Annotated in this window: 46 protein-coding genes and 2 tRNA genes; 32 read left to right on the top strand and 16 right to left on the bottom strand. The window is 73.3% G+C overall.

The features are described from left to right. From ACTHLI_RS02525 to ACTHLI_RS02515, 3 genes are all read left to right on the top strand, one after another. The coding region (locus ACTHLI_RS02525) for an MFS transporter (RefSeq protein WP_440181255.1) at positions 1-1034 on the top strand (1034 nt) is incomplete at its 5' end. 2 nt (positions 1035-1036) lie between these two features. Next, a complete protein-coding gene (locus ACTHLI_RS02520; RefSeq protein ID WP_440181253.1) occupies positions 1037-2260 on the top strand; it encodes a sensor histidine kinase in 1224 nt (407 codons plus the stop codon). Beyond that, the gene (locus tag ACTHLI_RS02515) at positions 2257-2880 is read left to right on the top strand and encodes a response regulator (RefSeq protein WP_440181251.1); all 624 of its coding nucleotides are present in this window, start codon (positions 2257-2259) and stop codon (positions 2878-2880) included. The genes ACTHLI_RS02520 and ACTHLI_RS02515 overlap by 4 nt, the downstream gene beginning before the upstream one ends. Positions 2881-2919: 39 nt before the next feature. On the opposite strand, the gene ACTHLI_RS02510 is transcribed toward ACTHLI_RS02515, so the two are convergent. After that, positions 2920-4341 carry a glutamate decarboxylase gene (locus ACTHLI_RS02510; RefSeq protein ID WP_440181249.1) on the bottom strand — a complete coding sequence of 474 codons (1422 nt, stop codon included), beginning with the start codon at positions 4339-4341 and terminating at the stop codon, positions 2920-2922. A gap of 721 nt (positions 4342-5062) precedes the next feature. Next, positions 5063-5830 (bottom strand): SDR family NAD(P)-dependent oxidoreductase, encoded by a 768-nt coding sequence (locus ACTHLI_RS02505; protein WP_440181248.1) that lies wholly within the window; start codon positions 5828-5830, stop codon positions 5063-5065. Between the two features lie 44 nt (positions 5831-5874). Here ACTHLI_RS02505 and ACTHLI_RS02500 point away from each other — a divergent pair, with 44 nt between their 5' ends. Together ACTHLI_RS02500 and ACTHLI_RS02495 are read left to right on the top strand one after the other, a co-directional pair. Continuing rightward, the gene (locus ACTHLI_RS02500) at positions 5875-6600 is read left to right on the top strand and encodes an SDR family oxidoreductase (protein ID WP_440181246.1); all 726 of its coding nucleotides are present in this window, start codon (positions 5875-5877) and stop codon (positions 6598-6600) included. A 26-nt stretch (positions 6601-6626) separates the two neighbouring features. Continuing rightward, positions 6627-7271 carry a FadR/GntR family transcriptional regulator gene (locus ACTHLI_RS02495; protein WP_440181245.1) on the top strand — a complete coding sequence of 215 codons (645 nt, stop codon included), beginning with the start codon at positions 6627-6629 and terminating at the stop codon, positions 7269-7271. 40 nt (positions 7272-7311) lie between these two features. On the opposite strand, the gene ACTHLI_RS02490 is transcribed toward ACTHLI_RS02495, so the two are convergent. From ACTHLI_RS02490 to ACTHLI_RS02480, 3 genes are all read right to left on the bottom strand, one after another. Then, positions 7312-7479 carry a hypothetical protein gene (locus ACTHLI_RS02490; protein ID WP_440181244.1) on the bottom strand — a complete coding sequence of 56 codons (168 nt, stop codon included), beginning with the start codon at positions 7477-7479 and terminating at the stop codon, positions 7312-7314. A 52-nt stretch (positions 7480-7531) separates the two neighbouring features. Beyond that, positions 7532-9163, bottom strand: a complete 1632-nt coding sequence (locus tag ACTHLI_RS02485) for an APC family permease (protein ID WP_440181243.1) — start codon at positions 9161-9163, stop codon at positions 7532-7534. A 127-nt stretch (positions 9164-9290) separates the two neighbouring features. Further along, positions 9291-9455, bottom strand: a complete 165-nt coding sequence (locus tag ACTHLI_RS02480) for a hypothetical protein (RefSeq protein ID WP_440181242.1) — start codon at positions 9453-9455, stop codon at positions 9291-9293. A gap of 369 nt (positions 9456-9824) precedes the next feature. On the opposite strand from ACTHLI_RS02480, the gene ACTHLI_RS02475 reads away from it, so the two are divergent. Next, complete coding sequence (locus tag ACTHLI_RS02475) at positions 9825-9977, top strand: hypothetical protein (protein WP_440181241.1); 153 nt, start codon at positions 9825-9827, stop codon at positions 9975-9977. Positions 9978-10007: 30 nt separating this feature from the next. Here ACTHLI_RS02475 and ACTHLI_RS02470 read toward each other — a convergent pair whose 3' ends face one another. Then, positions 10008-10262, bottom strand: a complete 255-nt coding sequence (locus ACTHLI_RS02470; protein WP_440181240.1) for a DUF6458 family protein — start codon at positions 10260-10262, stop codon at positions 10008-10010. A gap of 212 nt (positions 10263-10474) precedes the next feature. Between ACTHLI_RS02470 and ACTHLI_RS02465 the strand changes: the two genes are divergently transcribed. Then, positions 10475-12037: a phospholipase D family protein gene (locus ACTHLI_RS02465; RefSeq protein WP_440181239.1), complete on the top strand. Its 1563-nt coding sequence runs from the start codon at positions 10475-10477 to the stop codon at positions 12035-12037. A 16-nt stretch (positions 12038-12053) separates the two neighbouring features. On the opposite strand, the gene ACTHLI_RS02460 is transcribed toward ACTHLI_RS02465, so the two are convergent. The 5 genes from ACTHLI_RS02460 to ACTHLI_RS02440 all read right to left on the bottom strand — a co-directional run bounded on the left by ACTHLI_RS02460 (position 12054) and on the right by ACTHLI_RS02440 (position 17111). Next, positions 12054-13028, bottom strand: coding sequence for a diacylglycerol/lipid kinase family protein (locus ACTHLI_RS02460; protein ID WP_440181238.1), 975 nt, complete (start codon positions 13026-13028; stop codon positions 12054-12056). A gap of 23 nt (positions 13029-13051) precedes the next feature. Next, positions 13052-13861, bottom strand: coding sequence for a DUF1206 domain-containing protein (locus tag ACTHLI_RS02455; protein ID WP_440181237.1), 810 nt, complete (start codon positions 13859-13861; stop codon positions 13052-13054). Positions 13862-13904: 43 nt separating this feature from the next. Then, positions 13905-14702, bottom strand: coding sequence for a phosphatase PAP2 family protein (locus ACTHLI_RS02450; RefSeq protein ID WP_440181236.1), 798 nt, complete (start codon positions 14700-14702; stop codon positions 13905-13907). Further along, positions 14699-16084, bottom strand: a complete 1386-nt coding sequence (locus tag ACTHLI_RS02445; RefSeq protein WP_440181235.1) for a serine/threonine-protein kinase — start codon at positions 16082-16084, stop codon at positions 14699-14701. Before ACTHLI_RS02445 ends, ACTHLI_RS02450 begins: the two co-directional genes overlap by 4 nt. A gap of 175 nt (positions 16085-16259) precedes the next feature. Next, a complete protein-coding gene (locus tag ACTHLI_RS02440; protein WP_440181234.1) occupies positions 16260-17111 on the bottom strand; it encodes a TIGR03620 family F420-dependent LLM class oxidoreductase in 852 nt (283 codons plus the stop codon). An 89-nt stretch (positions 17112-17200) separates the two neighbouring features. Between ACTHLI_RS02440 and ACTHLI_RS02435 the strand changes: the two genes are divergently transcribed. The 10 genes from ACTHLI_RS02435 to ACTHLI_RS02390 all read left to right on the top strand — a co-directional run bounded on the left by ACTHLI_RS02435 (position 17201) and on the right by ACTHLI_RS02390 (position 27911). Further along, the gene (locus ACTHLI_RS02435) at positions 17201-17569 is read left to right on the top strand and encodes a VOC family protein (protein WP_440181233.1); all 369 of its coding nucleotides are present in this window, start codon (positions 17201-17203) and stop codon (positions 17567-17569) included. 108 nt (positions 17570-17677) lie between these two features. Next, positions 17678-19687 carry a DNA polymerase III subunit gamma and tau gene (locus ACTHLI_RS02430; RefSeq protein ID WP_440181232.1) on the top strand — a complete coding sequence of 670 codons (2010 nt, stop codon included), beginning with the start codon at positions 17678-17680 and terminating at the stop codon, positions 19685-19687. 2 nt (positions 19688-19689) lie between these two features. Beyond that, positions 19690-20289 carry a recombination mediator RecR gene (gene recR, locus ACTHLI_RS02425; protein WP_440181231.1) on the top strand — a complete coding sequence of 200 codons (600 nt, stop codon included), beginning with the start codon at positions 19690-19692 and terminating at the stop codon, positions 20287-20289. A 106-nt stretch (positions 20290-20395) separates the two neighbouring features. Then, positions 20396-21226, top strand: coding sequence for an alpha/beta fold hydrolase (locus ACTHLI_RS02420; RefSeq protein ID WP_440181230.1), 831 nt, complete (start codon positions 20396-20398; stop codon positions 21224-21226). Between the two features lie 88 nt (positions 21227-21314). Further along, on the top strand, positions 21315-22598 hold the full coding sequence (locus ACTHLI_RS02415) for an aspartate kinase (protein ID WP_440181229.1): 1284 nt from the start codon (positions 21315-21317) through the stop codon (positions 22596-22598). Next, entirely contained in the window at positions 22595-23656 is a 1062-nt protein-coding gene (locus tag ACTHLI_RS02410; protein ID WP_440181228.1) for an aspartate-semialdehyde dehydrogenase, read from the top strand. The genes ACTHLI_RS02415 and ACTHLI_RS02410 overlap by 4 nt, the downstream gene beginning before the upstream one ends. A gap of 159 nt (positions 23657-23815) precedes the next feature. Next, complete coding sequence (locus ACTHLI_RS02405; protein WP_440181227.1) at positions 23816-25294, top strand: malate:quinone oxidoreductase; 1479 nt, start codon at positions 23816-23818, stop codon at positions 25292-25294. Positions 25295-25378: 84 nt separating this feature from the next. Further along, positions 25379-26425: an Rv2578c family radical SAM protein gene (locus tag ACTHLI_RS02400; RefSeq protein WP_440181226.1), complete on the top strand. Its 1047-nt coding sequence runs from the start codon at positions 25379-25381 to the stop codon at positions 26423-26425. A gap of 105 nt (positions 26426-26530) precedes the next feature. Then, positions 26531-27247 carry a DNA-binding response regulator gene (locus tag ACTHLI_RS02395; RefSeq protein ID WP_440181225.1) on the top strand — a complete coding sequence of 239 codons (717 nt, stop codon included), beginning with the start codon at positions 26531-26533 and terminating at the stop codon, positions 27245-27247. Positions 27248-27251: 4 nt separating this feature from the next. After that, positions 27252-27911 (top strand): thymidine kinase, encoded by a 660-nt coding sequence (locus ACTHLI_RS02390; RefSeq protein ID WP_440181224.1) that lies wholly within the window; start codon positions 27252-27254, stop codon positions 27909-27911. Positions 27912-27973: 62 nt separating this feature from the next. Here ACTHLI_RS02390 and ACTHLI_RS02385 read toward each other — a convergent pair whose 3' ends face one another. The 4 genes from ACTHLI_RS02385 to ACTHLI_RS02370 all read right to left on the bottom strand — a co-directional run bounded on the left by ACTHLI_RS02385 (position 27974) and on the right by ACTHLI_RS02370 (position 32218). Further along, positions 27974-28552: a YdeI/OmpD-associated family protein gene (locus tag ACTHLI_RS02385; protein WP_440181256.1), complete on the bottom strand. Its 579-nt coding sequence runs from the start codon at positions 28550-28552 to the stop codon at positions 27974-27976. Positions 28553-28593: 41 nt separating this feature from the next. Further along, positions 28594-28670, bottom strand: a tRNA-Pro gene (locus tag ACTHLI_RS02380). 69 nt (positions 28671-28739) lie between these two features. Then, on the bottom strand, positions 28740-29675 hold the full coding sequence (locus ACTHLI_RS02375) for a metallophosphoesterase (protein ID WP_440181223.1): 936 nt from the start codon (positions 29673-29675) through the stop codon (positions 28740-28742). Continuing rightward, positions 29645-32218, bottom strand: a complete 2574-nt coding sequence (locus tag ACTHLI_RS02370) for a transglycosylase domain-containing protein (protein ID WP_440181222.1) — start codon at positions 32216-32218, stop codon at positions 29645-29647. The genes ACTHLI_RS02375 and ACTHLI_RS02370 overlap by 31 nt, the downstream gene beginning before the upstream one ends. A gap of 69 nt (positions 32219-32287) precedes the next feature. Here ACTHLI_RS02370 and ACTHLI_RS02365 point away from each other — a divergent pair, with 69 nt between their 5' ends. The 12 genes from ACTHLI_RS02365 (at position 32288) to ACTHLI_RS02310 (ending at position 42873) form a co-directional block, all read left to right on the top strand. Next, entirely contained in the window at positions 32288-32446 is a 159-nt protein-coding gene (locus tag ACTHLI_RS02365) for a hypothetical protein (RefSeq protein WP_440181221.1), read from the top strand. Continuing rightward, a complete protein-coding gene (locus ACTHLI_RS02360; protein ID WP_440181220.1) occupies positions 32446-32904 on the top strand; it encodes a RidA family protein in 459 nt (152 codons plus the stop codon). The genes ACTHLI_RS02365 and ACTHLI_RS02360 overlap by 1 nt, the downstream gene beginning before the upstream one ends. A 337-nt stretch (positions 32905-33241) precedes the next feature. Continuing rightward, the gene (locus ACTHLI_RS02355; protein ID WP_440181219.1) at positions 33242-34252 is read left to right on the top strand and encodes a CpaF family protein; all 1011 of its coding nucleotides are present in this window, start codon (positions 33242-33244) and stop codon (positions 34250-34252) included. Then, a complete protein-coding gene (locus ACTHLI_RS02350; RefSeq protein ID WP_440181218.1) occupies positions 34249-35154 on the top strand; it encodes a type II secretion system F family protein in 906 nt (301 codons plus the stop codon). Before ACTHLI_RS02355 ends, ACTHLI_RS02350 begins: the two co-directional genes overlap by 4 nt. A gap of 83 nt (positions 35155-35237) precedes the next feature. Beyond that, entirely contained in the window at positions 35238-35420 is a 183-nt protein-coding gene (locus ACTHLI_RS02345) for a DUF4244 domain-containing protein (protein ID WP_440181217.1), read from the top strand. A 22-nt stretch (positions 35421-35442) separates the two neighbouring features. Then, positions 35443-35736 carry a TadE family type IV pilus minor pilin gene (locus ACTHLI_RS02340; protein WP_440181216.1) on the top strand — a complete coding sequence of 98 codons (294 nt, stop codon included), beginning with the start codon at positions 35443-35445 and terminating at the stop codon, positions 35734-35736. Beyond that, positions 35733-36071, top strand: coding sequence for a helicase (locus ACTHLI_RS02335; RefSeq protein WP_440181215.1), 339 nt, complete (start codon positions 35733-35735; stop codon positions 36069-36071). The genes ACTHLI_RS02340 and ACTHLI_RS02335 overlap by 4 nt, the downstream gene beginning before the upstream one ends. Positions 36072-36204: 133 nt before the next feature. Next, positions 36205-38895, top strand: a complete 2691-nt coding sequence (topA, locus tag ACTHLI_RS02330; RefSeq protein ID WP_440181214.1) for a type I DNA topoisomerase — start codon at positions 36205-36207, stop codon at positions 38893-38895. Positions 38896-38897: 2 nt separating this feature from the next. Next, positions 38898-39506 carry a dTMP kinase gene (gene tmk, locus ACTHLI_RS02325; RefSeq protein ID WP_440181213.1) on the top strand — a complete coding sequence of 203 codons (609 nt, stop codon included), beginning with the start codon at positions 38898-38900 and terminating at the stop codon, positions 39504-39506. Further along, a complete protein-coding gene (locus ACTHLI_RS02320) occupies positions 39503-40687 on the top strand; it encodes a DNA polymerase III subunit delta' (RefSeq protein WP_440181212.1) in 1185 nt (394 codons plus the stop codon). The genes tmk and ACTHLI_RS02320 overlap by 4 nt, the downstream gene beginning before the upstream one ends. Next, a complete protein-coding gene (locus ACTHLI_RS02315) occupies positions 40684-42201 on the top strand; it encodes an alpha/beta hydrolase (RefSeq protein WP_440181211.1) in 1518 nt (505 codons plus the stop codon). The genes ACTHLI_RS02320 and ACTHLI_RS02315 overlap by 4 nt, the downstream gene beginning before the upstream one ends. Positions 42202-42237: 36 nt before the next feature. Continuing rightward, entirely contained in the window at positions 42238-42873 is a 636-nt protein-coding gene (locus ACTHLI_RS02310) for a TetR/AcrR family transcriptional regulator (protein ID WP_440181210.1), read from the top strand. 56 nt (positions 42874-42929) lie between these two features. Here ACTHLI_RS02310 and ACTHLI_RS02305 read toward each other — a convergent pair. Continuing rightward, positions 42930-43005: transfer RNA gene (locus ACTHLI_RS02305), tRNA-Thr, on the bottom strand. Between the two features lie 99 nt (positions 43006-43104). Between ACTHLI_RS02305 and ACTHLI_RS02300 the strand changes: the two genes are divergently transcribed. The 3 genes from ACTHLI_RS02300 to ACTHLI_RS02290 form a co-directional block, all read left to right on the top strand. Then, positions 43105-44493, top strand: coding sequence for a D-alanyl-D-alanine carboxypeptidase/D-alanyl-D-alanine-endopeptidase (locus tag ACTHLI_RS02300; protein WP_440181209.1), 1389 nt, complete (start codon positions 43105-43107; stop codon positions 44491-44493). A 19-nt stretch (positions 44494-44512) separates the two neighbouring features. Then, the gene (locus ACTHLI_RS02295; RefSeq protein WP_440181208.1) at positions 44513-45085 is read left to right on the top strand and encodes an isochorismatase family protein; all 573 of its coding nucleotides are present in this window, start codon (positions 44513-44515) and stop codon (positions 45083-45085) included. A gap of 48 nt (positions 45086-45133) precedes the next feature. After that, positions 45134-46476, top strand: a 1343-nt coding sequence (locus tag ACTHLI_RS02290) for an NAD-dependent succinate-semialdehyde dehydrogenase (protein ID WP_440181207.1), incomplete at its 3' end; no start/stop codon positions are given.

The raw sequence follows: 46476 nt of genomic DNA, 5'->3' as shown, positions 1-46476 counted from the left end.
TCGCCGCGGTGATCATCGCGATCGCCGCTCCGGCCGCGAAGCCGGTGCGCGAGCGGATCGACTTCGCCGGCGCGCTCGTGATCGCCGCCGGGATCGCGCTGCTCGTCTTCGGGCTGCAGCAGGCCGGGACGTGGGGATGGGCCTCGCCCGCGGTCGTCGGCGCCGTGCTCGCCGGAGTCGCGCTCCTCGTCCTGTTCGTGCTGCTGGAGCGGAGGGTCGAGGTGCCGCTCGTGCGCCTCGCCGTCTTCCGGGAGCGCGGCTTCACGATCGCGACGATCGCCACGCTCGTCGCGTCGTTCGCGTTCCTCAGCAGCTTCTTCTTCCTGAGCGTCTACGGGCAGGTCGCCGAGCGGCTCACCGCGCAGTCGACCGGGCTGCTCTTCCTCGACTTCTTCGTCGGCTTCGTGATCGCGTCGCGCATCGGCGCCAGGCGGTTCGACCGGCTCGGCGCCCGCAGCGTGTTCGTCATCGCGGGGATCATCGGTGCGGCCGGGTTCGCGTGGCTCGCCGTCGCGGTGACCAGCATCCCGGCGCACCCGGGCGACGTGTTCACCCCGCTCACCCTGCCGATCCTCGTGGCCGGCGCGGGGATCGGCTTCATGCTGAGCGCGGCGAGCACCGACGCCGTCAACCGCGCGATCGGTGCCTCCTACGGCGAGGTGAGCGCGATCTCCCAGACCATGCGCAACCTCGGCGGCGCGCTCGGGCTCGCGGTGCTGACGACGCTCGTCACCGAGCGGCTGACGTCGGCCCTCACGTCGTCGTTCGCGGCCCTCGGCGCGCCGGCGTCCGCCGTCGCCGCCGCGGTCGGGCGGATCAGCGGCACGAGCGCGGCGTCCGGCTCGCTCGACCGGCTCCCGGCCGCGGTCCGCGAGCAGTTCGTCCACGCCGTCGCGCAGGGCTACGCGGATAGCGTGGCCTGGGCGTTCGCCGCGATGGCCGGCGCGATGCTCGTCATCACGGCGCTCGGCCTGCTCTACCCGCGCGGCGAGGTCTCCGCAGTGGCGGAGCCGGTCGCCGCCGCTACGGTGTGACCGTGACCGAGCAGGCCGGTGCCGTGCCGGCCTCCGGCGCGGGGAGCCCGTTCGGATCGTGGATCCGCTTCTCGGTCCTCTCCGCCGCCGGCACCGCCGTCGCCGTCGTCGTGGTCCCGGAGTTCGGGATCGCGGCGACGGCGATCGCCGCGATGTGCGCGCTCGCCGTCGGCGGGCTCGTGCTGGCGCTCCTGCGCCCCGACATCGAGGCGCAGCGCCGCGGGGCGTGGCGCTCCTGGACCTGGTCGGGCATCGCGCTCGTGCTGTTCACCGTCGCGGTCGTCGCGGACCAGTGGAGCACGCTGCTGCTGTTCTGCATCTCGCCCGCGGTCTTCCTGGCCTTCGCGCTGCGGACCGCGATCCCGATCATCGTCGTCTTCGACCTCGCGCCCTTCGCGGTCTCGTTGCTCAAGTACCCCTTGACGGTCCCCAACGTGGTGCAGGCGCTCGGGACGGCCGCGGTCACGATCGTCGTGTCGGTCTTCTTCGCCGGCCGGGTGCAGCACGTGGTGCGGGAGAGCGAGGAGCGGCGCAGGCTGATCGAGGAGCTGCGCGCCGGTCAGGCCGAGATCGCGGCGCTGTCGGCCGCGCAGGGCGCGTCGGCCGAACGTGCCCGAATCGCCCGCGAGATGCACGACACCCTCGCGCAGGGATTCGCCTCGATCGTCGCGCTCGGCAACGCGGCCAGGATCGAGCTCGCGACCGACCCCGCCGCGACGGCCCGGCATCTCGAGCTGATCACGGCGACGGCCGCGGAGAACCTCGCCGAGTCGCGCAGGATCATCGCCGCCCTCACGCCCGGCCCGCTCGTCGGGTCGAGCCTCACCGAGGCCGTGCGGCGCACCGTCGCCGCCTTCCGCAGCGAGTCCGGGGTCCAGGCCGATGCGGAGGTGTCGGGCGAGGTCCGCGCGCTCGGGCCCGCCGTCGACGTGGTGCTGCTCCGGGTGACCCAGGAGGCGCTGACCAACGTCCGGCGTCACGCTCACGCCACCCGCGCCGAGGTCCGCCTCGCTTTCGGCGCCGGAGATGTGACGCTCGAGATCACCGACGACGGAGCGGGCTTCGACGCGGCCGCGGTCGGGGACGGCACCACCTTCGGGCTCGCCGGCATGAGCGACCGCGTCGCCGAGATCGGCGGCGAGCTCGCCGTGCGCTCCGAACCGGGCCACGGCACGCGGCTCCGCGTGCGCATCCCGGCGGTAGCCAAGGGGGAGGCGCGGTCGTGATCCGCCTCGTGCTCGCCGACGACCACCCGCTCGTGCGGGAGGGCATCCGGGCGATGCTCGCGACGAACAGCGACATCGACGTGGTCGCCGTCGCGTCGAGCGGCCCCGAAGCCGTCGCGCTCGCCCGATCGGAACGGCCCGATCTCGTCCTCATGGATCTGCGCATGCCCGGGGGCGACGGGGTCGAGGCGACCCGTCGGATCGTCGCGGAGTCGCTCGCCCGCGTGGTGATCCTCACGACCTACGACACCGACGAGGACATCCTCCGCGCGATCGAGGCGGGTGCCTCCGGCTATCTCCTCAAGGACGTCGGTGCCGCCGAGCTCGCCCGCTCGGTCCGCGCCGCCGCCGAGGGGCAGACCGTGCTCGCCAGGCCCGCGGCGGACGCCCTGCTCGGCAGCCTCCGCGGCCCCGGGCCGGCCGCGGCCCCCGTGCTGTCCGTGCAGGAGGTCAACGTGCTGCGCCTCGCCTCCCGCGGCGCCACGAACGCCCGGATCGGTGCCGAGCTCCACATCAGCGAGACCACCGTGAAGACGTATCTGCGGCGCGCGTTCGAGAAGCTCGGGGCGGCGGATCGGACCGCGGCGGTGCGGCGGGCGATCGAGCTGGGCGTCATCTGAGGCCGTCGTGCCCTCGCCGGACCGCCCTGACCCCTCCGGTCAGCCGGCGGCCGGGGCCACCTGTGCGACCGCGGGCGTCGCGTCGTGGGCGAACCCGCCCGTCGAGGTCGGGGCGGGTGCGGACGGCGGCCGCTCGTCCAGGCGGTCCAGCGCGCGCCGCAGATCGTCGAGCAGCAGGTCGGCCATGTCGAGGCTGAACCCGTGGCGGACGACGATCCGCTGCACGGCGAGCTCCGACCGGTCCGGGGGGAGGGTGTACGCGGGCACCAGCCAGCCGCGGGTCCTGAGCGCCTCCGCGAGATCGAAGAGGTTGTGCGGCGCGGTGTCGTCGGCGGTCGTCCAGGTGACCGCGGGGATGCCCTTCACCGGGTCCCCGTCGAACACGACGGTGAACCGCCCCGTCGAGCCGATGCCGTCGGCGAGGTGCTGCGCGACCTCGTACGCGGCCGACTGCACCTTCCGGTACCCCTCCATCCCGAGCCGGAGGAACGTGTAGTACGAGGTGATGACCTGGCCGCCCGGCCGCGAGAAGTTGATGCCCACGGTCGGCATCTGGCCGCCGAGGTAGTTCACGTCGAAGATCAGCTCCTTCGGCAGGTCACCGGCCTCGCGCCAGAGGGCCCATCCCGCACCGATCGGCGCGAGTCCCGTCTTGTGCCCGGACACGTTCAGCGACTTGACCCGCGGAATGCGGAAGTCCCAGACGAGCTCGGGCGCGCAGAACGGGGCGACGAAGCCGCCGCTCGCGGCGTCGACGTGGATCGGGATGTCGAGGCCGGTGCGGGCCTGGAGGTCGTCGAGAGCGGCACTGATCGCCGCCACGTCCTCGAAGAGCCCCGTGAACGTCTGACCGAACGTCACCACGACCGCGATCGTGTTCTCGTCGCACCGGTCGAGGACCTGCTGCGGCGTGAGGACGAACCCGTCGGTCATGGGCGCCTGCCGCAGCTCGACGTCGAAGTAGCGCGCGAACTTCTCCCAGCACACCTGCACCGGCCCGGAGACGAGGTTCGGGTTCCCCGCGGCCAGCCCGGCGTCCCGCCGGCGCGCCCGCCAGCGCCACTTCGCCGCCAGGCCGCCGAGCATCGCCGCCTCGCTGGAGCCGACCGTCGAGGTCCCGGTCGCCGCCGCCGGGTCGGGGGCATGGAACAGGTGCGCGAGCATCGACACGCAACGCGACTCGAGCTCGGCCGTCTGCGGGTACTCGTCCTTGTCGACGATGTTCTTGCTGATCGACTCGGTCATGAGGCGCTCCGCTTCAGGGTCCAGCCATGTCGTGCAGAACGTCGCGAGATTCATCCGGGAGACGCCGTCGAGCAGCAGCTCGTCGTGGACGAGCTGGTACGCGTCGCGCGGGTCCCGCTCATCCGCCGGGAAGCGGTGCTTCGGGGGACGCGTGGTCATGGACCCCGATGCGAACACGTCGTCGAGGTGGTCGTCGGGCGCGGCGCTCGCAGTCACGGGCGTCAGCTTCCTCCCCGCCGCCGCGGCGAGGAAGAGGCGATGGGCGCCGCGCCCTCCAGCGCCCGCCCGCCGCCGCCCGCCCCTGCGCGGCCGGCATGCGGAGAAGGCCCAGTCGGGACCCGGCTGGGGCGCAGCCGGGAGGGAGAAGATGAGCCACCCATTCCGGCAGCTCTGCATGCGCGTCCCGCGCCGCGTCGAGCCGTTCGGGCCGCCCGAGCGAGAGAAGCCCCGGTGTCCTCCGTCTCCGACCGGCTCTGTCCGAGGGAGGGATGCGCGAGCACGGTGACGCTCGCGTCGGAGGCGGACCTCGTGTCCGGCGCGCCGCTGTGGCAGTGCGCGAGCGGGCATCGAGGGCCATCGAGCCTCGGATTCCGAGGCTACGCGGAGTAGCAGGCGGATCGGATGCGCGCAAGCGCCTTGCCGGTGTCGGACCCCTCACGTACTGTCGCCGCTGGTGCCGGGTCAGAGCGGTCCTGCGAAGACAACTCGCCCGTCGCGACGCGAGCAGGACCCGCCGGCACACCGATAGGGGCATCGAGCCTCAGTCAGCAGGTCATGATGACCGCCAGCCTCTTCACGGCCCAGTCGACTTCGTACAGCACACGCGCCTGCCGTTGCGGGCACGCGATGAACCTCGGCCGCTTCGCCGAGGACGACCGCGCCTGCTGGCAGTGCGCGTCCTGCGGACGGTCGAAGCGCCGCTGAGCCGGGAGCGGGTTCAGTCGCGCCCGGCCGCCTCGTAGGCCTTCGCCGGGATCTGGGTCGCGAGCTTCCCGCCGCTCACGTCGATGAGCGCTCCGGTGATGTATCCGGCGGCGTCGCTCGCGAGGAACGTGACCAGGTCGGCGACGTCGTCCGGGGTCTCCCAGCGGCGGAGCGACAGCGTGTCGAGCAGCCGGTCCTGGTCGGCCGCGGTCATCTCGGCGAACCCGTTCATCGCGGTCGGCACCATCCCCGGCGCGTAGGCGTTGACGGTGATGCCCCACGGGCCGAGTTCGCTCGCCAGCACCCGGGTGAACTGCACCACGGCCGCCTTCGATGCGGCGTACGCCGCGCTGCCGACGCTCGGCACGATGGCCGCGAACGATGCGGCGTTGATGATCCGACCCCGGCCGGCGGCGCGCATCACCGGGATGACCGCCTGCGACACGAGGAACACCCCGCCCACGTTGACGTCGAGGCAGGCCTTGAACCGAGCCGGATCGAGGTCCGCGACCTGCCCCTCGACGTTGATGCCCGCGTTGTTCACCAGCACGTCGACCGTGCCGAACCGGGAGACCACCTCGGTGATCGCAGCGTTCACGGAGGCGGCGTCACCGACGTCGCAGGTGATGCCCGCACGGTCCTCGGGCACGCCGTCCGGGAAGGCCAGATCGAGCACGGCGACCTTCGCGCCCTCGCCCACGAGCCGATCGGCGATGCCGCGGCCGATCCCGCGTCCGCCTCCGGTGATCACGACGACCCTGTCGCGCAGGTCGAGCTGCATGTCCGCCTCCTCGGTCCGGATCGAATAGTACTACTATTCGCGCCATGGAATCCGAGGATCGCGTGACGTGGGTCGTGGGCGCCGGCAGCGGGATGGGCCGTGCCGCGGCCGTCGCGGCCGCGACGAGCGGCAGGACCGTGGTCTTGAGCGGTCGCCGGGCCCCGCGGCTCGACGAGGTCGCCCGGACGATCGGCTCGAACGGGGGCCGTGCGCAGGTCGTCTGCGGCGACGCCACCGACCCCGCCTGGGCCCAGGAGGCGGTCGGCGCCGTCATGGGAACGGCCGGCCGGATCGACGAGCTCGTGCTCGCGGCGGGGCTCAACACCCCGCAGCGGCGCTGGAGCGACCAGACGATGCCGGGCTTCGGGGCGGTCGTCACCACGAACCTGCTCGCGACCGCGCAGATCGTCGACGCCGCGCTCCCGGCGCTCCGCGCCCGCGGCGGCACGGTGGTCGTCGTCTCCTCGTACGCGGCGTGGTCCTTCCAGCCCGGCGCCGGGGTCGCGTACAGCGCGAGCAAGGCGGCGCTCGGTGCGGTCTGCAGGACGCTGAACGCCGAGGAGGGCGGCCACGGCGTCCGCGCGACGCACCTCTGCCCCGGTGATGTCGACACGGACTTCCTCGATCAGCGCCCCGTCGTGCCCGATGCGGCGGCCAGGGCCGTGATGCTGCGCCCGGAGGACGTCGCCCGCAGCATCCTGCACGTCCTGGACGCACCGGCCCACGTCCGCATCGACGAGCTCGTGCTCTCGCCGCTGTCGCAGCGGTGACCCCGGGCGGCGCCGCGTACCGTCGCGTGCTCGACGAGGTCGGGGGCGCGATCGTGGGCGAGCGCTGGCCCGCCGGCCGGGTCACGACCATCGACCGCCTGGTCGCGACGACCGGCGTCTCGCGGACGATCGTCCGCGAGGTCACCCGCGAGCTCGCCGCCGCCGGCCTGCTCGCCGCGTCGCCGCGGACGGGCCTCACGGTGCTGCCGCGGAGCGAGTGGGATCTGCTCGATCTCCGGGTGGTGCAGTGGCGACTCGCCGTCGGCGATCGCCTCCGGCAGCTCGAGGAGCTCCGGGACCTCCGCGCCGCCATCGAGCCGGAGGCCGCGGCGCTGGCGGCGCTCCGGCGATCGGAGGAGTCCGTCGTGGTGCTGTCGGCGGCGGCCGGGGATCTGGAGCGCGCGCGGGGGTCGGTGGCGTTCCTCGAGGCGGACCGGCGTTTCCACCATGCGCTGATCGAAGCGGCCGGCAACGCCATGTTCGCCGCGCTGGACGGCCTCGTGGGCGTCGCACTCGAGGACCGGGCGCTCGTGCAGCTCGCGGGGCGGGCGCCGGAGAGCGTGGACGTGCGGCTCCACGTCGACGTCGCGGACGCGGTGCGGGCAGGGGACCCCGAGGTGGCGCGCGCCGCCATGGGGTCGATCGTCCGGCGCGCGACACCGGCCGGCTGAGAGCCGCGCTCCCAGGAGCGTCCATGGTCGGGTGGCGTGCTCAGCGGGGGTCCGGCTCCCGATCGTGATCGAACGGCCAGGTGCCGTCGGACCGGTATCGCTGGACGAGCTCGTCGAGCTCCCGGTGCCACCCGGCCGCCTCGACCTCCGAACGCAGGATCTCGAGGAGGAGACGCAGACGTCGCATCCCGTCGCTCTCCGGCGTCATCCGAGGAGTGTGCGTCGCACCCGGGGTGTGCGCACCTGCCGAACGTCCCGCGCTACCGCGACGGCTCGACCTGCTGCCCGCGCAGCTCGTCCACCAGCTCGGGGCGAGCGCGCATGTAGTGGACGCCGGACCGGACCCCCCAGACGTAGAGGGCCGCGGCGAGCGCGGCGACGACCACGGAGTCCCACGGCGACGGGATCAGGCCGAGGCCGCCGAAGCCGCCGATCGCCGACAGCGCATACATCACCACGAGGTAGGCGACGAGCCACACGCCACCGACGATGTCCTGGGCCGTGTGGCGCTGCAGCACCGCGGTGACGACGTACCAGACGAGGCCGACGGCGACGATCGGGATGGTGAGCACGAGCTCGTGCCACGGCACCCAGTAGATGACGAGCGCGCTCACGATGAACGCGAACGGCGCGATCACGGTCATGCCGGGCAGGCGAGCGCCGGCATCGCTGAGCCCGGACCGCCGGAACGCGACGACCGAGACGGACCCGATGGAGAAGGTGAAGGCGATCAGCGTGCCGGTCACCCCGATGATCGCGTGCCAGCTGGGCAGCGGGAGCAGGAACAGGATCCCCACGACGAAGTTGATCAGCAGCGCGCGTCGCGGCACGCCGGAGCCCCGGTCCACCCTGGCCAGCCACGCCGGGAAGAAGCGGTTCTTCGCGAGGCCGAACACGTTCCGCGCGTTCGACGCGGTGAACACGATGCCGGAGCCCGACGGCGACACCATCGAATCGGCGATGAGGATCCAGTAGAGCCAGGTCATGCCGAGGAGCAGCGCGAGCTGCGCGAACGGCGAGTCGAAGTGGACCCCGCTCCACCCCGAGCCGAGCAGGTGCTGGGGGACGCCCAGGATGAACGCGGTCTGCAGCAGGAGGTAGAGCACGATCGCCCCGAGGATCGTGGTGATCAGGGAGGCGGGGATGTTCCGGCGCGGGTTCGTCACCTCGCCGGACAGCTCGACGATGTTGCGGAACCCGGTGTAGGCGAACACCATCCCGGCGGTCGCGATCGTGCCGAGGGCGGCACCGATCCCGTACGGCGCGAACCCGCCGCCGGTGGCGAGGTTGTCCGTGCCGCCGGCTCCGCCGGTGTGGCTGAACCCGCTGATGAACAGCAGCACGATGGTGAGGGTCGGGATGCAGATCTTCACCGCTGTCACGATGTTGTTGCTGCGGGCGAAGAACTGGACGCCGAACCAGTTCACGACCACGAAGACGGCCATGAGGCCGATCGCGCAGAGGATGCCGGGGAACGTCAGCTGGCCGTCGGCGAAGAGGCCCGGGATGTACGAGCTCGCGTACTGCACGACGCCGGAGGCCTCGGTGGGCGGGTTCGCCACGTAGGTCACCCACATGCTCCAGCCGACGATGCTCGCGGCGAAGCGACCGTTCGAGTACAGGGGGTAGCGCACGAGGCCCCCCGACTCGGGATGCACCATGCCGAGCTCTGCGAAGACGAGTGCGACGGCGAGCATGACCGCGCCGCCGACCACCCAGGCGATCAGGGAGGCCGGACCGGCCGTCTGCGCCGCGTACATCGCCGAGAACAGCCAGCCGGAGCCGATGACGCTCCCGATGCCCGTGGCGACGAGCGACCAGTAGCCGAGCCGCTGCTTGAGGTGGTGGTCCTCGCCGATGGCGCTCGACTGCTCACGGACCGCACTGGTCATCGGTCGTCCCCGTCTCTCGATCGTCGACCGCCGTGTCGCGCCTGACCGGTGGGGTGCAGGCGGTGCGCGGGGCGATCGGCCTGTTCGGACTGCTCGCGCTGGGTGCTGCGGGTGGAGGGCTCCCGGGTCAGGGCGCTCGGCGGCCCGTGAGCAGCCGCACGAGGAAGATCACGATGGCGATGACCAGCAGGATGCCGCCGATCCAGAGCAGGAAGTGCAGCGACGAACCGACGCCGCCGGTGATGAGCAGGATGATGGCGATGAGGGCGATGATGCCGACGAGGAGATTCACGGGCAGAGCCCCTTCCGATCGAATGCTCGGCCCTCATGCTGCCAGCGGCCAACTGGCGTATTGCTGGCAATCAGCGGTTTCTCAGAGTGACGGAGAAGGGGCCGAGATTCGGCCCGGCGTCCCGCCGGGCCGGTGGGGGCCGGCTCCGGCAGGACGTCGTATCGGGTCCGTGTCGAGCTCGGGGTGACGGTCGACGCGGGGTCGTCGGTCGGGCCGACGGGTGGTGGTGCGGTTCGGTCGATCTGGGGAGCTCGACCTCACGCGGCTGGGTGACCGCGCGGTCCTGACGGTAGGACAGACCGATCGGTCTGTCCCATCCCCCACAACGAGGGGTTGGGGCGTGTCGCGCGCGCCGGTACGGTCCGTCTCGTGTCTGACCCGGACGCTTTCTCCACCCTGCCCATGGGGTCCGCCGAGCCTGCGGAGCCCAGCGACTTCCTCGACCGCGTGCGCACGCACGGGGCCGAGGCCGCCCGCACCCTCGCGGTGTTCCGGAGGGGCGAGCAGCAGGGGCGCGCCTGAGCGCGCTGTGAGGGCCGACGGCCCTCGCCGTCAGAACTCGGACGGGTCGGTGGTGCGCGTCGTGCTGCTGGTGGTCCCGACGGGCTGGCCGGGCGCTGCCGTGGTGGTCGTCACGGAGCGGCGTCCGCGCAGCATCAGCACGAGGCCGATGAGGAACACGACGACGCCCGCGACCATGAGGATGTAGCCGGCGGTGCTCAAGCTGATGAAGGCCGTCTGCACGTGCACGGCGAACGCGAGGATCGCGCCGATCACGAAGAGGACGACGCCCGTTCCCATGGTCATGGTGGGACTCCGATCTGTGGGTAGGGGGCCCTCGGCAAGCGGCAGGAGCCGCCCTGTCCGGCTCCCGGAGTGACGAACCTCCACTGTCCGGGAACAAGCCGAAGATGAGCCGAATACCGTCTGGGTGAATCCTGTCCAGTGCTGAGGGGCGCGTTCGGCGGGGGTGCCTCGGGTGGTCGGCGAGCGACGCCCGTCTCCACCAGGATTGCGGGGTGGTCGGAGCGTCGACGGACTGGTTCCTGGACGGGGCGGAGAGCCGCGTGCCGGGCGCCTCCGCCGCGGAGCACCGGGAGGGCCCGTGGTCGGAGGGCAACCTCGTGCGGCCGCTCGTGCACGGCGCCGTCTACTTCGCGCGGCTGCACGCCGAGCTCGACGCGCTCCGTCCCGGTGACCGCGTCTGGTTCACCGATTGGCGTGGGGACGCGGACGAGCGGCTGCTCCCGGACGGGCCGACGATCGGTGAGCTGCTCTGCGACCTCGCCGAGCGCGGTGTCGAGGTCAGGGGACTGGTCTGGCGATCCCACGGCGAACGCCTCGCCGCGCCGGTGAGCGGCAGGGCCAACTCGAAGCTCGGCCGACGCATCAACGACGCCGGTGGTGAGGTGCTCCTGGATCAGCGGGTGCGGCGCTTCGGCTCTCACCATCAGAAGCTCGTCGTGGTCCGCAGGCGCGGCGACCCCGAGCGGGACGTCGCCTTCGTCGGCGGCATCGATCTCTGCCACAGCCGACGCGACGACGAGCACCACGCGGGCGATCCGCAGGCGCTCGCGATGGATCCGCGGTACGGCCCGCGACCGCCCTGGCACGATGCGGCGCTCGAGCTGCGCGGCCCCGTGGTGGTCGACGTGCTGCGGCTCTTCGCCGAGCGGTGGGACGACCCGACGCCCCTGGACGCGAAGACGCCGTACCGGATGCTGCTGCAGCGGCTCGCCCGCATGCCTCGGCATCCCCGTCCGCTGCCCGAGACCGCGCCTCCGCCCGCCCCCGCAGGCCCGCACGCGGTGCAGCTGCTGCGCACCTACGGTCGCAAGCGGCCGCCGTTCCCGTTCGCTCCCGATGGCGAGCGCACCATCGCACGTGCGTACGAGAAGGCGTTCGCCCGGGCGACGCGCCTGATCTACATCGAGGACCAGTACCTCTGGTCGACGGAGGTGGTCCGCGGCATCGTGCGCTCCCTGGCCGCCCATCCGCGACTGCGGGTCGTCGTCGTGGTGCCGCGGCACCCCGATTCCTCCGGCGCTGTCGTGGGGCCCGCCCTCCGGTTGGGGCAGATCCGCGCGATCCGGGCCCTCCGGCGCGCCGCACCCGACCGGGTGGGCGTGTTCGACATCGAGAACGCCGCGGGGACGCCGGTGTACGTGCACGCGAAGATCTGCATCATCGACGACGTCTGGTTCACCTGCGGCTCGGACAACTTCAACCGCCGTTCCTGGACCACCGACAGCGAGCTCACGTGCGCCGTGGTCGGCGGCGACCGCGACGGCACGCTCGCGTCGTCACTGCGCCGTGGGCTGTGGAGCGAGCACCTCGGGCTGCCGGCGCACGACCCCCGGCTGGACGACCTGGACGGTGCGCTCGCGCTGTGGCGGACGCTCGCGCAGGAGGTGGAGCGCTGGGGCGGGCCCGCGGACGGACCCCACCCCGCTGCGCGCGTCCGGGCGCACCGGCCCGAACCCGTCACCCGGCTGCAGCGGCTCTGGGCCGAGCCGATCTACCGGACGATCGCCGACCCGGACGGGCGCCCGGCGCGGCTGCGCGGCACCGACCGCTTCTGAGCCGGGTGCGACAGGCTCACTCCGCGGGCACCCTGACCCGGAGCGCTCCGCGCTCCACCCGGGCGCGGAAGGCGGTGACGCGGCCCATCGGATCGCCGTCGAGCTCGATCTCCTCCGGCGCGCTCAGCTTCACGGTGAGGTGACCGCCGCGCAGGTAGTGGAGCGCGTCGATGTCGCCGGTGAGGAAGCGGTCGCCGCCGCGGATCCGACGCAGGACGCCGTTCTCCCAGAGCACCTTGCGGAACACCTGGAGCCAGCCGATCACGCTCGACGGCCGGAAGAAGACGATGTCGAACACGCCGTCGTCGATCACGGCGTCGGGCAGGAGCAGGATGTCGGCGGTCAGCGTGCCGCAGTTGCCGATGATGACGGTGTGGGCGTGCACCTGCCGGGTGCGGTGGCCGTCGACGCTGTACCGCATGGCGATGCGGTTGGAGTCCCTGAGCGCCCTCGCGAGGGCGCCGACGTAGGCGAGCCAGCCGACCTTGGCCTTCAGGCCCTCGTCCGTCCCGGCGAGCATCTTCGCGTCGAGGCCGATGCCTGCCATGACGAGGAACAGCTGGTTCGAGACCGAGCCGTCCTCGCGGCGCGCCTCGATCCACCCGGTGTCGATCGCCCGATCGCGCCCGCGGAAGGCGGTGCGGATGGCGTGCTCCATGTCGTCGAGCGTCAGATCGAGGTTCCGCGCGAGCAGGTTCCCGGTGCCGGCGGGCAGCAGGCCGAGCGAGGCGTCGGTACCGGCGACGACCTCCGCGACCGCGCGGACGGTGCCGTCGCCGCCCGCCGCGATCACGAGCCGCGCCCCCGCGTCGAGCGCCTCGCGGGCCGCGCCGCCGCCCGGGTCCTCCTCCGACGTCTCGATCCACCTCGTCTCCGCCCAGCCGGCGGCGGTCTCCTCGGCGGCGACGACGCGGCGGAGCGCCTCGAGGTCGACCTTCACGGGGTTGTAGACGACGGCGGCGAGCCGCGTGCGGGTGCTGGGATCGGGCACGGCGCCCTCTCGGATCGAGGTGGTCACAGGCGGGCGTAGCGGGCGCGCACGAACGTGTACAGGCCGAACGCGATCAGCCCGATGCCGACGCCGACCAGCAGCACGGCACCGAACGGGAGCGCGGCCAGCGCGCGCAGGGCGCCGTCGAGTCCGGAGGCCCGGTTGGGGTCCACCGTCACCGCGGCGACGAGGAAGAGGATGCCGACCACGCCGACGGCGATGCCCTTCGCGATGTACCCGACGGTCCCGAACGCCGTGACGACCCGACCCGCGGTGCCGCTCGGCATGGCGAGGTCCTTCTTGAACCCCTGCCGAGCGCCCTTCACCACCATGTAGACGCCCACACCGAGGGCGATCAGCCCGACCAGCCCGAGCAGCAGCTGCCCGCCGGGCAGGTGGAGGACCGTCGAGCTCGCGTGCTTCGTGGAGCTGGCGGAGTTCGACGAGCTGCCCTGGGCGAACGCGAGGGCGGTCAGGCCCAGCGCGAAGTACGCGAGCGCCTTCGCGATCGGCACGAGGGTGCGCAGCCATCGCTTCACGTCCCCCGACCCGACGCCGAGCACCGCGCTGACGACCAGCCAGAGCGCGAGGGCGAACAGGCCGACGGTCGTGATCCAGAGCAGGATGTCGCCGCCCGGCAGCTTGCCGATCGCGGCGAGCGCGCCCGACTGGTCGGAGCGCGCGCTGTGGTGCGCTGCGACCTGGATCGCGAGGTAGCCGAGCAGCAGGTGGATCAGCCCGCTCGCGACGAAGCCGACGCGCGCCAGCGTGCGCAGCGCTCGGTCCGCTCCGGTCTTGCGCAGGGTGCTGCGGGCGTGCGCGGTGGCGCTCATGGTCGACTCCGATCGGACAGCAGGGGCGGGGTGCCTGGGCGGGTCACGTGCCCTCCGTCTGCGGGACGGTGCCGCGGCGGAGGGGCTCGCTCCCCACGCGCACCGTGCGGTGGGTGTCGATGGCGATCACCATTCCGACGATGATGCAGGAGAGCGCGACGGAGGCGGTCACGTCGGTGAACCAGTGGTAGCCGAGGTACAGCCGGGCGGTCACCTGGGCGATCACCGCGAGCACGGCGACCACCACGGCGACGGCGGTGAACCAGGGCCGGCGGATCCGGCTCGCGAGCAGGAACGCGGTGAGCAGGAAGAAGTCGGCCATCCCGAGCACGTGCCCCGACGGGAACGAGAACGTGTGGTCGGGCGCGAGCAGCATCTGCGCGATCGGCGGTCGCGGGTGGCGGACGATCGGCGCGAGGACCTGGGCGAGGACCACGCCCGCGACCATGCCGCCGAGCAGGAGCAGCGGGCGCCAGAGGTGCCGGGCGAGCGCGATCCACACGATGAGGGTGACGGCGACCACGATGGGCATGCCCACGGGGCCGAACACCGTCGCGAGGACCGACATCACCGTGGTGGTGTCGGACGCGCGCCGGGCGTCGAACCACCGTTCGACCGGGACGTCGAGCCGCTGCGGACCGGTGTGCGTGAGGACGCCGATCAGGAGGACGGCGAACGCGATCGCCCCGACCGCGATGAGCGCGACGGCGAGCACGAGGAGCGCACGGCGACCCGCGGGGGTCGACTCGCGGACCTCGACGAGCAGGCGCTCCCGCCAGGGTCTTCGGCCGCGCTCCGCCAGATCGGCGGGATGCTGCGGGACGGGTCGCGAGGCGCTCATCGTCGTCCGCCCTTCCCGGGGTGGCCGTGCGCGGCGCCGTGGGCCGGTGCGGCGCGATGGGCCGGTGCCGCCCGATGGGCCGGTGCCGCCCGATGCGCGGGCGCTGCGGCGCGCGCCGCAGGGCGGCCGTGCGCCTTCGACGCGTGACCGCGCCCGGCGGCGGCGTGCCGCGGCGCCGACGGGCCGGAGGGTGCCGACGAGGCCTGCGCGCCCTGCCCGGTGCTGGGGCTCGGGGTCGTCGATGCGACGGGATCGATCCGCACCACGTCGACGGCGTGCAGCGCGTCCCTGCTGAGCGCGGTGGGGGAGGACGGCGATGCGGAGGACGCCGGGGCGACCGCCGACCGGTGGGGAGCCGGCGTCGACGGGCTGATCGCGGATTCCGCGGTGGGCGTCCCTGGCGACTCTGCCGCGGTCAGTGTGAGGGTGCCGATGCCCGCGGAGGACACGAGGGCGAGTCCCGCGGCGATCGCGAGCCGCCGCGGCCGGCGGCGGCGTCGGCTCGGGGCCGTGTGCGCCGCCACGAGCGTGATCGGCGCGGTGTCCACGTCGTCGTCCCAGGCGGGTTCCGCCGGGACGGCGCGCGCCCGCTCGACGACCTCCTGCGCGCTCGGGCGCCGCTCCGGGTCGCGGCTCACCATCGCGCTGAGCAGCGAACGCCACTCGTACCCGAGTGCCGTCGGCACCTCCGGGTCGCGCAGCAGGCGCCCGGCGAACGACGCGGCCGGGCTCCCCGGGAAGGCGGCCGAGCCCGTCGCCGCCTCGATGAGCGTCAGCCCGAGCGCGTACACGTCCGACGCGGGGCTCGCGGGTTCGCCGTCGAGCTGCTCGGGGCTCAGGTACTGCGCGGTGCCGATGAGCCCGGAGGTCGTGAGGGTCGACTCGACGAGGCGGGCGATGCCGAAGTCGGTCAGCCGGACCCCCTCCACCGTGCCGTCCTCCGGCAGCAGCAGGTTGGCGGGCTTCACATCGCGGTGCACCACGCCGTGCGCGTGGACATGGGCGAGGGCGTCGGCGGCGTCGATCGCGACGCTGCGCAGCTCCCGGCGGTCGAGCGGCCTCGCCTGGATGCGCTCCCGCAGGGAGCCGCCGCGCTGGAGGTCCATCACGAGATGGGTGGCGTCCTCCTCCACGACCGCGTCGAGCAGGGTGACGAGCCCGCGGTGGTCGAGGGCCGCGAGGATCGCGACCTCGGACCGCCGCCACGCGAGCTCGGAGCGGTCCGTGCGGACGGTCTTGACGGCCACCGGCCGATCGAGGCGCGTGTCCCAGGCCTCGTGCACGACGGCCGAGCCACCGTGGCCGATCCGGCGGCCGAGCGCGTAGCGGCCGCCGATCAACTCGCCTCGGGTGCTCGCGAGGGCGCCCTCATCCCCGCTCATCGCGGGACCCGTCGCCCGATGTGCGCTTCACCCGTCTCGGGCCGGTCGAGCCCGGGGGCCACACCCATCCACATGCTCCTTCTTCGAATGCCGTCTGCATGTGGTACTCGGGTTCGCTGAATGTGTGCTCGGGAGCTTCTTCGTGCATTCGAGTGCGAAGCGCCGCCCGGACGGCTCAACCCGTGCGGGACGGGAGCCCGAGCGCCGCGGCGATGCGGCCGAGCGCGGCGCTCGGGTCGGCCGTGGCGGGCAGCACCTGCAGGCAGACGTGGTCGGCGCCCGCGTCGAGATGCGCCTGCGCGGCGGCGGCCAGCGCTGCGGCGTCGCCGTGGCGCACGATCGTGTCCACGAGGTGGTCGCTGCCGCCGTCGGCGACGTCCTGCTCGGAGAAGCCGCCGCGACGCATCGTCGTCGTGTAGTTGACCATCCGGAGGTAGTTGGCGAGGAAGCCGCGAGCCGTCGCGCGGGCGGTCGTCGCGTCGGTGTCGAGGACCACGGTCTGCTCGGGCGCCACGAGCGCCTCCTGGCCCAGCGCCTCCCGCATCGCCGCCGTCTGCGCCGGGATCGTGAGGTACGGATGGGTGCCCGCGCTCCGGTCGAGGGCGATCCGCAGCATCTTCGGGCCGAGCGCCGACACCACGCGACGCTCCGTCGGGACGCCCGCCTCGTCGAGCACGTCCAGGTAGCGCTGCATCGCCTCGAGCGGACGGTTCCGCTCGGCGGTCGCCTCGCGATGCCCCGAGCCGATGCCGAGTAGGAGCCGCCCCGGGTGCCGGGCCTCGATCCGGTGGAAGGAGACGGCCAGCTCGGCCGGGTCGGCGTTCCAGATGTTGACGATGCCCGTGGCGACCGTGATCGTCCGGGTCGCGCCCAGCAGCGCCTCCGCGTGCTCGAGGTCGGCGGGAGGACTGCCGCCCAGCCACACCGCGCCGAAGCCCAGGCGTTCGAGCTCCCGCGCCAGGTCCGTGCTCACGGCGGCGTCCCGCCGCCACACGCCCACCGGTCCCAGTCGGTCGCGCCACCTCATGAGCCGGACCCTACGTCCGGCCGCCTGCGAGCGCGCGGCGCGCATCGGCGCCCCTGGTGCGGGCGGGGCGGCGGGTGTTCACTGCCGCCATGAGCAGCCCGGAGATCGCCGTCCTCAGCGTCGCCCAGCCGGTCGAGGACCAGGATCGCGCCCTCGCCTTCTACCGCGAGGTCCTCGGCTTCGAGGTGCGCCGCGACGTCCGGATGGGCACGACGCGATGGCTGGAGGTGGCACCTCCGGGATCGCCCGTGACCGTCGCGCTCGTGGCGAGGGGGTCGGGCGTGCCCGCGGGCATCCGTCTCGGGGTGCACCACATCAACCCGCTGCACGAGACGCTCCAGCGCGACGAGGTCGACGTCGACGACGCGGTGATCCGATCGGCCTCCGCCCCGGCCATGTTCGGGGTGCGCGACCCGGACGGCAACGACGTCGTGTTCGTCGAGCTGCCGGGGGATTGACCGCCGCGCCGTCCGGGGACGGCGGTCCTGCGAGCGGTGCGACCCGGAGGCGGATCGCCGGGGGAGAACACGCCCGGCGGTGTCCGAGGCCGCGGTTACCCTCGTGCCGTGGTCACCGCCCTCTACCGTCGCTACCGGCCGGAGACCTTCGCCGAGCTCATCGGGCAGGCGCACGTCACCGATCCGCTGCGCACCGCGCTGCGCACCGACCGGGTCAACCACGCCTACCTCTTCAGCGGCCCGCGCGGCTGCGGCAAGACCACCTCGGCCCGAATCCTCGCGCGGTGCCTGAACTGCGCGGAGGGGCCGACGGACACGCCGTGCGGCGTGTGCCCCAGCTGCGTCGAGCTCGGCCGGGGCGGCGGCGGGTCGTTGGACGTCGTGGAGATCGACGCCGCCAGCCACAACGGCGTCGACGACGCCCGCGACCTCCGCGAGCGCGCGGTGTTCGCGCCGGCCCGCGACCGGTACAAGATCTTCATCCTCGACGAGGCGCACATGGTGACGCCGCAGGGGTTCAACGCGCTGCTCAAGCTCGTCGAGGAGCCGCCGGAGCACGTGAAGTTCATCTTCGCGACGACGGAGCCCGAGAAGGTGATCGGCACCATCCGGTCGCGCACCCACCACTACCCGTTCCGGCTCGTGCCGCCCGCGCAGCTGCTCGAGTACGTCGGGCACCTGTGCGAGGAGGAGGGCGTGTCGGTCGAGGCGGGAGTGCTCCCGCTCGTGGTGAAGGCCGGCGGAGGATCGCCGCGGGACACGCTGTCCCTACTCGACCAGCTGATCGCCGGCTCGGAGGGCGACCGGGTCGGGTACGAGCGCGCCACGGCGCTGCTCGGCTACACGAGCGCGTCGCTCATCGACGACGTCGTCACCGCGGTCGCGGAGGGCGACGCGGCCGGGGCGTTCGCGAGCGTCGACCGGATCGTGCAGACGGGGCAGGACCCGCGCCGGTTCGTCGAGGACCTGCTCGAGCGGATGCGCGACCTGATCGTGGTCGCCGCGACGGGTGACGCCGCCGCGAGCGTCCTCCGCGGTGCGCCTGCGGACCAGATCGCCGCGCTCACCGTGCAGGCGCAGCGGTTCGGTGCCGCCGAGCTGTCCCGCATCGCGGACACGGTCAGCGATGCGCTCGACGAGATGGTCGGTGCGACCTCGCCCCGGCTGCACCTCGAGCTCATGGTGGCGCGCATGCTCGTCCCGGCATCCGACGCCGGCGCCGCGACCCGGATCGAGCGGCTCGAGCGCCGGGTCGGGGTGGAGTCCGCGAGGCCCGCGGCGGCGGCTCCGGCGGCGGCGCCCGTCGCTGCGGCGCCCGCGGCCACCCACGCGCCCGCGCCGGTCGCCGTGCCGCCCGCCGCCGCGGCCGTCGACGCGGTCCCGCCGCCCACGCCCGCGGTCCCCGCACCGGCCGCGGCCGCTGCGCCCCCCGAGCCCGAGGTTCCCTCCGCCCCGTCGCGCGTGCCCGGGGCGCAGCTGACGACCCAGCACGTCCGGGACGCCTGGCCGGAGATCCTCGAGACGGTGCAGCGCGCGAAGCGCAGCGCGTGGGCGGTCGTCTACACCTCCTACCCGCTCGCGCTGGAGGGGGACGTGCTGACCCTCGCGTTCGTCAGCCGCAGCGACGTGGAGGGGTTCAAGCGCCCGGCGCCCACCGGGGGCGGGGTGAGCGAGGTGCTCCGCTCCGCGATCCTCGACGTGCTCGGGGTCCGGGTGAAGTTCCTGCCGCGGGTGGACGGAGGCGCGGGTCGCGCCGAGCCGGTCGCGCCTGCCGCCCCTGTCGCGGACGTGCCGCCCGACGACCTCGACGACGCTCCGCCTCCGCCCGATCCGGAGGAGCGGGCCTCGCAGCCGCGGGCCTCGGTCGCGCCTGCGCCGGTGGTGCAGCCGGTCGTCTCCGAGCCCCTCCCGCCCGCGGGCTGGGGGAGCGTCCCGCCGCCGGCGGCCCCCGAGCCGGAACCCGAGCCCGATCCGGAGCCGGTCGTCCCCGCCGCGACGTCGCCGATGCCGCCCGTCCGGCCCGACGAGGCCCAGCGCTACGGCGAGGCCGTCGTGCGCGAGCTGCTCGGCGCCAGCTTCCTCGAGGAGACCGTCATCCAGCCGAGCGAGGTGCGGTAGCCGTGTACGAGGGCATCGTCCAGGAGCTGATCGACGAGCTCGGCCGCCTGCCGGGCATCGGCCCGAAGTCCGCCCAGCGCATCGCGTTCCACATCGTGCAGACCCGCGGATTCGATGTGACCCGGCTCGGCGAGGTGCTGCTCGAGGTCCGGGACAAGGTGCGGTTCTGCTCGCTGTGCGGCAACGTCGCCGACCAGGACCGCTGCGGCATCTGCCGCGACCCGCGCCGCAACCGCGCGACGATCTGCGTGGTCGAGGAGCCGAAGGACGTGGCCGCGATCGAGCGCACGCGCGAGTACCGCGGCCTCTACCACGTGCTCGGCGGCGCGCTCAGCCCGATCGACGGCATCGGACCCGACGCCCTCCGTATCCGCGCGCTCGTGCAGCGGCTCGCGGACGGCGAGGTGCAGGAGGTGATCATCGCGACCGACCCGAACATGACGGGCGAGGCGACGGCGACCTACCTCTCGCGCCTCCTGAAGACGATGGACGTGCCCGTCAGCCGCCTCGCGTCCGGCCTGCCCGTCGGCGGCGACCTCGAGTACGCCGACGAGGTGACCCTGGGGCGGGCGTTCGAAGGCCGCAGGCTCGTCGAGCACTGACCCGTGCATTTCGAAGGGGTTCCTGTCGGCCGAAGGCCACAGGAACCCCGTCGAAATGCACCGGTGGAATCCGCGGCCCCGGGCGCGGGCGGCGTTACGATCGCGCATGCTCGTCCCGATCGGTGCAGGCACCTCCATCTCGTTGACCGACACCGGCCGCGGCGCCGCGGTCGTGCTGCTCCACGGCTGGCCCGTCACGGCCCTCCACTGGCGCCACGTCGTCCCCGTCCTGCTGCGCGCCGGGTACCGGACGATCGAGGTCGAGGCTCGCGGTCTCGGTGACGTCTCGAGCGGACGCGGCGACCACGCCAAGGCCACGCTCGCCCGCGAGGTGCTGGCCGCGCTCGACGCCATCGGCGTCGGGCGCTTCGCGGTGGTCGGGCACGACGTCGGCGCCACCGTCGCGCTGCTCATGGCGGCCGAGCAGCCCGCCCGCGTCGCGGCGATCGCCGTCGAGGAGGAGGTGCCGCCCGGCATCGAGGTGGAGGTGCCCGAGTCGGACACCTATCCCTCCTGGCACCTGCCGCTCTTCACCGCGCCGGAGGGGGTCGCGGAGCGGCTGCTCGCCGGGCGCCTCGACGCGACCGTCGACGCCTACCTCGGCGGGAGCGCCGGGCCCGCAGGGCTCGACTTCGACGCCCACGTCAGCTACATGAGCGCCTACGCGACGGATGCGCGGCTCGCGTCCACCCTCGCGCTCTACCGGGCCGCTCCGGAGGACGCGTCCGCGGTCCGGCGCGCGGTCCGGCACCGCCTGCCGATGCCGGGCCTCGCGATCGCGGGACGGTTCGGCCGCGGCGGCCAGGTCGCGGAGGCGCTGTCGCACTCGGTCGCCCGCGTGCACTCGGTGGTCGCGCGCGACGCGGGGCACTACCCGGCCGAGGAGGCGCCGGACGCGGTGAACGGCGCGCTGATCCCCTTCCTCCGCGCGGCCTGACCCGGCCGCCTCCGCGACCGCCCGTCGCGGCACCCGGCGCGCCGGTACACTGGTGCGCCGCCTTCGGGCGGGAGGAGGAAGGCGGCTCGTGGCGCTCATCGTGCAGAAGTTCGGCGGCTCGTCCGTCGCGGACGCGGAGAGCATCAAGCGGGTCGCCAAGCGCATCGTGGAGACGCGCAAGGCCGGCAACGACGTGGTGGTCGCGGTCAGCGCCATGGGCGACACGACCGACGACCTCGTCGACCTCGCCCACCAGGTGACGCTGCTGCCCGCGCCTCGCGAGCTCGACATGCTGCTCACCGCGGGGGAGCGCATCTCCATGGCCCTGCTCGCCATGGCGATCAAGAGCATGGGGCACGACGCCCGCTCGTTCACCGGCAGCCAGGCCGGGATGCTCACCGACGCGCAGCACGGCGCGGCGCGCATCGTCGACGTGACGCCCGGCCGGGTCCGTGCCGCGCTCGACGACGGCGCGATCGCGATCGTCGCCGGCTTCCAGGGCTTCAACCGGGGCACCGGCGACATCACCACGCTCGGCCGCGGAGGCTCCGACACGACCGCCGTGGCGCTCGCCGCAGCGCTCGACGCCGATGTCTGCGAGATCTACACGGACGTGGACGGGATCTTCACCGCCGACCCGCGCATCGTGCCGAAGGCGCGGCCGGTCCCGCGGGTCACGAGCGAGGAGATGCTCGAGCTCGCGGCCTCCGGCGCGAAGGTGCTGCACATCCGGGCCGTCGAGTACGCGAGGCGGCACGGCGTGACCCTGCACGTGCGCTCGTCGTTCAGCGCGAAGCAGGGGACGATCGTCTACAACCCGGCCGGGCCGGGGCTCGACGAAAAGGGAGACAGCGTGGAAGAGCCGGTCATCGCCGGGGTCGCGACCGACCTGTCGGAGGCGAAGATCACCGTCGTCGGCATCCGCGACGAGCCGGGCAAGGCGGCGGAGCTGTTCACGACGGTGGCGCGCACCGGCGCGAACATCGACATGATCGTGCAGAACGTGTCCGCCGCGGCCACGGGGCTCACGGACATCTCGTTCACCCTCCCGAAGGCGTCGGCGGAGGCGGTCATCGCCGCGCTCACCGCGGAGCAGGAGGCGCTCGGGTTCGCCTCGCTCCAGCACGACGACCAGATCGGCAAGCTGGCGCTCGTCGGGGCGGGCATGCGGACCAACGTCGGTGTCTCCGCCCGCCTGTTCCGGGCGCTGTCCGACGCGGACATCAACATCGAGATGATCTCCACCTCCGAGATCCGCATCTCCGTGGTGACGCGAGCGGACTCGATCCGAGCCGCCACGCTGGCGGTGCACTCGGCGTTCGGGCTGGACGGCGAGGAGGATGCCGTCGTGTACGCGGGGACGGGACGATGACGGGCAGCGACGGGGTCCGGGTCGCCGTCGTCGGCGCGACCGGCCAGGTGGGGACCGTGATGCGACGGCTCCTCGAGGAGCGGGCGTTCCCGCTCGCGTCCGTCCGGTTCTTCGCCTCCGCTCGCTCGGCGGGCACGACGCTGCCCTTCGGCGGTGACGAGATCGTCGTGGAGGACGTCGAGACCGCCGACCTCTCCGGCATCGACATCGCGCTGTTCAGCGCGGGCGCGACCGCGTCGCGCCGCCACGCGCCCCGCTTCGCCGATGCGGGCGCCGTGGTCATCGACAACTCGAGCGCCTGGCGCATGGACCCCGACGTGCCGCTCGTCGTGAGCGAGGTGAACCCGGAGGCGCTGTCCGAGGCCCGACGCGGCATCGTCGCGAACCCGAACTGCACCACGATGGCCGCGATGCCGGTGCTGAAGGTGCTGCACGAGGACGCCACGCTGACCCGCCTCGTCGTCAGCACCTACCAGGCGGTGTCGGGCAGCGGGCTCGCGGGCGTCGCCGAGCTCGCCGGTCAGGTCGAGCGCGCGGTCGCCGGCGGGGACATCACCGCGCTCACCCACGACGGCGGCGCCGTCGACCTCGGTTCCCCCGAGAAGTACGTGCGCCCGATCGCGTTCGACGTCGTGCCGTTCGCCGGGAACCTCGTCGACGACGGCCGGGAGGAGACCGACGAGGAGCAGAAGCTCCGGAACGAGAGCCGGAAGATCCTCGGGATCCCCGACCTGCTCGTCTCGGGCACCTGCGTGCGCGTCCCGGTCTTCACGGGGCACTCCCTGTCGATCAACGCCGAGTTCGCCGAGCCGATCTCGCCCGACCGAGCGCGCGAGCTGCTCGACGGCGCCCCGGGTGTCGTGCTGACCGACGTCCCGACGCCGCTCGAGGCCGCCGGCAAGGATCCGAGCTACGTCGGCCGCATCCGGCAGGACGAGGGCGCCCCCGCGGGGCGCGGTCTGGCCCTGTTCGTGAGCAACGACAACCTGCGCAAGGGTGCCGCCCTGAACGCGGTGCAGATCGCGGAGCTCGTGGCCGCGAACCTCGCGACCCGCTGACCAGCACGCCCACCCCGACCCGGCCCGTCCCCGCTGGTCGAGGTGCGAGCGGAGCGAGCCTCGAGACCACCCCGCGCTCCGTGAAGATCGACGGATCTTCGCCGCGCCCGCAGGGGCCACCGACCGGGCGCACGACGGGGCGCGGATAGGCTGAAAACCATGGCGCAGGACGAGACGATCGATGTCGTACTGATCGGCGGCGGGATCATGAGCGCCACCCTGGGCACGCTCCTCCACGCTCTCCAGCCCGACTGGAGCATCCGCATCTACGAGCGGCTCGGTGCGGTGGCTGAGGAGTCGAGCAACCCCTGGAACAACGCCGGGACGGGGCACGCGGCGCTCTGCGAGCTGAACTACACGCCGGAGCGCCCGGACGGCTCCATCGACATCACCTCGGCCGTGAAGGTGAACGAGCAGTTCCAGGTCTCGCGCGAGTTCTGGGCGTCGCTGGCCGAGCACGCGCAGCTGCCCTCCGACGCGCTGTTCATCAACTCGACGCCGCACATGACGTTCGTGCGCGGCGCCGAGCACGTCGACTACCTCCGCCGTCGGTGGGAGGCGATGACCGACCACCCGCTGTTCGCGGACATGGAGTACTCGGAGGACCCGAAGGTCATCTACGACTGGGCTCCGCTGCTCATGGTCGGCCGCGACCGGCTCGAGCCCGTCGCCGCGACGCGGGCCGTCGCGGGGACCGACGTCGACTTCGGGGCGCTGACCCGCGCGCTCATCGACAACCTCGTCGACCAGGGCGCGGACCTCCGGCTCAACACCGAGGTCACCGGCCTGAAGCGCCTGAAGGACGGCACCTGGCGCATCCGCTCGCGGCACTCGGTCGGGCTCGACAAGCAGGAGACGCGGGCGCGCTACGTGTTCGTCGGCGCCGGCGGCTGGGCGCTCAAGCTGCTGCAGAAGGCCGGGATCCCGGAGGCGAAGGGCTACGGCCTGTTCCCCATCAGCGGGCAGTGGCTGCGCGCCGACGACCCGGCGGTCGTGGCGAAGCACCGCGCGAAGGTGTACGGCAAGGCCTCCATCGGCGCCCCGCCCATGAGCGTGCCGCACCTGGACACCCGGATCGTGGACGGCACCGCCTCCCTCCTGTTCGGCCCGTACGCCGGGCTCTCGCCGCGGTTCCTGAAGAAGGGCAACCTGCTCGATCTGCCGCTGTCGGTGCGGCCGCACAACCTGATCCCGATGCTCGCGGTGGCGAAGGACAACTTCGCGCTCGTGCAGTACCTGGTCCGCGAGCTGACGAAGTCGAGCAAGGCGAAGTTCGCCTCGCTGCAGGAGTTCTACCCCGACGCCGACCCGAAGGACTGGTACCGCTTGAGCGCGGGCCAGCGGGCCCAGGTGATCAAGAAGGACCCGAAGAAGGGCGGCGTGCTGCAGTTCGGTACCGAGGTCGTCAGCGGGGCGGACGGCACGATCGCCGGCCTGCTCGGCGCCTCGCCCGGCGCCTCCACGGCGGCCGCGATCATGCTCGAGGTCATCCGGCGCTCCTTCCCGGAGCGACTGGCCGGGTGGGAGCCGCAGCTCCGGCGCCTGATCCCGACCTACGGCACCCTGCTCTCGGACGATCCGCGCAACGCGCGCCGCATCCAGGAGTCGACCGCGAAGGTCCTCGGGCTCACCGCCTGACGGCCCCTTTCGCGGATAGGGGCGCCGGCCCTTATCGGTGAAAGACGAGTTGCGCAGAATTCGAACGCGTGTTCGAATGGCCGCATGCGGTGGGCGGGACAGCAGGTCGGGGCGACCGTGGAGGGAGCGCTCCCGGGGCTCGCGAGCCTCCCGGGTCTGGTGCGCACGAGCCGGCCGCCGGAGTTCGACGGGATGACGTTCTACGAGGTCGAGGCGAAGTCGGCGCTGAACAAGGTGCCAGGCGCGGTCCCCGGGACGCCGTACGGCTGGACCATCAACCCGTACCGCGGCTGCTCGCACGCCTGCGTCTACTGCTTCGCGCGGCCCACGCACCGCTACCTCGAGTTCGACGACCCGGGCGCCTTCGACGCCGAGGTGGTCGTGAAGGTGAACGTCGCCGACCGCCTCCGGGTCGAGCTCGCCCGGCCCTCCTGGCAGCGCTCCCCGGTGGCGCTCGGCACCAACACCGACCCGTACCAGCGGGCGGAGGGGCGCTACCGGCTCATGCCGGGGATCCTCGAGGCCCTCGCCGACTCCGGCACGCCGGTCTCGCTGCTGACGAAGGGCACGCTCCTCCGCCGCGACCTGCCGCTGCTCGCCCGCATCGCCGAGCGCGGCGCCGTCGACCTCGCCATGTCGGTCGCCGTGTTCGACCCCGCCCTGCAGGAGCTGGTCGAGCCGGGGACGCCGACGGCGGCCGCCCGGCTGGCCACCGTGCGGGCGGCCCGCGACGCCGGACTCGAGTGCGGGGTCTTCCTGATGCCCGTCCTGCCGTACCTCACCGACACGGTCCCGCACCTCGACGCCGCGTTCGCGGCGATCGCCGAGGCGGGTGCGTCCTACGTCGTGTGGACGGCGCTGCACCTCAAGCCGGGCGTGCGGGAGTGGTACCTGCAGTGGCTGCACCGCCGGTTCCCGCAGCACGACCGCGCGTACCAGCGGCTCTACGCCTCCGGGCCCTACCCGCCGAAGGCGTACCGCCGCTGGCTCGCGGAGCGCATCGAGCCGCTCATGCGGCGACATGGCCTCCGAAGGGGGTCCGTGGACGACGCGACCGGGTCTACCCGGTCGCGAGCCGACGGCATCGTGCGCGCGACCGCCGCCGCGGGAGCGCAGCCGACCCTGTTCTGACCCCAGTGCGGGGGCGACGTGCCTCGGAAGCGCGCGGATCCGCTCCTCGCCGGGCATGATCGGGGGACACGGACGCGCGCCGCGTCCCCCGGATCCCGGAGCCTCATGTCCATCCCGCCCCGCGCACCGCTCGCGGCCCCGTCGCGCGGGCCGGCGCGAGCGGACGAGGTCGTGCACCGTCGTACCCGCCCGGTGCGCGTGGCGCTGCTCGACGACCACGAGGTGCTGCTCGACAGCATGGCCTCCTGGTTCCGGGCCAACGCGCCCGACTTCGAGATCGCGCTCACCGCGACGACCTGGCTGCAGCTCGTGCACAGCCCGGCCTTCCCCACGGACCTCGTGCTCATCGACGTGCAGCTGCGCGAACCGGTGTCCATCGAGGCGCGGGTGCGCACCTGCCGTGCCGCAGGTGCCGTGGTGATCGTGCTCACCGGGCTCGACACCCCCGACCTCCGGGAGCGCGTGCTGCGGGCAGGCGCGGCCGCCTTCATCGGGAAGTCCCGGCCGCTCGGCGACGTGCTCGCGATCGCGCGGGAGGTGATGGGCATCTCCGCGGGGCGGCCCGTCCAGCGGGACTGGCGTCCACTGCCCCCGGCGGCCGAGCAGGTCGAGCGGCCCCGCCTCAGCCTCGGCGAGGAGGCGGCGCTCCGGCTCTACGCCTCCGGTCGGTCGACGAACGAGGTGGCGGTGGAGATGCACGTGCAGTTCGAGACCGCCAAGACCTACCTGCGGCGGGTGCGCGAGAAGTACGCCCGCGTGAACCGCCCGGCGAGCCGGAAGGCCGATCTGATCCAGCGGGCCACCGAGGACGGGTACATCTAGAGGTATGGCCAAGCTCTACTTCCGGTACGGCGCGATGAACGGCGGCAAGAGCACGGCGCTGCTGCAAGCCGCGTACAACTACGAGGAGCGCGGGCAGCGGGTGCTGCTGGCGAAGCCAGGGGTGGACGCCAAGGGGGACAGGGACATCGTCTCCCGGCTCGGGGTGACGCGGCCGGTGCACTTCCTGATCGGCGAGGACGCGGACGTGCTCGAGCTGTTCTTCGCCGAGCGGCACGCGATGCTGCAGTCCACCGGGTCGCCCGTCGCCTGTCTGCTGATCGACGAGGCGCAGTTCCTGACGCCGTGGCAGGTCAACGACCTGCTCCGCATCGCGGTCGTGCAGGACGTGCCGGTGCTGGCGTACGGCATCCGAACCGACTTCCGCACCGAGGCGTTCCCGGGGAGCGCACGTCTGCTCGAGGTCGCCCACAGCCTCGAGGAGCTGAAGACGATCTGCCGCTGCGGCCGCAAGGCGCTCTTCAACGCCCGGCGCATCGGCGACCGCTACGTCTTCGACGGGCAGCAGGTCGCGATCGACACCCTGTACGACGTCACGTACGAGTCGCTCTGCGCGGCCTGCTACCTCGCCGAGTCCGGCCGGGTGCTCGACGGCGAGGCGGTCGGGCCCTCCCAGGTGCTCGCCCCGGACGTCGACTTCAGCTGACCCGCTTCGTCGTTCAGGAGATCTCGGCGGCGCCGCCCCGAATCTCCTGAACGACGAAGGGGTCACTGCGGGTAGGGGGAGCCGCCTTCGGCGAGCTGCGCGACGAGCTTCGCCATCCGGTTCGCGCGCACGGTCGGGTTCGGCGCCGTCACCGTCCGGTGGATGACCGCGTAGCGGTTCGTCCGGTTCAGCTCCGCGAACCGGGCGGCCGCTGCGGGCGATGCGGCGAGCAGGGCGGCCAGATCCTCCGGCACCTCCGCGGTCGCGGCGCCCGCGTACGCGCGGTCCCACCGGCCGTCGGCCTTCGCCCGGTCGACCTCGGCCTGTCCCCGTGGCCGCATGCGGCCGTCGGCCACGAGGACCGTGACGATCTCGACGTTCCGCGCCGACCAGAGCGACGCCTTCCGGCGCGGGGTGAACCGCTGCGCGAAGACGCGGTCGTCGATGCCGTGCTTCGGCCCGTCGATCCATCCGCTGCACAGGGCCGCCTCGAGGGCCTCGTCGTACTTCAGCGAGGTGGGCGACGTCACGCCCTTCTTCGCGAGCGCGAGGTGCACGCCCTCCGCGTCGTCCTCGTGCTCATCGAGCCAGGCCCGCCACGCGGCGGCGTCGGGCAGCAGGAGCGCGTCGGCGAGAGCGATCACGAGGGGTATTCACCCATGTGCGACGGGCGATGTCGATCTGGTCGGGATAGCGGGATTCGAACCCACGACCTCCTCGTCCCGAACGAGGCGCGCTACCAAGCTGCGCTATATCCCGGTCGCCCGCCGTGAAGCGGGCTGGTCAAGGATAGCGGACGGACCGTGGCCCCGCCGACGCGCGTTCCGATCAGGCGCGGGCGGTGAGGGTCAGGAGGCTCGCCTCGGGCCGGCAGGCGAAGCGCACCGGCGCGTAGATGGAGGTGCCGAGTCCCGCGCTCACCGCGAGGGCGGCGGTGCGGTCGCCGTGGGTCCAGTCCGAGACGCCCTTCACCTGCCGCCGCGGGATGTCGCAGTTCGTGACGAGCGCGCCGAACCCGGGCACGCAGACCTGGCCGCCATGGGTGTGGCCGGCGAGCATCAGATCTGCCCCGCGATCGACGAACCCGTCGAGGATCCTCCGGTACGGCGCATGGGTGACCCCGAGGGTGAGCGCCGGGCGCGCCTTCCGCGACCGCAGGCCGCGGAGCCCGGGTCCGAGCGCGGCGAGGTCGTCGTAGTCGCGGTGCGGGTCGTCCGTGCCGAACGCGTCGATGACGGCGCCGCCGGCCTCGAGCCGGGCCGTCCGGTTGTTCAGGCTCGTCCAGCCGAGGTCGTCGAGATACGCCGCGAGCGCCTCCGTGTCGAGTCGCTCCGGTTCCTCGAGCGCGGCGGAGGGACCGCCGAAGTAGCGGAAGGGGTTCTTCGGCTGGGGCGCCCAGTAGTCGTTCGAACCCCAGACGTACACACCCGGCACGCCGCGGAACGGCTCGAGCGCAGCCTTCACGCCGAGCAGCCCGATGCGGTGGCCGAGGTTGTCCCCGGTGTCGACCACGAGATCCGGCTCGAGATCGGCGAGCTCGCGGACGAACCGCTGCTTCTTCCGCTGCCACGGCGCCATGTGCAGATCCGACAGGTGCAGCACCTTCAGGTCGGGCGAACCGGGGGCGAGCACCGGGAGCGTCGCGCGCCGGAGGGTGAAGGCGGTGCGTTCGACGCCGACGCCCCACGCCGCGGCGGCCGCTCCTGCGACCACCGCGACGCGGGCGGCGCCGCCTACTGCCCGGGCTGCTGCTGTGACTGGCATAGGGCCTGCGAGCCTGCCACGGACAGCTGGACGGTCGTGGACGCCGGGTCGGCCTGGGTGTTCCCACCCGGGCTCTGGCTCACGACCGAGCAGGGCTGCCCGGGCTGCTGGACGTAGGTGACGTTCGTCTGGCCGTACCCGGCGGCGCCGAGCATCGAGATCGCCTGCCCCAGCGGAGCGCCCGTCACCTGCGGCACGGTGCCGGCGGCGGTCGAGGGCGGCGCCGTCGGCTGGACCGCCTGGGGCCCGGAGCTGATCGTGAGCTTGACGAGCGACCCCGCGATTGCGGAGGACCCGGCGACCGGATCGGTCGACACGACCGAGCCCTTCGGCACCGTGTCGGACGGCGTCGAGCCGCCCTTCTTCGCCTGGAACCCGGCTGCCTGCAGCGCCGCCGTCGCGTTCGAGACGGACTGGTTGGAGACGTCCGGCACCTGGATCTCCTGCCCCGTCAGGTACTGGGGATCGGGCTGGGGCCAGGAGGTGTCACCGGGGTACTTCGCCTGGTTCGCCGCCATGATGCCCTTCCACAGCGGGTGACGGGCGTCGGCGGCGCGCAGGCCGGACGGGGACCAGCCGAAGATCAGTCGGGTGTTCGCCTGCCCGGTCACGTTCCCCACCCACGCGGCGGTGACGGCCTTCGTGGTGCCGCCGACCTCCCAGGTCTGGTGAGCGAAGTCGGTGGTGCCGGTCTTGGCGAAGCCCCACGCGCCGTTCAGGACGCTGCCGTCGCCGCCGGCCGTGCCGTTGACGAGCACCCCGTGCAGGGCGTAGCCGACCGCGACCGCGATCGACTCGGGCAGCACGCGGTGGCAGTCGGCCTTCGGCGGCGCGACGGTCGTGCCGTCGCTGCTCACGATCTTGTCGATCGCGACCGCCGAGCAGAAGACGCCCTTATTGGCGATGGTCGCGTACGCGCTCGCCATCGTGAGCGGCGAGGCCGTGTTCTCGTTCGAGCCGAGGATCGCGGGAGGGTTCGCCTCGAGCGGTGCGTTGTTCGCCCGGTGGAACCCGAGATCGGTCGCCTTCTGCATGATGTCGCAGAGCTTGAGCTTCATCGCCATGGATGCGAACACGCCGTTGACCGAGCCGGCGGTGCCGTGCATGACGGTCTGGTAGCCGCCCTCGCCCGCGGTGTCGTTGCCGGGGGACCAGGGCCCGTCCGGGCTCGCGCACGGGAACGTGCCCGCCGGGTAGGGCCGGGTCGAGCCCTGCACGAGCTCGTTCAGGCCGTGGCCCTGCTCCAGCCAGTCGATGAGCGTGAAGAGCTTGAAGGTGGATCCCGGTTGGAAGCCCCCTGAGCCGCCGTACGCGGTGTCGGTGTTGTAGTTGATCGAGGTGGCGGTGTAGCCGGCGCCCTTCGTGTCCGGGCTGTTGGTGTCGTCGTAGCGCTTGCTCTCGACCATCGAGACGATCCGGCCCGTGCCCGCCTCCACAGAGACCGCGGCACCGCCGAGGTCCGCGCCGGCCGGCGACTTGGCCGGCACGGTCGCCTTCATCGCGGTGTTCGCGGCGGCCTGCAGCCCGAGGTCGAGCGTGGTGTAGATCTTCCAGCCCGCGCTCTGCAGCTTGTTGTACCGGTCGCCCGCCGTCTTGCCGAACGCGGGGTCGTTCTTCACGACGTTGACGACGTAGTCGCAGAAGAACGCGGCGGAGCCCGCTCCCGCGCAGCCGGTGGTCGTGGGCGTGATCTTCGGCTTGACCGGCGTCGCGACCGCGGTGTCGTACTCCGCCTTCGTGATCAGCTTGTACTTCAGCTCCTCGCTGAGCACGTAGTCGCGCCTGGCCTTGTTCGCGGGGAGGTTCGCCTTCTCGTCGATCCGCAGGTAGTTCGGGTTGTTCACGATCGCCATGAGACTCGCGGCCTGCGCGATGCTGAGGTCCTTCGCCTTGACGCCGTAGTAGTACTGCGCGGCGGACTGGATGCCGTAGATGCGGCCGCCGAAGCCCGCGATGTTCAGGTAGCCCAGCATGATCTGGTTCTTCGAGTAGGCCTTCTCGAGCGCGATCGCGCTCCGTGCCTCCTTCAGCTTGCGGGAGATGCCGCCGGTGCACTCCGCGTAGGCCGCGTCGACCTGCTGCTGCGTCGGCAGCAGCTCCGCCTCCTGGATGCAGACGTTCTTCACGTACTGCTGCGAGATCGTCGACGCGCCGCGGTTGCTGCCGTGCAGCACGTTGTTCGCGAGCGCGGAGAGGATGCCCATCGGGTCCACGCCGCCGTGGTCGTAGAAGCGCGGGTCCTCAGCGCCGAGCGTCGCGTTCTTCACCGCGGCGGGCACCTGATCCCAGGTGATCACGTCACGGTTCTGCGTGTAGAACGAGGCCAGCAGCACCGGCTTGCCGTTCTTCTGCGCGTAGATCTGCGTCTTCTGCTGCAGGTTCGCGATCTTCAGGTCGTTGGACAGCGCGAACGGGCCGCTTCCGGATCCGGAGGAGAGCGCGACCGCCGGCGCGACACCGACGGTGAGCATGAGGCCCGCGACCACGGCGATCCCGAGGATGCCGAGGACTGCGGACCCGGTGCGGCGTGGGCGTGCAGACATAGGCTTCAGGGTAGGTCGGCGTCCGCACACCGTCGGGCGCCCCGCCGCAACCCCCAAAAAGGAGGACGCATGCCCGCCTGGGAGTACGCCACCACGCCGCTGCTCATCCACAACACGACCGCGATCCTCAACACCTGGGGTGCGGACGGGTGGGAGCTGGTGCAGATCGTGGTCGGCCCGGAGGGCGGCCTCGTCGCCTACCTGAAGCGCCAGAAGGCGGACGCCTGATGGCCGTCGCCGACCGGCTCGCCGAGCTCGGGCTCGTCCTGCCCGCGGTCGCCGCGCCCGCCGGGTCGTACGTGCCCGCGATCGCGAGCGGCGACCTGGTGTTCACCGCGGGGCAGCTGCCCTTCGTCGACGGCGTGCTGGCGCGCACGGGCCTCCTCGGCGCGGAGGTCGGGGTGGAGGAGGCGGCCGACCTCGCCGCGACGGCCGCGCTGAACGCGCTCGCGGCGGTCGCCGGTGTGCTCGGCGGCCTCGACCGCGTCGTCCGGATCGTGAAGGTGACCGGCTTCGTCGCCTCCGCTCCCGGCTTCACGCAGCAGCCCGCCGTCATCAACGGCGCGTCCGACCTGCTCGTGGAGGTCTTCGGCGAGCACGGACGCCACGCACGGTCCGCCGTCGGGGTCGCGGCGCTGCCGCTCGGATCCCCGGTCGAGGTGGAGCTCGTCGCGCAGTTCCGGTGACCCGATCCGGGTGATATCACCGCGTCCGGGAGGGCGCGCTCCGGCCGCCCGTCGGTCGCACGCCGATCCGCGGATTCATGGGCGACACGCCGAGCGCGACACGCGCTGGTATCGCTTGCGCGGGACCTCGAAATGGGTACACTCGCAGGCGTCGAGTGAAGAGCTTGGCTTGCGGCGCTGTCGATTCCCCCCAGTCGGGCGCTGCTGAGGCGGCACCTGTTCCCCCCAATAGGTGCCGCTTCTTCTTTCTGCCCTCGAATCGGCTCCGCGGGCCGCGTGTCGTCCCTCCACAGGGGCGGCCGGACCGGAGCGGGCCCTCGCGCCGTACCGTGCGTCGGTGGCTCCGCCCTTCCTGCCCGTCGCTCCCGCATCGGCCGGATCGCCCCCGCTCCCGCCGACGGTGATACCGGCCGTCGCGCCGCCCCGGTTCCCCGCGCTCGGCGCGCTCGCGGCGTACGCCGACGACCCGACCGTCACCGACCTCCTGCTCGACGGCGGTGGTCGGCTCTGGCGCGACGCGGGTCGCGGGCTCGAGCCCGTCGACGCGGCCGGCCGCTTCGAGCCGGACCGGGCACGCCGGCTCGCCGTCTCGGTGGTCGCCGCCGGCGGCCGTCACCTCGACGACGCGACCCCGTGCGCGGACGTGCGGCTCCCCGGCGGCGCCAGGGCCCATGCCGTCCTCCCGCCGGTCAGCACCGGCGGTCCGCTCCTCTCGATCCGGCTCGCGCGATCCGAGCCCTGGCACCTCGGCGACCTGCAGCGCGCCGGCATGCTCGACGCGGCGCAGGCGGCGGACCTGCGCACTGCGGTGCTCGAGCGCCGCAACGTGCTCGTCTGCGGGCCGGCGGGCAGCGGCAAGACGTCGCTCCTCGCGGCGCTGATGGCGGAGGTGCCGCCCACGGAACGCATCGTCACCGTCGAGGACGTCGCGGAGCTGGCGATCGACCACCCGCACGTCGTCGGGCTCGAGGCTCGGCAGCCCAACACGGACGGCGTCGGCGCGATCGGCCTCACCGCGCTGGTCCGCGAGACCCTCCGGATGCGCCCGGACCGCATCGTCGTCGGCGAGTGCCGAGGGGCCGAGATCGCCGAGCTGCTCGGTGCGCTCAACACCGGGCACGACGGCGGCGCCGGCACCCTGCACTGCGCCGACGCCGGCGGGCTCGGCGCCCGGCTCGAGGCGCCCGGTGCGCTGGCCGGCCTGTCGCCCGCGGCGCTGCGCGCGCAGGCGCTCGCCGCCATCGACCTCGTCGTGCTGCTCGCCAGGCACGACGGGGTGCGACGGGTGGAGCGGATGGGACCGCTCGGCACGACCGGGGACGGTGCGCTCGCGGTGCTCGGGACGTGATCCTCCGACGGCGCGACGCCGCGGAGGAGGCGGACGAGGTCGCCGCGCACCTCGACCGGCTCGGCGCACTCGTCGCCGCAGGCGCGACGCAGCCTGCGGCGTGGGCCTATCTCGCCCGGTCGGGCGCTCCGCCGCCGATCGCGGAAGCGGTGGCCCGCGCCGCCGCCGACGGGCACCCGCTCGGCCCGGCGTTCGCCGGCGGGCAGGAGGCGTGGCGGGCGGCGGGCGCGATCGTCACCGTCGCCGCGGAGACCGGTGCGCCGCTCGCGGCCGCGATGGCGACCGCGGCCACGGGCGCACGGCGGACCGCGGAGCTCCATCGCGCCGTGTCGACCGCGATGGCGGGGCCGGTGGCGAGCGCCCGGCTCGTGCTCGTGCTCCCGCCGGCGACGGCCCTGCTCGGCTGGGCGTTCGGGTTCGACGTGCCGAAGGTGCTGCTCTCCGGGCTCGGTGCCGGCATCCTCCTCATCGGGGCGGTGCTGCTCGGGGCCGCCGCGCACTGGAGCGCGCGGCTGATCCGCGGCGCCAGGCGCACCTCCTGGACGGCCGGGCTCGACCTCGAGCTCGTCGCGACCGCGGTGCGCGCCGGCCTGCCGGTCACCGCCGCGCGCGAGCTGGCCGCGTCCGCTGCGGCGGCGACGGGGGTGGAGCTGCCCGGCCCCGCAGCGCTCGACGAGCTGCTCGCGTTCGCCGACACCGCGGGCCTGCCGGTGGTCGGCCTGCTGCGGGCGGAGGCCGACCGGGTCCGCCGCGCCGCCGTCGCCGAGGCGCGCGTCCGGGCCGAGGTCCTCGCCGTCCGGCTGCTGCTGCCGCTCGGCCTCCTGGTCCTGCCGGCCTTCCTCGTGCTCGGCGCGCTGCCGGTCGGGCTGGCGGTCCTCTCCTCCACAGCCGTCCCGCGCTGAGGGGGCCGGCCGGCGCGCCAGGATGGGCCTGCCCGTGCCGGGATGGGGCGCACCGAGTGCGCACGGAGAGAAAGAGGTACGGGATGCACGACGAACCGTTCGCCGGCGGGGTCGCGGGCGAGGAGGGCGCCGTCACGGCGGAGTACGCCATCGCCACCATCGCCGCCGTGGGCTTCGCGGCGCTGCTGGTCGTGGTGCTGCGCAGCGACGAGGTGCGCGGGCTGCTGCTGGGGCTGGTGACCCGTGCGCTCGCCATGCCGAGCTGAGGGCCGGAGGCAGGCGGGCACGGTGACCGCGGAGTTCGCGGTCGCCGTGCCGGCCGTCCTGCTCGTCCTCGCCGCCTGTCTCGGCGGCCTGCGGGTCGCGACCGAGCGGCTCCGCCTCGTCGACGCCGCCGCGACGGCCGCCAGAGCCGTCTCGCTCGGCGAGGCGCCCGTGCGCGGCGCCGCCGGCGCGGCGGTCGCGGCCGTCGATCGTCGCGGCCAGACCGTGTGCGTCACGCTCCGCAGCGAGGTCCCGCTGCTCGGGCTGCCGGTCCCGGTGGAGGCGAGCGGGTGCGCGCTCGCGGGCATCCGGCCGTGACGCCCGAGCGTGGAGCGGGGTCGGCGCTCGCGGTCGCGGTGGTCGGTGCGCTCGCCGCCGCGCTCGTGCTCGCCGCGGCCGTCGCCGGAGTGCTCATCGCGCACGCGCAGGTCCGCACCGCGGCGGATGCGGCGGCGCTCGCGGGCGCCGATGCCGCACTCGGCAACGCGACCGGCGTGCCGTGCGAGCGGGCCGCCGAGAGCGCGGCGCTCGCGGGGGTCGCCGTCGACCGCTGCGCGCAGCGCGGCCCGCTCGTGCGGGTGCGGGTGTCGGTCGTCGTGCTCGGGGGCCCGCTGGCCGCCGAGGCGCTAGCGGGACCGCCTCCGGCCGGCTGAACGGGGGAGCACCGCCGTGCATCCGGGACATCCGGGTGTCGAAGCCGTGTGTATGGTGTGCGGGACCGGCCCCCGGCCGCTGCTGGAGCGGGCCGGTCACGATGGGGGCATCGGGACGAGCGAGGAGGTGGCCGTGCCCGGAAGCAAGAAGCTGGTGATCGTCGAGTCGCCGGCGAAGGCGAAGACCATCGCCAAGTACCTGGGACCCGAGTACGAGGTGCAGGCCTCGGTCGGGCACATCCGCGACCTGATCGAGCCCAAGAACCTGCCGCCCGAGCTGAAGAAGGGGTCGATGGGGAAGTTCTCCGTCGACGTCGACAACGGCTTCGAGCCCTACTACGTCGTGTCGGACCAGAAGAAGAAGACCGTCGCCGACCTGAAGCGCGCGCTGAAGGACGCCGACGAGCTCTACCTCGCGACGGATGAGGACCGCGAGGGCGAGGCGATCGCCTGGCATCTGCTCGAGGTGCTCAAGCCGAAGGTGCCCGTCAAGCGGATGGTCTTCCACGAGATCACCAAGGACGCGATCACGAAGGCCCGCGACAACACCCGCGAGCTGGACACGGCGCTCGTCGACGCGCAGGAAACCCGGCGCATCCTCGACCGCCTGTACGGCTACGAGGTCTCGCCGGTGCTCTGGCGGAAGGTCGGCCCGGGCCTGTCCGCCGGTCGGGTGCAGTCCGCCGCGACGCGGCTGGTCGTCGATCGGGAGCGGGAGCGCCTCGCGTTCGTCGCGGCGTCCTACTGGGACGTCCTCGCCCGGTTCGCGCCCGCAGAGGGCGCCGCGTTCGGCGCGCGCTTGCAGCGGCTCGACGGCAAGCGCGTCGCGACCGGCAGCCGGGACTTCGACGACCGCGGTCAGCTGAAGAGCGACTCGATCGTGCTCGACGAGGCTGCAGCCCGCGCCCTGGTGGCCGGCATCGAGACCGAGCGCCCCGAGGCGCGGGTCGTCTCCCTCGAGACGAAGCCGTACCGGCGCCGCCCGGCGGCCCCGTTCACGACCAGCACGCTGCAGCAGGAGGCCGCGCGCAAGCTGCGGTTCAGCGCCAGGCAGACGATGTCGGTCGCCCAGAGCCTGTACGAGAACGGCCACATCACCTACATGCGGACCGACTCGCCGTCGCTGTCCTCGCAGGCGACGCAGGCCGCGCGGTCCCAGGCCAGGGCGCTGTACGGCGCCGACACGGTGCCGGACGCGCCGCGCGTGTACACGGGCAAGTCGAAGAACGCGCAGGAGGCGCACGAGGCGATCCGCCCCTCCGGTGAGGTCTTCCCGACGCCGGACTCGCTCCGCGGCGTGCTGTCGCCGACCGAGCAGCGCCTGTACGACCTGATCTGGCGTCGGACCGTGGCGTCGCAGATGGTCGACGCGACCGGTTCCACCGCCACCGTGGTCGTCGGGCTCCGTGCAGCCGACCGAGACGCCGAGTTCACCGCCTCCGGCACCGTCATCACCGTCCGCGGCTTCCTCGCCGCGTACGAGGAGGGCCGGGACGAGGACCGGGACGCGGATGGCGACGACGAGCGCCTCCCGCAGCTCGCGCAGGGCCAGGTGCTCACCCCCTCCGACCCGACGGCGAACGGGCACGAGACGTCCCCGCCCCCGCGCTACACCGAGGCGAGCCTCGTCAAGAAGCTCGAGGAGCTCGGCATCGGGCGCCCCTCGACCTACGCGTCGATCCTCTCGACGATCGTCGACCGCAACTACGTCGTCCCGCGCGGCACCCAGCTGGTGCCGAACTGGATCGCGTTCTCCGTCGTGAAGCTGCTCGAGGACTTCTTCAGCGAGCTCGTCGCGTACGACTTCACCGCGGGCATGGAGGACGACCTCGACCGCATCGCCGACGGCGACGCCGAGCGCGTCGACTGGCTGCGGGACTTCTACTTCGGGAACACCGGGCACCCCGGGCTCCGCTCCGTCGTCGACAACCTCGGCGACATCGACGCGCGCAGCATCAACTCCATCCCGATCTCGCACGACATCACGCTGCGCATCGGCCGGTACGGGCCCTACCTCGAGGTCGCCGAGCCCGGTGAGCCGCAGGTCGACGCGGGCAGCGGGGAGCTCGCCGAGCCGGAGCCCACCGTGCGCCGGGTGAACCTGCCGCCGGACCTCGCCCCCGACGAGCTCACCGAGGCGAAGGCCCGCGAGCTCGTCGACGCGCCGCCGCAGGAGGACCGGGTGCTCGGCCAGCACCCGGAGACCGGGCGCACCCTCGTCGCGAAGGACGGCCGGTTCGGCCCCTACGTGACCGAGGTCGTGCCCGAGGACGAGGCGGCCAAGAAGGGCGCGCCCAAGCCGCGGACCGCGTCGCTCTTCAAGTCGATGTCGCCCGACACGGTCGACCTGGACACGGCCGTGCGGCTGCTCGCGCTGCCGCGCACCGTCGGGGAGGACCCGGAGAACGGCGAGGCGATCACCGCGCAGAACGGCCGGTACGGCCCGTACCTGAAGAAGGGCACGGACACCCGGACGCTGCCCGACGAGGACGCCATCTTCTCGATCGACCTGCCGGGGGCGCTCGAGCTGTTCGCGCAGCCCAAGTACGGAGCGCGGCGCGCCTCCTCGGCGCTCAAGGAGTTCGACGCGGATCCGGTGAGCGGCAAGCCGATCCGGATCAAGGACGGCCGGTTCGGCGCCTACGTCACCGACGGTGAGACGAACGCGACCATCCCGCGCGGCGAGGACGTCGAGCAGGTCGACTTCGAGCGCGCGAAGCAGCTGCTCGCGGACAAGCGGGCCAAGGGGCCCGCGCCGAAGCGGAAGACGAGCACCGCGGCCAAGCGCCCGGCGACGACGAAGCGCACGACGAAGAAGGCCTAGGGGTGTTCCTCACGCTCGAGGGCGGTGACGCGGCGGGCAAGACGACGCAGGCGCTCGCCCTCGAGCGGTGGCTCGTCGAGCGGGGACGCACGGTGCTGCGCACCCGGGAACCGGGCGGCTCCGAGCTCGGTGCGGAGATCCGGTCGCTGCTCCTGCACGGCGGAGCGGTCGCGCCCCGAGCGGAGGCGCTGCTCTACGCCGCGGATCGCGCGCACCACATCGCGACGGTCGTCCGCCCGGCACTCCAGCGCGGTGAGGTCGTGGTGCAGGACCGGTACCTCGACTCCTCGGTGGCGTACCAGGGGGCCGGTCGCGTGCTCGACCCGGAGGAGGTGCGCGGCCTGTCGGTCTGGGCCACCGAGGGCCTTCTCCCCGATGTCACCATCCTGCTCGACCTCGATCCCGTCGTCGCGCGGGAGCGCCGGGGCGGCCGCGCCGCGGAGGACCGTCTCGAGGCGGAGCAGGACGACTTCCACACCAGGGTGCGCGAGGCGTACCTCGAGCTCGCGGCCGCGGCGCCCGAGCGCTTCGTCGTCGTCGACGCGGCACGGCCCGCGGACGTGGTCGCCGCGGAGATCCGGGCGGTCGTCGAGCCGCTCCTCGACCGATGACCGATCCCTACGCCGAGCTCGTCGGGCAGGCATCGGCCGTCGAGGCGGTCGCCGCCGCCGCGCGGGACGCGCACCGCGCCGACGGCGGGCTCGGGGTCATGACGCACGCCTGGCTGATCACGGGACCGCCCGGCTCCGGCCGGTCGAACCTCGCCTACGCCTTCGCGACCGCGCTGCTCGCCGAGACCGCCGACGATCCGGCCGCGGCGGCGCAGGAGGAGGCGCGGACGCGCGCGCAGGTCGACGCCCGCACGCACCCGGATCTCGCGGTGCTCGCCTCCGACCGGGTCACGATCACGATCGAGGAGGTGCGGCGCCTCGTCACGGCGTCGCAGTACTCCCCGTCGGTCGCCCGGTACCGGGTGATGGTGGTGGAGGACGCCGATCGCATGTCGGAGCGGACCTCGAACGTGCTGCTCAAGGCGCTCGAGGAACCACCGGAGCGCACCGTCTGGATCCTCTGCGCGCCGAGCGAGGCGGACCTGCTGCCCACGATCCGGTCGCGGGTCCGCGTCGTGCGCCTCCGGGTGCCCGAGCCGGCGCAGGTGGCCGAGCTGCTCGTGCAGCGGGACGGCGTCGACGCCGCCCTGGCGCTCCGCGCCGCCGAGGAGGCGCAGAGCCACATCGGCATGGCGCACCGGCTCGCGACGGACGCCGAGGCGCGGTCGCGGCGCGACGACAGCATCCGGCTCGTGCTCGAGACGGACACGGTGCCGAAGGCGGTGCGCGGTGCGGCGCGGCTGCTCGACATCGCGAAGGCCGACTCGACCGCGCTCACGCAGGAGCGGGAGGAGGCCGAGCGCGGCAAGGCGCTCGCCTCGATGGGGGTGGAGCCCGGTGCGGCCGTGCCGCCGCAGCTGCGGGGCGTGCTCCGCCAGCTGGAGGAGGATCAGAAGCGCCGCGCGACGCGGGGCCTCCGGGACGGCGTGGACCGCGTGCTCGTGGACCTCCTGTCCGTCTACCGGGACGTGCTCATGGCGCAGCTGGGCGCCGGACTGCCGCTCGTGAACGCCGCGTGGGCGAGCGAGATCGCCGCGCTCGCCGCGCGGACGAAGCCGGCCTCGACGCTGAAGGTGCTCGACGCCATCGCGGACGCGCGTCGGCGCCTGCCGGCGAACGTCCCGCCCCTGCTCGCCCTCGAGGCGATGCTGGTCTCGGCCGTCCTCGAGCGCGCGGCATGAGGCGCGCCGCCGCGGCGATCGTGGCTGCACTCTGCGTGGTGCTGCTCGCCGGCTGCGGCCTCGTCCCGGCCCCGGACACCACCAGCACCCCCGACACCCGGGGCGTGCAGGCCGACCTCCTGCCCTACTACGGGCAGCGGGTCGTGTGGCGCGACTGCAGCGGCGGCTTCCGATGCGCGACGGTGCAGGCGCCCGTCGACTGGGCGCATCCCGGCGGCGCGCGCATCTCGCTCGCCCTGATCATGCGACCGGCGTCGGGCAGCCGCATCGGGACCCTCTTCACGAACCCCGGCGGTCCGGGCGTGTCGGGGGTCGACTTCCTGCGGAGCGCGGCCGACTCCTTCTACGACCAGGACCTGCTCGACCACTACGACCTCGTCGCGTGGGACCCCCGGGGCGTCGGCGCGTCCGCGCCGGTCGACTGCTACGGGACGCGGCAGCTCGACCGGTTCCTGTTCAGCGACCCGAACCTGCCGGAGGGCAGTGCGCGGCTGCGGGCGGACGTGGTGGGGGACGCGGTCGCGTTCGGCAAGGCGTGCCTGGCGAAGACGGGCGGCCTCCTCGAGCACGTCGGCACCGCGGACACCGTGCAGGACCTCGACATGCTCCGCGCGGCGCTCGGCGAGTCGAAGCTCGACTACTTCGGGTTCTCCTACGGCACGTACATCGGCGCGCTCTACGCGGACCGCTACGGGTCGCGCGTGGGCCGCATGGTGCTCGACGGCGCGGTCGACCCGTCCATCTCCACGTTCCAGGAGTCGCTCGCGAACACGAAGGCGTTCGGCGCGGCGCTGAAGGACTACCTCGCGAGCTGCCTGCGGACCTCGACCTGCCCGTTCGCCGGGACCGACGTCGCCGGCGCCGTGGACCGGATCGCGAAGCTCCTCCTGCAACTGCGGGCGTCGCCGATCACGGCGACGGACGGGCGGGACGTGAACAGCGCCGTCCTCCGCACCGCGATCGACGCCTCCCTGTACGACGAGTCGTCGTGGCCGACGCTGAGCCAGGCGATCGCCGCCCTCCTGCGCGGGCGCCCGGACGCGGTGCAGCAGCTCGCGGACGACTACGTCGAGCGCGGTGCGAAGGGCTACTCGGGCAACCTCTTCGAGGCGATCTACGCCGTCAACTGCCTCGACAAGCCGGTGACGACGGACCCGGCCACGCTCGCGCAGCAGGGCAAGCAGCTCGACGCGGCGGACCCCCTCCGGGCCGCCGACAACACGAACGACCTCGGCGATCCCGTCTGCGGACACTGGCCGGTCCCGGTCGAGGGATCCGTGCATCGGATCACCGCGGCCGGGGCGCCCCCGATCGTGGTGCTCGGCACCACCGGGGACCCGGCCACGCCGTACGCGTGGGCGCAGAGCCTCGCCGGCCAGCTGCCGGGCGGCGTGCTGCTGTCACTGCGCGGGGAGGGGCACACCGCCTACCGCAACGGGGTCGCGTGCATCAACGACCGGGTGGACCGCTTCTTCGTCAGCGGTGCGCTGCCGAAGCCGATCACCTGCGGCTGACACGAAAACATTGCAGTCCGTGCAAGAATTGATGTCGTGACGGACACCGCGGCTCCCGGACTCCGCGAGCAGAAGCGCATCGCGACCAAGCGCGCGCTGCAGGTCGCGCTGCTCCGACTCTCGATGGATCGCGGCTTCGACAACGTCACCGTGGAGGAGGTCGCGCAGGAGGCCGGTGTCTCGCCGCGCACGTTCTTCAACTACTTCGCCTCCAAGGAGGAGGCGGTCGCCGCCCCGCACGGGCCGCACGAGCTGACGCCCGAGGAGATCGCCAGGTACGAGGACGGCGCCGGCGATCCGCTCTCCGACTTCATCGTCGTGATGGCGGCGCGGGCTGCCGGCGAGGAGGACTTCGAGCTGCACAGCCTCCGGCGCGAGCTGATGCACCGCGAGTCCCGGCTGCTCGGCGACAAGGCCGGTCTGATGCAGCGCATCCAGCAGCAGGTGGTCGGGATGATCGCCGAGCGACTCCGCGCGGACGAGCTGCGCGCGGGTCGGATGCCCGACGAGACGGCCCTCCAGGACCGGGCGGCCTTCATCGCGGTCCTGTGCATGACCATCGCGCGCCACGGCTGGAGCCGGTGGGTCGCGAGCGAGGGGGCCGGAACCCTGGGCGAGTGCATGCTCGGAGCCCTCGACGAGTTCCACGAGATCGCGGCGGCGACGCGCTGACGACCTCCGCCGGGAGGAGACGAAGAACCCGCCCTTCCGGACGGGTTCTTCGTTTCTGGAGCCGCCTTGGGGAATCGAACCCCAGACCTATTCATTACGAGTGAATCGCTCTGCCGACTGAGCTAAGGCGGCGCGGTGCCCGGATGAGTGTAGTCGATCCGCCGGCCCGGCCTCTCCGCCGCGCGGCGAGGTGAGCGGCCACCCCTCTTCGGGGCCCCTACCCTGACGGGCATGCGCAGCCGGGCCGCCCTCGCCGTGTCCGGAGGCGTCGTGGCCGTCGCGCTCGCCGCCGCGGGCTGGGCCGCCGGGACCGCGCTCGGCGCTCCGGAGCCCGCCGCCACGCGCAGCCCCGTGGCGATCGTCACGACGCCGGCCGCGACGGTCACCGCGACCTCCACCCCCTCTGCGACCGCCACGACCGTCGCCCGCACCTGCTCCGTCGCCGCGGCGGCACGGGACCCGCGCCTCCACGCCTTCCAGGGGCAGGTCGTCGACGCCCGCACCGGCGAGGTGCTGTTCGACCGCGGCGGGAGCACGCCGTCGCGTGCCGCCAGCGTGATGAAGCTGCTCACGTCGGCCGCGGCGCTGAAGGTGCTCGGTCCGGACTACCGGCTCACGACGCGCGTGGTCGAGGGCGCGCAGCCGGGCGAGATCGTGCTCGTCGGCGGCGGCGACGTCACGCTCTCGCGCACCCCCGTCGGGACCACGACCGCCTACGCGGGCGCCCCCCACCTCGCGACGCTCGCCCAGCAGGTCAAGACGGCGTGGCAGGCCGCGCACCCGGGGCAGGCGATCACCCGCATCGTGCTCGACGACTCCTACTTCGGCGGCCCGAGCTGGCAGCCCTCCTGGAACGTGAAGGAGCGCGCGCTCGGGTCGACGCCGAAGATGACCGCGCTCATGGTGGACGGCGATCGGGCCGACCCGGCGCTGTCCACCTCCCCGCGAGGCAGCGACCCCGTCGGCCGGGCCGGCACCGCGTTCGCCGCCTACTTCGGCGGCGTCTCGCTCTCCCGCGGCACGGCGCCTGCCGGCGCGAAGGAACTCGGGGCGGTGCGCTCGCAGCCGCTGAGCCGGCTCATCGAGCAGGAGCTCATCGTCTCCGACAACACGCTCGCCGAGACGATCGCACGGGTCACCGCCATCCGCGCGGGGACCGGTAACACGTTCTCGTCGATCGACGCCGCCGTGCTGCCCGCGCTGCGGAGCTACGGCATCGAGCCCACCGGGGTCCGGGTCGTGGACGGCAGCGGGCTGAGCGACGACGACCGGATCCCGCCGGCGTACCTCACGAAGCTGCTCGTGTCGGTGCTCGACCGGGCCGACGGCCTCGGGCCGATCTTCGACGGCCTGCCGATCGCGGGCCGCACCGGCTCGCTCTCGTACAGCGACCGCTTCACGGGCGCTGCGGCGAGGGCCGACGGTCACGTGTGGGCGAAGACCGGCTGGATCGACAGCGGGTACACGCTCGCCGGCATCATCCGGGCGAAGGACGGCACCCCGCTCACCTTCGCGTTCTACGCGCTCGGGCCCGCGATCGTCAGCCCCACCGCGAAGCAGGCGCTCGACACCCTCACCGCCGACGTGTGGTCCTGCGGGAAGCGGCTCTCCGACCACTGAGGTGCGTGAGGATGAGGGCATGACCCGAGGGCTGCTGATCGTCGACGTGCAGAACGACTTCACCGAGGGCGGCGCGCTGGGCGTCGACGGCGGCGCCGCGGTCGCGCAGCGGATCACCGACCATCTCGCCGCCCACCGGGGCGAGTACGCGCTGGTCGCGGCCTCCCGGGACTGGCACGACGGGACGAACGACAACGGCGGCCACTTCGCCACCGACGCCGCGCCCGACTACACGGTCACCTGGCCCGTGCACTGCGTGGCGGGGACGCCAGGCGCCGACTACCACCCGGCCCTCGACACCGCCGCGATCGACGTCCACGTGAAGAAGGGGCAGGGCAAGCCGGCGTACTCGGCGTTCGAGGGGACGACGGACGACGGCCGGAGCCTCGCGGAGGTGCTCGCCGACCGGGGCATCACCGACCTCGACGTCGTCGGCATCGCGACCGACTACTGCGTGCGCGCCTCCGCCCTCGACGCGTTCGAGAGCGGCGAACGGGTGCGGGTGCTCACCGACCTCGTCGCGGGCGTCGACCCCGCGACGAGCGCCGCCGCGCTCGCGGAGTTCCGGAACGTGGGCGTCGAGACCGTCTGAGCGCGCCGGGCACCGCGGCTGCCTAGGATCGGGGCGACAGGAGGCATCATGGCCGCGAACGACGAGGCGAGGCTGCTCGAGGGGCTGCCGACGGGACTGCTCATCGGAGGGACGTGGCGCGACGCCTCCGGCGGCTCGCGGTTCGACGTGCACGATCCGGCGACCGGAGCGGTGCTCGTGTCCGTCGCGGACGCGACGCCCGAGGACGGGATCGCCGCGCTCGACGCGGCCGTCGCCGCGCAGGACGACTGGGCGTCCACCGCGCCGCGGAAGCGGTCGGAGATCCTCCGGGGCGCGTGGCAGCTGATGCAGGACCGCAAGGACGACCTCGCGCTGCTGATGACGCTCGAGATGGGCAAGCCGCTGGCCGAGGCGGCCGGTGAGGTCGTCTACGGGTCCGAGTTCTTCCGCTGGTTCGCGGAGGAGGCGGTGCGCATCACCGGGCGCTACGGCATCAACCCCGAGGGCACGGGCCGGACCATCGTCTCCCAGCACCCGGTCGGACCGAGCTTCTTCATCACGCCGTGGAACTTCCCGCTCGCGATGGCGACGCGGAAGATCGGGCCCGCGCTCGCCGCGGGCTGCACGGTGGTCGTGAAGCCCGCCGAGCTCACGCCGCTGACCACGCTGCTCACCGCGTCGATCCTGGAGGAGGCCGGGCTGCCCGCGGGGGTGCTGAACGTGGTGCCCACGACGAAGGCGGGCGCGCTCGCCGGGCCGATCATCGCGGACCCGCGCCTCCGGAAGCTCAGCTTCACGGGCTCGACACCCGTCGGGAAGCGGCTCCTCGCCCAGGCCGCGGAGAACGTGCTGCGCACCTCGATGGAGCTCGGCGGGAACGCGCCGTTCGTCGTGTTCGACGACGCGGATCTCGATGCGGCGGTCGAGGGCGCGATGCTCGCCAAGTTCCGGAACGTGGGGGAGGCGTGCACGGCCGCGAACCGCTTCATCGTGCACGAGGCGGTCGCGGACGAGTTCGCGGAGCGGCTGACCGCGAAGGTCGCCGAGCTGAAGGTCGGCCGGGGCACCGAGGAGGGGGTCCGGATCGGGCCGCTCATCAACAGGGCCGCGGTGTCGAAGGCCGACGAGCTTGTCCAGGACGCGGTCGGTCGCGGTGCCACCGTGCGGCTCGGCGGCGGGCCCGTCGACGGGCCCGGCACCTTCTACGCCCCCACCGTGATCGACCGGGTCGACGCCGGCAGCGACATCCTCCGCACCGAGATCTTCGGCCCGGTGGTGTCGATCGTGCGGTTCGCGGACGAGGCGGAGGCGGTCCGGATCGCGAACGACACCGAGTTCGGCCTCGTGTCCTACGTGTACACCAAGGACCTCGCGCGCGGGCAGCGGATGATCGAGCGGCTCCAGACCGGGATGATGGGGCTGAACGCGGG

The organism is Amnibacterium sp. (assembly GCF_051956055.1).
Taxonomy (GTDB): domain Bacteria; phylum Actinomycetota; class Actinomycetes; order Actinomycetales; family Microbacteriaceae; genus Amnibacterium.
Note: the sequence above shows the minus strand (reverse complement) of the source record. Positions and strands in the feature narration are given on the sequence as shown.

Bases quoted from the DNA above. Each gene is read 5' to 3' on its own strand.
- ACTHLI_RS02445 (WP_440181235.1), bottom strand. From the start codon at position 16,084: ATGAGCGGGGATGAGGGCGCCCTCGCGAGCACCCGAGGCGAGTTGATC.
- ACTHLI_RS02320 (WP_440181212.1), top strand. From the start codon at position 39,503: ATGACCGATCCCTACGCCGAGCTCGTCGGGCAGGCATCGGCCGTCGAG.
- ACTHLI_RS02360 (WP_440181220.1), top strand. From the start codon at position 32,446: ATGGCCGTCGCCGACCGGCTCGCCGAGCTCGGGCTCGTCCTGCCCGCG.
- ACTHLI_RS02490 (WP_440181244.1), bottom strand. From the start codon at position 7,479: ATGACGCCGGAGAGCGACGGGATGCGACGTCTGCGTCTCCTCCTCGAG.
- ACTHLI_RS02365 (WP_440181221.1), top strand. From the start codon at position 32,288: ATGCCCGCCTGGGAGTACGCCACCACGCCGCTGCTCATCCACAACACG.
- ACTHLI_RS02455 (WP_440181237.1), bottom strand. From the start codon at position 13,861: ATGAGCGCCACCGCGCACGCCCGCAGCACCCTGCGCAAGACCGGAGCG.
- ACTHLI_RS02450 (WP_440181236.1), bottom strand. From the start codon at position 14,702: ATGAGCGCCTCGCGACCCGTCCCGCAGCATCCCGCCGATCTGGCGGAG.
- ACTHLI_RS02345 (WP_440181217.1), top strand. From the start codon at position 35,238: ATGCACGACGAACCGTTCGCCGGCGGGGTCGCGGGCGAGGAGGGCGCC.
- ACTHLI_RS02375 (WP_440181223.1), bottom strand. From the start codon at position 29,675: ATGCCAGTCACAGCAGCAGCCCGGGCAGTAGGCGGCGCCGCCCGCGTC.
- ACTHLI_RS02485 (WP_440181243.1), bottom strand. From the start codon at position 9,163: ATGACCAGTGCGGTCCGTGAGCAGTCGAGCGCCATCGGCGAGGACCAC.
- ACTHLI_RS02400 (WP_440181226.1), top strand. From the start codon at position 25,379: ATGCGGTGGGCGGGACAGCAGGTCGGGGCGACCGTGGAGGGAGCGCTC.
- ACTHLI_RS02500 (WP_440181246.1), top strand. From the start codon at position 5,875: ATGGAATCCGAGGATCGCGTGACGTGGGTCGTGGGCGCCGGCAGCGGG.
- ACTHLI_RS02505 (WP_440181248.1), bottom strand. From the start codon at position 5,830: ATGCAGCTCGACCTGCGCGACAGGGTCGTCGTGATCACCGGAGGCGGA.
- ACTHLI_RS02435 (WP_440181233.1), top strand. From the start codon at position 17,201: ATGAGCAGCCCGGAGATCGCCGTCCTCAGCGTCGCCCAGCCGGTCGAG.
- ACTHLI_RS02420 (WP_440181230.1), top strand. From the start codon at position 20,396: ATGCTCGTCCCGATCGGTGCAGGCACCTCCATCTCGTTGACCGACACC.
- ACTHLI_RS02440 (WP_440181234.1), bottom strand. From the start codon at position 17,111: ATGAGGTGGCGCGACCGACTGGGACCGGTGGGCGTGTGGCGGCGGGAC.
- ACTHLI_RS02470 (WP_440181240.1), bottom strand. From the start codon at position 10,262: ATGACCATGGGAACGGGCGTCGTCCTCTTCGTGATCGGCGCGATCCTC.
- ACTHLI_RS02300 (WP_440181209.1), top strand. From the start codon at position 43,105: ATGCGCAGCCGGGCCGCCCTCGCCGTGTCCGGAGGCGTCGTGGCCGTC.
- ACTHLI_RS02395 (WP_440181225.1), top strand. From the start codon at position 26,531: ATGTCCATCCCGCCCCGCGCACCGCTCGCGGCCCCGTCGCGCGGGCCG.
- ACTHLI_RS02295 (WP_440181208.1), top strand. From the start codon at position 44,513: ATGACCCGAGGGCTGCTGATCGTCGACGTGCAGAACGACTTCACCGAG.
- ACTHLI_RS02405 (WP_440181227.1), top strand. From the start codon at position 23,816: ATGGCGCAGGACGAGACGATCGATGTCGTACTGATCGGCGGCGGGATC.
- ACTHLI_RS02390 (WP_440181224.1), top strand. From the start codon at position 27,252: ATGGCCAAGCTCTACTTCCGGTACGGCGCGATGAACGGCGGCAAGAGC.
- ACTHLI_RS02315 (WP_440181211.1), top strand. From the start codon at position 40,684: ATGAGGCGCGCCGCCGCGGCGATCGTGGCTGCACTCTGCGTGGTGCTG.
- ACTHLI_RS02370 (WP_440181222.1), bottom strand. From the start codon at position 32,218: ATGTCTGCACGCCCACGCCGCACCGGGTCCGCAGTCCTCGGCATCCTC.
- ACTHLI_RS02410 (WP_440181228.1), top strand. From the start codon at position 22,595: ATGACGGGCAGCGACGGGGTCCGGGTCGCCGTCGTCGGCGCGACCGGC.